A 57,143-nucleotide genomic window follows, 5' to 3' on the forward strand; every position below is an offset into this window, starting at 1 on the left:
GTTGCACGCCCGCACGACCGTTGCTGGAAAGGACCTCGGCCAGCCCCCGCGTCTTTGAGAAAGGCACTCCCCCCAACATGACGGGTTCCAGCTCTTTCACCGAGCTCTCGCGCTATGTGAACCGCACCAGGTTGGCTGCGACGACTCGCGCCGTGAGTCGTCGCTCGCTGCTGCGAGGCGCGACGGCCGGCGGGCTCGCCGTGGCGGGCGCGGGCGCGCTCTCCGCGTGCGGCGTTCAAGGCCATGTCGTTCCGCCCGGTTCCAAGGACAACGGCCAGGCCGGCAAGGACTACTCGGACGTGGAGAAGACCGTCGTCTTCGCCAACTGGCCGGCGTACATCGACATCAACCCGAAGAACTCCAACGACCGGCCGACGCTGGACGCGTTCACCAAGCAGACCGGGATCTCCGTCCAGTACCTGGAGATCATCAACGACAACAACGACTGGTACACCCACGTCGACCCGTCGTTGATCAAGGGGCAGGACACCGGCTACGACATCATGGTCGTCTCCGACTACATGGTGGCCAAGTACCGGACGTACGACTACATCCAGGAACTGAACCTGGCCAACATCCCCAACCACGGCAAGCTGCTGCCGAACGTCCTGCACGACCCGACCGACCCCGGTCGCATGCACTCGATCCCGTGGGCCTACGGCTACACGACCCTCGCGTACAACTCCAACCTGGTGAAGCAGCCGATCACCTCGATCGCCGAGGTCTTCACCCGCCCCGACCTCAAGGGCAAGGTCTCCCTCTTCTCGGAGATGGAGGACACCGTCGCGCTGGCGATGCTGGCCCAGGGGCTCGACCCGGAGCACTTCACCGACGCGCAGTTCAACCAGGCGCTGGACTACATCCGCCGCGCCAAGAACGCGGGCCAGGTGCGTGCGTTCGCGGGCAACGACTACCTGAGCGACTTCCAGCAGGGCAACACCGCCGTCACCATGGCCTACTCCGGTGACGTCGCGCAGCTGGGCAAGCCCAACCTGGTCACCGTCGACCTGCCCAAGGAGGGCATGCTCGCCTGGTCGGACAACTGCGTGATCCCCAACTTCGCCCGGCACAAGACCAACGCCGAGAAGCTGCTCAACTACTACCTCGAGCCCTCGGTCGCCGCCCAGTTGGACGACTACATCGACTACATCCCGGTGGTCGACGGCGCGGTCGCCGCCCTGCAGCAGCTCGACCCGACCGCGGCCGGGGTGCCGCTGATCGTGCCGACCCCGCAGATGGTGTCCAAGGCGCGCGGCTTCATGTCGCTCAGCGTCGCCCAGTTGAACGACTACACGTCCCGCTTCCAGCAGGTCACCGGCCAGTAACGCCCACGGAGAGAAGAGTTCCGATGAGTTCGAACGACGTACTCGGCCAGACCCAGGGCGGGGATCTCCGCCTGGCCGGCCTGACCAAGCGCTACGGCTCCTTCACCGCCGTGGACAACCTGAGCCTGACCATTCCGCAGGGCTCCTTCTTCGCGCTGCTGGGCGCCTCCGGCTGTGGCAAGACGACGACGCTGCGCATGATCTCGGGTCTCGAGGACCCGACGATGGGTCAGATCTTCCTGGGCGAGAAGGAGGTGACCGACCTCAAGCCGTACCGCCGCCCGGTCAACACGGTGTTCCAGAACTACGCGCTCTTCCCGCACCTGGACATCTTCGAGAACGTCGCGTTCGGCCTGCGCCGTCGCGGCGTCAAGGACGTCAAGACGTCCGTGACCGACATGCTGGACCTGGTCGAGCTGGGCCACCTGGCCAAGCGCAAGCCGACCCAGCTCTCCGGCGGTCAGCAGCAGCGCATCGCGCTGGCCCGCGCGCTGATCAACCAGCCGCAGGTGCTGCTGCTCGACGAGCCGCTGGGCGCGCTGGACCTCAAGCTCCGCCGCCAGATGCAGATCGAGCTCAAGCGGATCCAGACCGAGGTCGGCCTGACCTTCGTGCACGTCACCCACGACCAGGAGGAGGCCATGACCATGGCCGACACCATCGCGGTGATGAACCACGGCCGGATCGAGCAGCTCGGCTCCCCCGCCGAGCTCTACGAGAACCCGCAGACCACGTTCGTCGCCAACTTCCTGGGCCAGTCCAACCTGATCCCGGCCGTGGTCGAGGACGAGTCGGACGGCGTGCTCACCGTCTCCGCCCACGGCCAGTCGCTCAAGCTCGACACCAAGCGCTGCCGCAGCACCACCGGCAAGGTCATCCTGGGCGTCCGTCCGGAGAAGGTCCAGGTCGCCAAGACCGCGGACGAGGTCCCGGCCGGCTTCAACTCGCTCACCGGCGGCACCGTCGTCGACACCAGCTTCATCGGCGTCTCCACCCAGTACCTGATCAAGCTGGCCTCCGGCGAGGAGCTCTCGGTCTTCGAGCAGAACACCGGCAAGGAGATCCAGCGTCCGGGCGCCGAGGTCGTCGTCTACTGGGACCCGAGCCAGGGCTTCGGCCTCGACGGCACGCAGGACATCGAGGCCGGGGCGGCCGTGGACGAGGAGGCCGCCGCATGACCGTCCTCACCGAGGCGCCCGCTCCGGCGAAGGAGCGGGCGCCCGAACGGAAGCCCAGGCGGAATCTGACGCCGTGGGTGCTGCTGATCCCCGGTCTGCTGTGGCTGATCGTCTTCTTCCTGGTCCCGATCCTGACCTCGGTCTCGGCGTCGGTGCAGACCGGTGACTACGACGACGGCTTCAAGCTCACCTGGCACTGGGCCAACTACCACGACGCGCTGCTCAACTACGGGACGCAGTACTGGCACTCGTTCCTGTACTCGATCATCACCACGGTGGCCTGCCTGGCGCTGGCCTACCCGGTGGCGTACTTCATCGCCTTCAAGGGCGGCAAGTGGAAGACGCTGCTGATGGCCCTGGTCATCGTGCCGTCCTTCACCAGCTTCCTGATCCGCACCATCGCCTGGAAGACGATCCTCGCCGACAACGGCAGCGTGGTCCGGGTCCTGAACGACCTGCACGTGCTGAAGCTGACCACGGCGCTCGGCTGGACCGTCGGCAACCACGTGCTGGCCAGCCCGGTCGCGGTGGTCTGCGGCATGGTCTACAACTTCCTGCCGTTCACCATCCTCCCGCTCTACACCTCGCTGGAGAAGATCGACCCGCGCCTCCACGAGGCCGGCGCCGACCTGTACTGCAGCGGCTACCAGACCTGGCGTCGGGTCACCCTGCCGCTGTCGATGCCCGGCGTGATCGGCGGCACCCTGCTGACCTTCATTCCGGCGGTCGGTGACTACATCAACGCCCAGTTGCTGGGCAACCCGAACACCACGGTGGTCGGTCAGCGCATCGAGGACCTGTTCCTGCGCCAGACCAACGGCTACCCGGTCGGCTCCGCGATGTCGGTGGTGATGATGGTCGGCACGCTGATCATTGTCATGAGCTACATCTACAAGGCCGGGACGGAGGACCTGCTCTGATGGCTACTCAGACCCTGACCCCCACCGGCTCGACCGGCGCGGTCCGTGACGACGAGCTGAAGGTGCGGCGCAAGAGCCCGTGGGCGTGGGCCAAGCAGCACGTGCTGCTGGTGGTCACGCTGCTGGTCTTCGTCTTCATGCTGCTGCCGAACGCCGTCATCCTGTGGATGTCGTTCAACCAGCCGGTGGGGAAGTTCAACTACACCTGGAACAAGTTCTCCACTGCTGCATGGACCAACATGTGCAGCAACAGCACGATGTGCAACAGCCTCGGGCTGTCGCTCAAGATCGGCTTGCTGGCGACGGTCATCGCCACGGCCCTCGGCACGATGATCGCCTTCGCGATGGTCCGCTACCGCTTCAAGATGCGCTCCGGCATCAACGCGCTGCTCTTCCTGCCGATGGCCGCCCCCGAGGTGGTCATGGGTGCGACGCTGGCCGCGCTCTTCTTCAACACCATCGGCCCCGGCGGGATGGGCTTCTGGACGATCACCATCGCCCACGTGATGTTCTGCATCTCGTACGTGGTGGTGACGGTCAAGTCCCGGCTGGCGGGCATGGACCCGACGCTGGAGCGCGCCGCGCAGGACCTCTACGCGACGCCGACGCAGACCTTCATGAAGGTCACCCTGCCCCTGGTCGCCCCGGGCATCGGCGCCGCCGCGCTGCTGGCCTTCGCGATCTCGATCGACGACTACATCATCACGGTCTTCACCGCGGGCAACTCGGAGACCTTCCCGATGTACATCTTCGGTTCGGTGCAGCGCGCCTACCCGGCGCAGATCGACGTGATCGGCTCGCTGATGCTGCTCGGCACCATGGCGGTCATCGCGGTGTCGCAGATCCTCAACCGGATGCGGACCGCGAACCGCGCCAAGTGAGCTGCTGCCACTGAGCTGGGTTTCCCACCAGAAAGGCTGAGTCCCGTCCGGTTCCACCGGGCGGGACTCAGCCTTTCTGCGCTTCCTTGGTCTGCTGCGCGTAGTGGCGGGCGGCCTTGGCACGGTTGCCGCAGCGGGCCATGTCGCACCAGCGGCGACGGCCGTTCTGGGAGGTGTCGAAGAAGGTCAGGATGCAGTTCTCGTGCACGCACTCGCGGATCCGGCCCGGGTCGCGGGCGAGCAGCCGCAGGTAGTCGTCGGCGGCGAGCCAGGCGGGCAGCCAGGTCGGGTCGGTGACGTCCGGCTCGTCGTGCGGCAGACCGTCCGGACCGAGGACGCGACGGATCCGGCCGTGGGCGAGCACGGCGTTGAGCGCGTCGGCGGCGTCGGGGTTGTCCGGGTCGGTGCGCAGCGCGAGGAGGGCGTCCCGGGTCCGGAGCAGCGCGCCCAGGGTCGCCTCGGAGTCGGGCGCGCGGTCGGTCAGGCCGTTGGACGCGAGCCAGATGGCCAGGCCGTCGGGGTCGTGGAAGAGCTGGTCACCCCGCCAGCGGGTGTTGAGCAGGTCCAGCGAGATCGGCTCGCCGCGCAGCGGTCGGGGATCGACGAGTGCCTCCATGGCGTCGAGTCTAACCGTTCAGATCGTTCATAGCGGTTGCGGCTCCGGGTTCTAACTCCTATTGTCGTTGTGAACGGTTAGACATGCCACGCCCGCCCTCACGCCCTCACTCCCTCCCGGACAGGAGTCCGCCATGACGACCGCCGCCGCCCCGCTCACCTCGCTCCGCACCGGACACGTCGGCATCAACGTCACCGACCTCGACCGCTCGGTCGCGTTCTACCGCGACGTCCTGGGTCTGGAGCTGCTCAGCACCTCCGCCCCCGACGCCCCGCCGGAGCGGCGTGCCGCCTTCCTCGGCAAGGACGGAGCGCTGGTGCTCACGCTGTGGCAGCAGGCCGCCGGCCCGCACGAGCGCGACCGGGCCGGGCTGCACCACCTCTCCTTCGAGGTCGACACGGTCGACGAGGTCCGCGCGGCGGAGTGGTCGCTCAAGGAGCGCGGCGCGACCTTCCACTACGACGGCCTGGCCCTGCACGGCGAGGGACGCGACTCCGGCGGGATCTTCTTCGCCGACCCGGACGGCACCCGGCTGGAGATCTTCACCGCCAGCGGCGTCGCAGCTGAGGGCACGGCTCCCTTCACGGACGCTCCGACCTGCGGTTTCTTCTAGGCCGACGGGAGGGATGACGGCGATGGCTGCCATCGGCTACCACCCGGGCGAGCGCGCCGCGCAGGCGTTCGCCGGGGAGACGCACCGGGCCGAGCATCTGGGCCGCAGCATCCGCGACACGATCCCGCCGGTCGCGGCCGACTTCCTGGCGCAGCGTCAGTTGTTCGTGGTGGGCGCGGAAGACCGGTCCGGTCGGATGTGGACGACGGTGCTCGCGGGCGAGCCCGGCTTTCTGGCCGTGCCGGACGAGCACACGGTGACCGTGGCGGCCGTCCCGCATCCCGAGGACCCGCTGCGGGCGGTGCTGGACGGCTCGGAAGGCGGACCGACGCAGGTCGGCACGATCGCGCTGGAGCCCGCCACCCGCCGCCGGATGCGCCTCAACGGCCTGTTGGACGGGCGGACGTCGGACGGCTGGGTGCTCCGCGCGGAGCAGGTCTTCTCCAACTGCCCGAAGTACATCCAGAAGCGGCGCCCGGTCCCGGCCTCCCCGACCACCCGGCCGGGCCCGGCGCGTCGGTCCGCCGAGCTGACGACGGCGCAGCGGCTCCGCGTCGGCACGGCGGACACCTTCTTCGTCGCGACGGCAGGCCCGGACGGCCGCGCCGACGCCTCTCACCGCGGCGGCTTCCCCGGCTTCGTCGAGACGCTGTCGCCGACGACGCTGCGCTGGCGCGAATACCCGGGCAACGGCGCCTACATGACGCTGGGCAACGTCGAAGTGAACCCGTGTGCGGGTCTCGTCCTCCCGGACTGGGAATCCGGTGACCTGCTCCTGCTCACGGGTGAGGCGCACACGGACTGGCAGGAGCAGGCGGTGACCTTCACGCTGACGGAGGCGGTCGAGCTCCCGGGCGCACTGCCCATGCGCTGGAGCGAGCCGGAGTTCTCGCCCGCCAACCCGCCGCTCGGCTGAGAAGGCTCGGCTGATCAGGATGGGCTGAGCCGGTTCAGCGGCGTTCGGCGTCCTAGGCTGAGCCGGTGACGACGAACGACCTCGACGACCGCTGGTCCACGCTGCTGTCCTCCCCGGACGCGGTGCTGCTGGACGGCTTCCACGCGCTCAAGCACGCGCTCCGATTCGGCGCGACGGTGCCGCTCGTGGTGACCACGGACCCGGCCGAGCTCCGCCGCCTGGCGGCGGAGCTGGCCCCGGACCTCGGGTCGGTGGAGGATCGGGCCCCCGTCGAGGCCGTCTCGGCCGAGGCACTGCGGCGACTGGTCCCGCGGCCGCATCCCACGGGCGTGGCAGCGCTGGCCCTTCGTCCACAACCTGTGGACAGTGGTGACAGTCGGCGAACCGCTGCCCCGTACGTCGTCCTGGAGAACCCGCGCAACCTCGGCAACATCGGCGCCGTCGTCCGCCTGGCCGCTGGCTTCGGCGCGGCGGGCGTCCTCACCACCGGCGACGTCGACCCCTGGCACCCGACCGTCGTCCGCGGCGCGGCCGGCCTCCACTTCGCCACCTCGGTCGCCCGAACATCCTTGCAGACCTTGCCCGTTGGGCCGATCTTCGCCCTCGACCCGGACGGCGAGAACATCCACGACGTGGAATTCCCGGACGACGCCCTGCTCGTCTTCGGCTCGGAACGCCACGGCGTGACGGACGACGCGAAGGGGATGGCCACCCGAACCGTGGCCATCCCCATGCGCCCCCTGGTGTCCAGCTTCAACCTCGCCACGAGCGTGGGGATGGCGCTCTTCCACTGGCAGGGCGGGCGATTGTCTAACCGCTAGTCCGGCATACGGCCGTTTACATCCCCCGTCATCCCCAGCCTGTGGAGAAGTTCCGCGAGGTGCTCCGCGTTCCCGCGAACCTGAGCCGAACCCATCGTCAGCACGAGCCCGACCGTTGCAACGGGCGCAGCCGGCTGGTCGGCCGTCCGTCGCAGCTGCCGGACGATGTCCACGAAGTGGAGCCTCCGGCACGGCCGGTGGGCGATGCTGCCTCGGATGCCGACGCGCTCGATCTCGCGGCAGCTGAAGTGCAGGCCGAACGGCGGCCCGGTCTCCGGGTACGGGGTCGGGAGCACCGGTTCCATGGGTCCGTGCAGGCAGTGCACGGAGCCGTCGGTGCGGATCTCGAAGCCCTGGTCGTCGACGAGCACGGTGGAGACGGTCGGCTCGCCGAGCTCCATCGCCTCTGCGAAGGTCTCCGCCATGCGCTCGCGCTGCGCGCCGAGGTCCGCGTCGCCGCGCCTGATGGCGGGGAGGAGTTCGCGGGTGACCCAGTCCTGGAAGGGCCGGGCCGCCGGCATGTCGGAGCGCATGATCAGCCGGTAGAGACCGCTCTCGCTGATGACGTTGAGCTCCGGGTTGCCGCGCTGGTGGGTATTACCACCAGCGGAAACGTGATTACCCTGACGTGAGGTCAGGGTAATCGTCCGGGTGTTGACCCGGCGGACCTCCGACTTGTGGAGAACTCGGATCGCCTTGCTCGGGCTGCCGTGCCCGAGGATCTTGCAGACGTCCGCGACGGCGAACCACGGCTCGCCGTCGATCATCACGACGCGGATCGGTTGCCCCGTCACGGGGAACGCCGCGTTCATCATTCGCATGTCCATGATTTATTGCCTCTCGCCTGACGCCACTCTGCGCGACTTCCCCACAGAGCGGCTCGCTGTGAAGGATGATGGGAAGGCAGGGGCGGCCACCCGAACTGTGGCCGCCCCTCGTGCGTCCTGCGCTACGACGGAACCCGGACCCCGTTGAGGACTTCGAGGACCTCCCGTGGTTCGCCGGAGATGCCGAAGACCAGCAGCGATCGTCGTGGCGCCGCGCTTTCGGGACGTGGACCGGGAGGGTTGAGGAACTGGCGGGCCAGGTCGATGAGGCGGACCGTCGGGCAGGGCCGGATGAGTCGGCCGCCCAGGAGGCCGACGCGCTCCACCTCGCTGCAGCGGAAGCCGGGACCGTAGGGCGGGCCGTCGTCCTCGTCGGGGGTGGGGAGGACGGGATCCATCGGGCCGTGCTGGCAGTGCAGCGAGCCGTCCGCGTAGAGCTCGAACGCGTGGCCCTGCAGCTCGATGCGGCCGACAGGCGGTTCGCCGAGGTCGAGGTCGAGGTCGTTCTGGCCGCGGCGGACGGCGGGGAGGAGTTCGCCGGTGACCCAGTCCTGGAAGGGCCGGGCGGTGGGGTTGTCGCAGCGCATGATCAGCCGGTAGAGACCGCTCTCGCTGACGACGTCGAGGTCGGGGATCGCCCGGAGGTTCACCACCCGGTGGTCCCCGGGGCGGAGCAGGCGGTTGGCCCGGGACGGGCTGGTGGTGCCGAGGATCCGGCAGACGTCGGCGGTGGCGAACCACGGTTCGCCGTCGATCGTGACGACGCGGACCAGTTGCCCGGTGTGCGGGAACTCCGCGTTCATCGTTCGCGTGTGCATGGCGCGCCCTCTCGGTGGGTGACAGTGCGCCCTGCACAACCCCGTTTATCGGATCAGTGACACGGTCTCCTGCTCGCTTTCGGTTGCACGCCGGGGGCGCTTGATCGATTGGCGCAAGACTGGCGAGTGAGTCGCCCGCGCCACCCCTTTCGCCACCCCCTCCCCGAGGCGGGTGAGGAACCCCGTGGGCAGGAAGACGGCGTCCGCGGCGATCATCGCCAGCGAGAAGAACGGCAGGCCCAACGTCACCGCGATCGCGGCGTGTTCGATCATCATCAGGACCAGCAGCACGTTCTTGATCCGGCGGTTGAAGACCAGGAACGGGAAGGACACCTGCACCATGACCGTGCCGTAGGTGATCAGGCAGACCAGGATGCTGTTGCCGCCCAGCAGCGCGGAGAGCCCCGGCCAGGGGTCGAAGTAGGCCAGGTGCAGCGGGAAGTAGAGCGCCGTGCCGCCCTCCCAGAGGGAGCCCTGGATCTTGTACCAGCCCGCCGTGGCGTAGATGAAGCAGACCTCGACCGCGATCACCAGCATCGCCGAGTTGTGCACCATCGTCGTCAGCGCGTCCAGCAGGTCCGCGCCCTCGCCGTCCGGCTGACGGCGCCTCAGCCACTCACGCGCGCCGACGAAGAGCCAGAACAGCCAGAAGACCGTGCCCCAGTCGTAGGCGCCCATGTCGAGCATCCCCAGCGTGGCGAAGCCGGAGAGCTGGCAGTACGCCAGCGCCGCGCCCAGCAGCAGCCACAGCGCCACCCCCGTGACGTCGCGCTCCACGAGGCGGCCGAGGCGCGCGGCCCGCGCGTCGAGGGACCAGACGGTGCCGCAGCGGGTGAAGGCCAGGTAGATCGCCATCAGGTGGACGACGTTGTCGCCGCCGTCGCCGACCAGGACGCTGCGGTTCTGGATCGACAGCACCAGCACCATGAAGAGGACCGACATGGTCCGCGTCCGCCAGCCCACCAGCAGCAGCGCGCTGACCACGATCGCCGCCGCGTAGACGGCCTCGAACCACCAGCGGTTGTCCGACCAGGCCAGGATGGTGAAGGCGTGGTTGGACGCCAGCATCTGCCGGGCCAGGCCCGTGCTCCACGGCGCGAGATCGCCGTAGAGGACCCGGCGGTTCGGCCACTCGCGGAGCAGGAAGCCGCCGAAGCAGAGGGAGATGCCGATCCGGACGATCGCTGCCTGGTACGGGGCGATGGTGCGGCGGGTGAACGCCACCCAGCCCCGCAGCAGGGCGGCCGAGACGACGGCCTCCCAACCCGGGCGGGCCGACTGCGTGTTGTCGCTCATCGGCCGACCCCCAGGCCCTGGTAGTCCTCGTCGTCGGCCGGCCACCAGCCCAGCGTGCGGTAGCTGGGCGTGGTGGTCGCGGGCGCGCCCGTCCAGGCGGGGCCGGTGACGGAGGTGGTCGCGGAGCGGATCTGGATCTGGATGACCGGCAGGCCGCCCCAGTCGCGGCCGATCCGCTGGAGCGCGATCCGCTTGAGGTACTCGACCGAGAGCGGCCCGCCGAAGCCGGTGGAGTCGTCCGTCTGGTTGTGCCAGGCCGTGTAGTAGTCCCAGGCGCGGCGGAGCAGGTTCTGGTTGATGTGGCTGGGGGCGACGTTGCCGCGGATCGCGGCGATGTCGGCGGCGGTCAGGTCGATCCAGGGGGAGATGGTGCGACTGCCGTCGGCGGCGAGGGTCTGTACGCGGGCCTCGACGGCGATGTCGTCCTGCAGCGGGTTCGGCGCGAAGAGCTGCCAGTTCTGCTCGAACTCGGGCATCACGTGCGCGGTGACGGCGGCCGACTCCCGCTGCGAGATGGGGTTGCTGGGCGCTATGGCGAGGAAGATCGTGCCGAGGTGGTAGGCCACGGCGAGGACCAGCACCACGGCCGCGGCCCCGAGGACCGCGAGCGACGGCGTCGACCAGCGGCGTTCCGGCGGCTCCGGCGCGGCGGTCTCGTGCTCCGCCTCGTCGGCGTCGTCGCCGGGTGGGCGCGGACCGGGCACGTCCGGCGGGGGTGGACCGGGCAGGCCCGGCTGGGGTGGAGCGGCGGGTATGGACTCGGCCGCCCGCGGGGCCTCGCTGCTCGGCTCGTCTGCCACTGGTACCTGCCCTGCCACTCCGGTGAAGTCCTGAGCACGGTACTGACCCGCGGCGGTTCCGCGCGACCCTTCCCCCGACTTAGAACTTGTTCTAATCTGACGAATCGTCAGAGCGAGGCAGGCTGGGAAGGGACGAGCCGTGGATTTCACCTTCACCGAGGAGCAGCAGGCCGCGGCCGAGGCGGCCAAGGCGGTCTTCGCCGACGTGCCGCCGGACGGCGGCGTTCCCAGTCCCGCCCTCGGCATCGAGCCGGTCGCGACCGACATCGACCGGGAGCTGTGGCAGCGCCTGGCCAAGTCCGACCTGATCGGCATCGCGCTGGCCGAGGAGCACGGCGGCGGTGGGCAGGACGAGATCGCCTGGTGCCTGGTGCTGCGCGAGGCGGCCCGCGTGCTGGCCCGGGTGCCGCTGCTGGAGACGGGCGCGGCGGCGCTGGCGATCCAGGCCTTCGGCGCACCCGAGCTGCGGCAACGGCTGCTGCCGGAGATCGCGGCCGGCCGCCTGCTGGTCGGCGTCGCGCCGCACGGCCGCACCGGGCACGAACCCGCCGACGAGGCGGTCACGGCCGAACCGGCTCCGGGCGGCGGCTGGTCGCTGCGCGGCTCACAGACCGGCGTGTCCTGGGCGTCGGCGATGGATCTCGTCCTGGTCCCGGCCCGAGGTCCGGAGGGGACTCTGCTGCTCCTGGTCGACCCGCGTGGAGCGGGCGTCACCCTCAACCGGCAGGTGTCGACCCACGGCGAGTTGGCAGGCGAGCTGGTCTTCGACGGCGCGGTCGTCGAGGCCGGCTGGCAGGTGGGTCCGGTGGCGGCCGACGGGTCCAACTGGCGTGCGGTGCGCGGGTTGCTGATCGTCGGCTGCGCCGCGCTCTGCCTGGGCCTGGGCGAGGCGGTGGTGCGGATGACGTCCGAGTACGCGTCCAAGCGTGAGCAGTTCGGCCATCCGATCGCGACGTTCCAGGCCGTGGCCATGCAGTCGGCGGACCGGTACATCGACCTGCGGTCGATGGAGGTGACCCTCTGGCAGGCGGCCTGGCGGATCGCTGCGGGTGGTGAACTCACCGACCGGCTGCCACTGGACGCGGACCTGGCCACGGCCAAGATCTGGTCGGCGGAAGGTGTCCGCGCGATCGCCTCGACCGCGCAGCACCTGCACGGCGGCATCGGCGCGGACCTCGACTACCCCCTGCACCGCTACCACGCCTGGGCCAAGCACCTGGAACTCTTCCTCGGCCCGGCGGCGGCGTTCGAGCAGGAGCTGGGCGACCTGCTGGCCGTGCACCAGCTGTAGAGCGCCCGCGGCAGCCACCTCAGCGGATGAGGCAGAGTGAGGGGGTGGCCTCTCCTGCTCTTCCTCTCTTCGACGCGGTCGTTCTCGCCGGCGGCGCGGCCCGGCGACTCGGCGGTGAGGACAAGCCCGGACTGGTGGTCGGCGGCGCCTCGCTGCTGGACCGGGTGCTCGCCGCCTGCGCCGCCGCGCAGCGGACCGTCGTGGTCGGGCCCGAGCGCCCGACGGCGCGTCCGGTGCGCTGGACGCGGGAGACACCGCCGGGAGGTGGCCCGGTCGCCGGGTTGGCGGCCGGGATGGAGTCGGTGACGGCGGAGGTTGTCGTGCTGCTCGCGGCCGATCTGCCGTTCCTGGACGCACCCACGGTCCACGCACTCGTCGCCGCGCTGGACCCGCACGTTGATGCCGACCGTGACGTCGGTGCCGGTGCCGGTGCCGGTGCCGACGGCGTGCTGCTCGACGGGGTCGTGCTCGTCGACGCCGACGGCCGGGATCAGCCGTTGGCCGCCGCCTACCGCACCGCCGTGCTGCGGGCCAAGCTTGCCCAACTCCCTTCGCCGGAGGGCGCTCCGCTCCGTGCGCTGACCCGCGACCTGCACCTGCTCCGGCTGCCCGACACCCGCCACGCCGCCGTCGACTGCGACACCTGGGACGACGTACACGAAGCGCGACTCCGCGCAGACCGCATGGACGGCGCTCCGCACACCCCTCCGTCACCCCGGTGAGCGCGCGGACACGCACTCGATACCGCCCGTTGCAGGAAGTCGGCCTGATCATCGGCGACGATGGTGTCGTGCTGCATGACTGGATCGCCGCTGTGAAGACCGAACTGGGCATCGACCTCGACGTCGATGTGACCGGACTGCTCGACATGACCAGGGACGTGGCCCATGGTGTGGCCCGCCCGGCCGCGCCGCTGACCGCGTTTCTGGTCGGCTATGCCGCGGCCTCCGCCGGAGGCGGCCCGGAGGCCGTGGCGGAGGCCAACCGCAAGGCCGTCGCGCTGGCCGTGCGCTGGGCCGCGGAGCAGAGTGGGGAGCATGGCAACGGACAGGACACGGGCGACGGCAAGGCGCGGAGCGATGAGCAGCGCGGCTGACGCCGAGGCCGATCTGCTGGCCGCGTACCCGTACCTGCTGCCACGCTCGCCCGAGCCGGAACAACAGCCGGAGCCGGAGCGCCCGTTCGACTACGAGGTCGCCGATCGCACGAGCGAGGAGCCCGCGCAGTCGGGTCGCGAGCCGAGGCGCGATGCGTCGCGGGCGACCGACTTCGACCAGGCCCTGGACGACGTGCTGAGCATCACCCACCCCTCCCGACCAAGATCGCAAAATGTCACACGCGTGACAGTTGACGATCATGGAACGCCCAGCTCGGACCGCGTGCACGGTATGCGCGGGTCAGACGAAATGTACGCTTCCGTCCCGTCCCCCGTCGGAGCCGCCGCCGAGCTGAGCTGGCCGAAGGCGCGAGTCGTTGCCGTCAGGGCCGGACGTCGTCCGCTCGGTGTGGAGCGCTGCCCGCTGACGGATGCCCTCGGCGCCGCGCTGGCCGAGCCGTTGGCGGCGACCACCCACGTGCCCGCGTTCGACACCTCCGCCATGGACGGCTGGGCCGTCGCCGGACCGCCGCCGTGGCGGCTGCGCGAGCCGGCCGACGGCGAGGGGCTGGCCGGGCAGCCGGTCGCCGAGGCGTTGGACGACGGCGAGGCGTGTCGGATCGCGACCGGAGCGCCCGTCCCGGCCGGGGCCACGGCCGTGTTGCGCCGCGAGGACGGCGCGGCGGAGCCCGCTGCCCCGCAGGCGGGAACAGGGGCGGGAACAAAGCCGGGAACGAAGGCGGGTGCGAAGCCGGTCACGACGACCACGCTTCGCCTGCGCCCCGGTGTGACCGCGCCGCCGCTCGGGCGGGACATCCGGCCGCGCGGGCAGGAGTGCCGCGCCGGTGAGGCGCTGCTGGCCGCAGGCACGCTCGTCACGCCCGCGGTCCTCGGCCTGGCCGCCGCGATCGGTCACGACGAACTGACGGTCCATCGGCGTCCCACCGTCGAGCTTCTGGTGCTCGGCGACGAGCTGCTGACGGAGGGTCCGTCCCGCGACGGGCGGATCCGTGACGCGCTCGGCCCGATGCTGCCGGGCTGGTTGGCCTCCTACGGAGCGCGGTTGACCGGTCTGCGCCGGGTTGGCGACGACCGTGACGCGCTGGTCGCTGCGCTGCGCTCCAGCCGCGCCGACGTCGTGGTCACCACGGGAGCGACGGCCGCCGGGCCGCGCGACTTCCTCCATCCCGCGCTCGTCGAGATCGGCGCGACGCTGCTGGTCGACGGTGTCCTGGTGCGCCCTGGCCACCCGATGCTGTTGGCCGAACTACCGACCGCTGAACTCCCTGAAACAGCCGGAGAGAAGAGGCGGTACCTGGTCGGCCTGCCCGGCAACCCGTTCGCCGCCGCCGTCGCTGCCGCGACGCTGGCCGAGCCGCTGCTGCGCGGGCTCGGCGGATGCCCGCAGGCGGAGCCCTACCGCGTCCGGGCCGCGGCCGCGCTGGCGGGACACCCCGGGCACACCCGACTGGTCCCGGTCACGCTGCCGGAACGCGGCGCCGTGCCGCTGCGGCACGACGGGCCCGCGATGCTGCGCGGGTTGGCGCTGGCCGAGGGCCTGGCCGTGGTCCCGCCGGGCGGGGTTGCGGAGGGGGAGCCGGTCGAGGTGCTGGACGTCCCGTGCGGCTGAGGCCCGCCTCCCGTACGACGCGACCCGACGGACCGACCCGATCCGTCGGACGAACGCGATCCGTCGGGCAGTTCCTCCGGGCCCCTCGCCGGGTCGGCGGCCCGGAGGAGTTGGCGGAGCTGCAGCAGATCATGCTGCCCGCCCGGTTGGTCGCCGAGCCGCCGCTGCGCGCGGTCCGGCGTCGGCTGGCGCTGGCCCTGTCGGTGCTGCTGGTGACCACCTTCATCGTCTGGCTCGGCCGGGCGGGCTACCACGACAGCGCCCACGCCCACCTCGACCTGCTCGGCTCCTTCTACTACGCCACGGTCAGCCTCTCCACGACCGGCTACGGCGACATCACGCCGGTCAGCGACGCCGCGCGGCTGACCAACATCCTGCTGATCACGCCGCTGCGCGTGCTGTTCCTGATCATCCTGGTCGGCACCACGCTGGAGGTGCTGACCACCCGGACCCGCCAGATCTGGCGCATCAACCGCTGGAGGCAGGACTTGGACCGGCACACCGTCGTGGTCGGCTACGGCACCAAGGGCCGCCACGCCGTGGAGACGCTGCTGCTCAAGGGCACGCCCAAGACCGACATCGTGGTCGTCGACCCGCAGCGGCGCGTGATCGAGGCGGCCAACGCGGACGGCCTGGCCGGCGTCGTCGGCGACGCGACGCGGACCGACGTGCTGCTCCGCGCGCAGGTCGACCGGGCGGCGCAGGTGATCGTCGCGCCGCAGCGGGACGACACCGCGGTGCTGGTCACCCTGACGGTCCGCCAGCTCAACAAGGGCGCGGTGGTCGCCGCCGCGGTCCGCGAGGACGAGAACGCGCCGTTGCTGCGGGAGAGCGGAGCGACGGTGGTCGTCTCCGGCTCCAGTTCGGTCGGCCGCCTCCTCGGCGTCTCCACGCTGAGCCCGAACTCCGGCGCGGTGCTGGACGACCTGCTGAGCGTCGGGCACGGGCTGGACGTCATCGACCGCCCGGTGACCCGTGACGAGGTGGGCCGGGCCCCGCGCGACTGCGGCGACCTGGTCATCGCCGTGGTGCGCGGCAGACGTCGGCTCAGCTACTCCGATCCGGAGGCGGCGGCGCTGCAGCCGGAGGACCGCGTCATCGCCGTCCATCGCAGGTAGGGCACAGTGCCGCAGGTAGGGCACACCAGATCGCGAGCTGGTGGCGGGGCCGCCGCGTGGCTACGGCGGTCCCGGGCCCAGCAGCCAGATCGCCCCGTAGACCGCCGAGACGGCGGTCAGCACGCCCAGCGTCGCCGCCGCGCGTGAGGTCCGGATCCGGGCCAGCCAGGCGGCGAGCGGGAGCAGCAGCGGGAAGCCCGGCAGCAGCAGCCGGGGCTTGGAGTTGAAGTAGGCCTGCGCGCCCAGCGCCAGCACGACGATCACCGCCGCGTAGACCACGGTGGCCACCGGTTGCCGCTGCCGGACGCAGGCGATGAGCGCCCAGAGCACCAGGCCGACGAAGACCAGCAGCCCGACGCCCGCGGCCGGGCTGGTCGTCAGCTGGTGCCCGACGAACCGCCCGTAGGCGGCGCCGAAGTCGAAGCCGTTGCCCCAGCCGTTCTGGATCCGGAAGTAGGCCGGGATGCCGCCGACCCACCCCGCGTAGGCGAGTAGGCCCGCGGGCGCGAGCAGCATCCCCGCCACCGCCCGCAGCAGCGGGGCCTCGCGTCGCCACAGATCGAGCAGGGCTCCGGCCCAGACCGCCGCGATGATCGCCGCCGCGCTCGGCCGGGTCAGTCCGGCCAGCGCGGAGAGCAGTCCGGCGGTGATCCAGTTGCCGCGCAGCACGCACCAGAGCGACCAGGCGGCCAGCGCGGTGAACAGCGCCTCGGTGTAGGCCATCGACTCCAGCACACCGATCGGTAGCGCCGCCCAGAGCACCACCAGCACGAGCGCGACCCGCCGCCCGGTCACCGGGCTTGCCGGCAACCCCCCGCCGAGCCCGGCGATCCGCTCGCCGACGGCGAAGATCCCGAGCGCGGCGACCAACGAGGCGACCGCGCTGACGGCCAGTCCGGCGTCCGCGTAGGAGAGGCCGACGGCCTCGTGCAGCCCGCGCTCCAGCCAGGGCAGCAGCGGGAAGAAGGCCAGGTGGGAGCGGACGCCCGCGCCCCGCGTGTGCGCGGTCGCCTGGTATCCGGCCCAGTGGTAGCCGTGCGCGGCGATGTCGGTGTACCAGAGCGCGTCCCAGCGGGCCGAGAGCACCTGGTGCGGGCTGCGACCCTCCGCGCCCGCCCAGACGGCGAGCACGACCAGGCCCAGGACGCGGATGCCCGCGAACAGCGCGAGCGCCGGTGCGGCCCGGCGGAGCAGGCCGCGCGCGGCGGCGCGCTTCGGGCCGGTCACGGGTTCCGTGCCGGTGAGAGGTTCTGTGCGCATGGTGCCGGTGGTGCGAGTCAAGCGGTCCTGCTGTCGGTCGAACTCGGGCACCGACAGGTCAGACGGCGTGTCCACGTGCCAGCTCCTCGGCGGCCTGACGGCCCACCGTCGCGCCGGGGGGACGCGCCCCGCTCCGTGCCAGCGCCTCGATCACGCGGGGCAGTGTCTGTGTCCCGAAGGCGAGCCCGAGGCCTGCGTCGGTTGCCCCGGCACTCCCCGTTCCGACGTCCCCGGTTCCGACCGCCCCCGTGCCCGCGTTCTCCGCCGCGAGCTGGCCGACGATCAGCCGGACCACCGCCGCGAGATACGGGTCGTCGACCAGGTAGACCTGCCGTCTCCCCTCGCGGCGCGAGCGGACCAGCCCGGCCAGGCGCAGCTTCGCCAGATGCTGACTGACCGCAGGCAGCGTCCCGCCGACCTGCTCGGCCAGGCTGCTGACGTCGCATTCGCCCGCCGCGAGGATCCACACGATCTGCAGCCGGGTCGGCGACGCGAGCAACCCGAAGGCCGCCGCGGCCTGCTCCAGCACGCCCTGGTCGGGCCCCTCGTACCGGTCTGCCGCCGCGCTGCCTGCCACAGCCCCCGTGGCAGCGCTGTCATTCATCCGCCTGCTCCCTCGCCCTCCCGCTGTGTCCGGATCATCGCGCGCTCCGGCTCCGGTCGCTCCAACAGACTAGGCCCTCTCACCGCACGGGCCCGGTAGCCGCCCGCCTTCTGGGCATGATCATGGCGCGGAGTTCGGCACGTTCGCGGCCGCCGCGTAGGCCTGGATCGGGCTCATCGGCACGCCGTTGAGCTCCACCGTCTGCTGCGTGCTCACCGGTGCGCAGACGTTGCCGTCGTTGGCGGTCTGCGAGTGCGAGTCCTGGAGTGCGGTCTTGGTGTCGACCGGCGCGGGCTTGGCGGTGCCGCCGGGGTAGGTGTCGCCGCTGGTCCAGTCGGTGCCGACGATCAGCACCACGCCCTGCATCGAGGGGTCGGACGAGATGTGCGAGGCCGGGATTCCCAGCGACGCGGCGACCGTCTCGGCCTCGGCCTTGTCGGTGCTGTAGTTGCCGTAGTGCAGCTCGGTGGTGCTGACGTTCTGGGGCGCGGTCACGGCGGTGGTGCCGGAGCCGTAGCCCTTGCCGGTCAGGTAGTTGGCCAGGTCACTGCCACGGCCGTTGACGCCGCTGCCGTTCTCCACCTGCACGTCGATCTGTGCCGCCGGGAAGGAAGCCGTCGTCGGCGACGCGCTGGCGGAGGGCGTCGGCGCGGCGGAGGCGGAGGTCGAGGACGCGTCGCTGCTGCCGGACTTGCCGCCGGAGAGCGACTGGTCGTTGACGATCGCGCCGAACAGCGACTGCGCGCCCGGCGCCGGGACCAACCGGTTCTGGTTGGAGGGGTCCGGCATGGTCTGCATCGTGGTGAAGGTGATGTGGCTGGTCGGCACCTTGGCCGCCTCGGCGGCCAGGTTAAGCAGCGAGCCGACGCTGCCGATGCCGTTGTCGACGGTCAGCGCCTTGGTCGCGGAGTCCGCCAGGCTGTAGAGCGCGGTCGGGCTGGTCAGCGTGCCGGCGCTCTTGACCTGGCGCATCAGCGCGCTGAGGTACATGTGCTGGGCGTAGGTGCGGCCCAGGTCGCTGCCGTCGCCGAAGCCGTGCCGGGAGCGGAGGAACTCCAGCGCCGAGACACCCTTGAGGGTGTGGGTGCCCTTGGCCAGCTTGAGGTGCGAGTAGGTGTCGTAGACGTTGTTGTCCACGCAGACGTTGACCCCGCCGACGGCGTCGGACATGTTCACCACGCCGCTGAAGTCGATCATCATGAAGTGCTGGAGCGGGATGTTCGTCAGGTCGTGGATCGTCTGCATCTGGCACTGCGGCCCGTAGGACAGGGCGCTGTTGATCATCCCGTAGTAACCCGTGGTGGTGTTCTTAGGGTCGTTGGGGTCCGTGCAGGCCGGGACGTTGACCATGGTGTCGCGCGGGATGCTCATCACCGTGGCGTTCGACCGGTCCGCCGATATGTGGACGACCATCTCCACGTCGGCGTTGCCGTAACCGCTGGAGCCGCAGTCGCCGCCGAGCTGGCAGTCCTGGGCGTTGTTGCGCGCGTCGGTGCCGATGACCAGGAAGTCGATGGGCGTCCGGCCGTAGGGGTCGGCCTTCTCCGCGCCCATGGAGCCGCCGATGGAGACCGTGTGCAGGTTGCCGCTGAACTTGTTGTAGAGCCAGGTGCCCAGGCCCGCGACGATCAGCACGAGGACCGAGAGGACGATGCCGGCGATCTTGGCGATGCGGTACGCGCGGGACTTCGGCTTCCGCCGGTTACCCCGCGGTGCCTTGTGGCCGTCCACCTCGTCGGTCATGCTCGGTTTCCTCGGGTTTCACTCGCGTCAGGTGTCGGGTGACACCTTCGGGGACATCGGGCAGGTCCAGCGGGTTGCACGGTTGCGCAATTCAGCAAGCGTACGCCCGTTCCCTGTGTGCCTCCTGCCGACCCACGGTCGTCCTCACGCCGCGTAGTGTCAGCACCTCGGGCGAGGTTCCGTGCACCTTCCCCGGGGGCTCCCAGGAATCACCAAGCTCCAGCTCACACGGTTCTCACCTCCGCCGGGCGGGCTTCCGGAGCCGGGCTGTTTCGATCACGATGCGTAGTCGTATGAGCCGTCGCCGTTGGGCCGGACGTGCCGCTCAGCCGTTGCCTGGGAGTGCAGACCGACGAGTACTGAGCAGTGCTGACGCGTACCGAGGAGTAGCGTCCTCACCATGCGAGCGATCACGATTGAGACCCCCGGCGGGCCCGACGCACTGGTGCTGAACGAGGTGCCCGATCCGGTCCCCGGTCCCGGCGAGGTGCTGGTCGACGTCGCGGCCACCGCCGTCAACCGCGCGGATGTGCTGCAGCGTCAGGGCTTCTACAACCCCCCTCCGGGTACGTCCCCCTATCCCGGCCTTGAGTGCTCGGGCGTCGTCGCCGCGCTCGGCGAGGGCGTCACCGGCTGGGCCGTCGGCGACGAGGTCTGCGCCCTGCTGGCGGGCGGCGGCTACGCGGAGAAGGTCGCCGTCCCGGCGGGGCAGCTGCTGCCGGTCCCCAAGGGCGTCGACCTGGTGACGGCGGCCTGCCTGCCCGAGGTGGTCTGCACGGTCTGGTCCAACGTCTTCCAGATCTGCCACCTGCGGCCCGGCGAGACGCTGCTGGTGCACGGCGGTTCGTCGGGCATCGGCACGATGGCGATCCAGCTGGGCCGGGCGATCGGCGCGAAGGTCGCGGTGACGGCCGGTTCGGCGGAGAAGCTCGCGGCCTGTCGTGAGCTGGGCGCGGAGGTGCTGATCAACTACCGCGAGCAGGACTTCGTCGCGGAGCTGGCGAAGCTCGGCGGCGCGGACGTGATCCTGGACGTGGTCGGCGCGAAGTACCTGGACCGCAACGTCGACGCGCTGGCCCTGAACGGACGCCTGGTCATCATCGGCATGCAGGGCGGCGTCCAGGCCGAGCTGAACATCGCCAAGCTGATGTCCAAGCGCGCCGCGATCGCCGCGACCTCGCTGCGTGCCCGCCCGCTGGACGAGAAGGCGGCCGTGGTGGCGTCGGTGCGCGAGCACGTCTGGCCGTTGATCGAGTCCGGCGTGGTCAAGCCGGTCGTCGACCGGACCCTGCCGCTGGCCGACGCGGCGGAGGCCCACCGGCTGATGGAGTCCTCCACCCACGTCGGCAAGATCCTGCTCCGTGCCTGACCGCTCCTGACGCGGGGCCGCTGACCTCAGCGGTCCCGCACCCGGGCCGCACCCAGGCGCACCCGGGCCGCACCCGGGCCGCACCCGGACTCACCCGGGCCGCACGGTGGCTCAGGGCGTGTCCAGCCAGCCGGCCTGCGCGGCCTTGATCCCCGCCTCGAACCGGCTGCTGGCGTCGAGCCGTTCGCACAGGTCGTTCATCACCCGGCGGACCGTGCGGTCGCTGACCGCCAGGCGGGCCGCCGCGGCCTCGTCGGTCATGCCCGAGGCGAGGAGCTTCAGTACCTCGCGCTCCCGCTGGGTCAGGCCGTGGCGACCGGGCGCGGCGCTGGCGCCGAGCGGAGTCGAGGTGTTCCAGATGCTCTCGAACATGGCCGCCAGTGCCTGCACCAGGCTGGCGTCGGTCACCAGGAGGGCGCCCTTGCCCGTGGCGCGGGCGTCGATGGGGACGAAGGCCGTGGCCCGGTCGATGACGATCAGACGGTGGGGCAGCGTCGGGGAGGTGCGGACCTCGCTGCCCGACTCGGTGAGCCACTGGGCGTGCGCCGCGGTCGCCGGATCGTTTCGGCAGGAGTCCTGCATGATCTCGCGGATGGTCAGCCCGCGTTCCAGCGCGCGGGCGTCGTTGCGTCGCGCCGCCTCTAGGTCCGCCGGTTTGCGTGCTGATCCCGGGGTGATGCCCAGCACCTCGTAACCAGCGGTCTCCACCTGCTGTTCGATGCGGGCGATGACCACGTCGATGCCGGTCAGGCGCTCGGTGCCGGAGTCTCTCGGCTGCGCCGCGGTCCGTTCGGCGATCATCGCGGCGATCTCCGCCTGGGAGGCGGCGATCCGGGCCCGCTTCCGTTCCAGGTCTGCGTTCTGTCTGGCCAGCAGCGTCTGCAGGCCGGTCTGCGGGTCGACCGCCCGCCAGCCGCCGCTGCGGTCCGAGGAACGGCGGATCAGGGCGAGCGCGAACATCTGGTCCAGTGCGTCTCGCACCTGGTCCTCGGTCAGGCCCAGGGCCAGGCAGAGTTCGTCCACGCCGAACGTCTTCTCGGCGAGCAAGGTCCGGTAGACGCTCTCGGCGGTGCCGTCCAGTCCCAACGCGTCCAGCACGAGCGCGGCCCCCCTCGTCGTCCTTGGCCGAGATCCTCCCTGGTTATCGGTGTACAAGCAAGTGCTGGCGTGTGACAGCCGTGTGACGAACCGTGAGGTCGCCGAGGGGGTGTGTCCGGGTCCGGCCAGTCCGCTTCCGTACAGGTCAAAGCCCTGGTCGGTGCTCGGGGTCGCCGGGCAGAGTCATTCCTGTCAGCGGCTCACCGCTCCGGAACATCGGTTCCGGAACCCTCGGTGGACCGGCCGGAAAAGTCTCTACGGAGGAGATCCACATGGGCAACGACGCAAAGCAGATGATGGCGAACCTGTACGCCAACGGTGCCGAGTTCGACGCCGACTGGAGCGGTGTCAGCGACGAGGCGCTGACGCGTCTGCGTGAGGCGTCCGAGTCGGGCGACGCCGCGGTGCAGGCCGTCCTCACCAACCTGGCCTTCTCGAAGTTCGAGGACGCCGACCAGGCGCGCCGCCTCGCCGCGTCCCTGGCCGGCATCAAGCAGGCCGTGACCGCCAGCATCTTCGACGAGCTGCCGACCACCTCGATCGACGACCTGCGTGCCGCCGCCGAGGCCGCGGGCTACGAGGTCGAGGTCCTGGCCTGAGGCCACGGTCTGAGGCAGGCGCACGCGCATTGATCCGGGTCACCGAGCCGTCTCGGCCCGGTGCCCCGGATCGGGCGCGACGCATCGGACGCACGCATCGGACACGACGCATCGGACACGACGCATCGGACGCACGAAGAAGGAGGAGGCGGATCAATGAACGATTCATTTGCGATCCAGGGGCTCGAGTGGCGGGCCAACTGGCGGATTGAGAATGGGAACGACTCCTACGTCGTGCCGTTTCCGACTCTGCGTCCGGCCACCCTGGTGTTCCACGGGGAGACCGAGTTCAGCTACGGCCACTACGGGATCCACCTCGGGCAGGCCGACGTCCTGACCTTCCTGGGGCCCAGCGACGGCACCGTCACCGGCTACTTCATCGACTGCCGGGTCGGCTCGCCGACCGCCGGGATGCGCGAGAGCGTGACCTGGTCTCCTTCCTCGGCCCGGGCGTTGTACATCCCGAACGGGGTGGCGCACACCTTCGACGGGCTCGAGCGCGTCAACACCATCAACAGCTACGAGCTGTTCCTCCCGTCGCCGGAGGAGTGGGTCCACGGCGACCTGGACTGGCAGCCCGACGCCGACATCATCAACCTCCCGCTGGACGTCGCGGACGAGGACCTGCCCTACTTCGTCCCGAACAGCCACCCGGCAGGCGAGGCCTGGTACGACCTGGTCGCCGCGCGGCAGCGCGCGTCCATCCCGCAGACGGCGCCGCTCGAGTACCCGATGACCCGCCAGATGCGGCTGGCCGACGGCACCGTCCGACGCGTCGAGCTGCGACGTCGGCTGACGCGGGCGGCGAAGCCGGCCTGGGAGCCCTTCGCCGGCGTGTTCGGGGTCGGCTGGGTGCGCCATCCGGTGATCCCGAGCGGGGAGGAGTCGGGATTCTCGGTCCTGGTCGACCGGTACCCGCTCTACTTCATCGACCACGGCGAGACCGGGTACACCCACGACGCCTACGGGATCCACCTCGGGCAGGAGGACCGGCTGACCTTCGTCGGTCCCAAGGACCAGACCGTGACGCTCCGGCTGATCGACACCCGGCCCGACTCGCCCACCTACGGCGCGGACACCAGCTTCAGCTTCACCCCGGACCCCGAGCGGTACCTGCTGCTGCCCCCGGGTGTCGGGCACGCCTTCGAGCACATCGAGAAGGTCTACACGATCAACCGTCCCCGCACGCTGCTGCCGGTGGACGGCACGGAGTACCTGCCGGGTAACGACGTGATCGACTGGCCCGTCGAGAAGCGTCCGATCCCGCGGCTCGAGGTGAACTCCGTTCCCGCCGGACGCGACTACTACGAGGCCAGGGTCGCCGAGCAGAAGCAGCTGCGGAAGAACCAGACCGTGCAGTCCACCCCCGCGGTGCTGCTGACGCGGGACGAGAACGGCCGGGAGATCCGGGTGGCGCTGCGGAGAAAGGTCGCCGCGGCCTGAGCCCCACCCCGCCCGGGTGGCCAGGCAGCTGGCCACCCGGGCGGCTGTGCGCGCCCACGGCGGTCGATCCTGACCAGCCGTCACCACCCTTGAGCAATCGCGGAGGAGAGATGGAAGCACCGCCCCCGGACCTCGGTCGGAGTACCAGCCTGTGGCGCAACCGGGCGTTCCTTTTCCTGTGGGGAGGCCAGTCGGTCAGCGTCCTGGGATCGACCGTGTCAGGGATCATCATCCCTCTCTACGCGGTGCTCGTGCTGCACGTCTCCACGTTCGAGATGGGCCTGCTGGCCGCCGCCGGTTCCGTCCCCTACATGCTGGTCGGGCTGATGGCGGGAGCCGTCGTCGACCGGTTCCCCCGGCGTCGGCTCATGTTCTGGTGCGACCTGACGCGCGCGCTGGCGCTCGCCTCGATCCCACTCACCATGCTGCTGTCCGGGACGCCGCCGATCGGTCAACTGCTCGCGGTCGCCGTGCTGGTGGGGGTCATGACGGTCTTCTTCGACGTCGCGTACCAGAGCTACCTGCCCGGTCTGGTCGAGAACGAGCAACTGATCGACGGCAACGGAAAGCTGTCCACGACCGAGTCCGTCGCCGAGGCGGTGGGCCCCGGCCTGGCGGGCGTGCTGATCACAGTGCTCGGCAGGGCGGGCGCGATCCTCTTCGACGTCGCCACCTATGCGCTCAGTTGCCTGTCCCTCGTCCTGATCAGGACACCGGACGAGGTCATCGAGAAGCGACCCGTGCCCACACCGCGGCAGCTCGTCCGCGACGTGGCCGAAGGCGCCGCGTATGTCGGACGCGATCGGATCCTGCGCAGGCTGGCGCAGTTCGCGGTGACCGTCAACCTCTTCGGCTCGGCGTACGGCTCGCTGGAGATCGTGTTCCTCAACCGCGACCTGCACGCCCAGGCCTGGATGATCGGAGCCGCCGCGGCGATCGGCAGCACCGGAGGCGTGCTCGGCGGTCTGGCCGCGGCGGCACTCGGGCGGCGCATCGGTTCCGCACGTGCCACATGGCTGCCGCTCCTCGCGCTCGGCTGGCTCGTCCTGCTGGTCCCCCTGGCCCAGCCCGGGTGGGGCTTCGTCCTGGTGGGCCTCGGGACGGCCGGCAACGTCGCCTCCATCGTCATCTACGCGACCGGCGCGGTGAGCTACCGTCAGGCGACGTGCCCGCCGCACCTCCTGAGCCGGGTGACCTCCTGCCTGCGCTGGATCTCCTGGTGCTCGATGCCGGCCGGAGCACTCCTCGGCGGCCTGCTGGGCACCCTCGCGGGTCTGCGGGCCGGGATCTCGATCGCGGTGGTCGGCTGCTTCCTCGCCGGTCTGTGGCTGTTCTTCTCCCCGTTGCGCCGGATGCGCGACCTCCCGCTGGCGCGGACCGGAACAGAAAACACCGGAAAAACCCTGGACGAACAGCCAGAGCCGAGTTTGGCGACCTGAAGGACATGCGCCAACCAGGCCAATCCGTCTGATACCTTTGTCTGCCACACAGCCAATTCTCCAGGGAGTTGCCATGAATGCTCCGGTCGAGCTGGACCGCGAAATGCGCGAGGCGATCGGACTTCGGGACGGCGGGCAGTTCGAGCAGTCGTGCGCCGCATTCCAGGATCTCGCCCGCCGTTTTCCCGACAGTGCCGAGGTGAGCTTCCAGGCCGCGTGGTCGCACGACCGGGCCGGACGCGAGGAGGAGGCCTGCGGTTACTACGAGCGGGCGCTGCAGCTCCCCGGCCTGTCCCGGGAGGACCTCCAGGGCGCCCTGCTCGGACTGGGCAGCACCTACCGCGTGCTGGGGCGGCACGACGAGTCCGTGGCGACCCTGGAACGGGCCGTGAAGGAATTCCCCGACTTCCCCGCCCTGCGTGCGTTCCTGGCGATCTCCTATTTCTCCGCGGGTTCGCAGGAGAAGGCGCTCGGAATCATGCTGAACCTGCTGGCGGACACGAGTTCCGACCCGTCGGTCGAGGAATACCTGAGGCCCATCAGGCAGTATGCCGAGGAATTCCTGGGGCACTGAGCAGCGGAATCGGCCGATCTGGCTCACGCGGGCAGATGTCCGGCTCCGGACATTCCGGTTCCGTCCAGGGTCGAAACCTGTTTGGGGTGGGCCGCCGCAGATAGTTTCTCCTTGCGGCCGATTCCGGGACCGAAAGTCCCCGACGATTCGGCCGCCGTGAGGAATCTGCTCTCCCGAGCCCATGACCCAAGGCGGACCCATGTCGAAAACCGCTCGCAACCTTCTCGTGGCGCTGGCCCTGACCCTCGGCCTCGGCGCCGCCGCCGTCCCGGTGGGCGCTCTCCACCGCGCGGGGATCGTCGACGCGGCTTCGTCCGCCGCGTCCACCACCTCGCCGAACGACCTGTCCTGGGGCTGACCCCAGCTTCACCGACGGAGGAAGTACGGCGGTGTACCTCGCCATCGTCACCCTGGTTCCCGGCGCCGCAACGCCTCGGCAACCCATTGATGAGCAGGTGCTCGTCGACGTCCTGTGGACCCGGGTGACACCGACCGACCGGATCGAGCACATCAGCACCGCGGTCTCAGCGGACGTCATCGAACTGGGCTTCTACGTCCACGCGGAGAACCGTCGCGAGGCCGACCGGGCGGCGCGGTCCATCGGCGACCGGGCCTGCGGGACCGTCCCCGTCCTGCGTGAGTGGCGCCCGGCGCCGGGGGCGCGGGACCAGTGAGCCGCCCCGGACGCGTCGTGCCGTCCGGACGGGTCCGGACGGCACGTCATGCGTTGCGCTGTGTCGCGCAAAAGGCCTGTCAGCTCAGGGTCTTGACCGCGGCGGCGTCGTACGGCGTCAGCTCGTCGAAGCGGCCGGCGAGGACCTTCGCGGCCCACTCCGGGTCCTGGAGCAGGGCGCGGCCGACGGCGACCATGTCGAACTCGTCGCGCTCCATGCGGTCGAGCAGGTTGTCGATGCCCTGGACCGGGGAGCCCTCGCCCGCGAAGGCGTGGATGAAGTCGCCGTCCAGGCCGACCGAGCCGACGGTGATGGCCGGTTTGCCGGTCAGCTTCTTCGTCCAGCCGGCCAGGTTGAGGTCCGAGCCCTCGAACTCCGGGATCCAGTAGCGGCGCGTGGACGCGTGGAAGGCGTCGACGCCTGCCGCGGCGATCGGGGCGAGGATCGCCTCCAGCTCCTCCGGGGTCTCGGCGAGACGCGCGTCGTAGGCCTCCTGCTTCCACTGCGAGTAGCGGAAGATCACCGGGAAGTCGGGCGAGACCCGCTCGCGGACGGCGGCCGCGATCTCCGCGGCGAAGCGGGCCCGGGAGACCGGGTCGCCGCCGTAGGCGTCGGTGCGGCGGTTGGTGCCCGCCCACAGGAACTGGTCCACCAGGTAGCCGTGGGCACCGTGCAGCTCGACGCCGTCGAAGCCGATCCGCTCGGCCGCGGCGGCGGCGTCGGCGAAGGCGCCGATGACGTCGTCCAGGTCGCGCTGGGTCATCGCCTTGCCGGTGCCCTCGGTCCCGTTGATGCGCAGCCCGGACGGGCCGACCGCCGGGGCGTCGGCGAAGGGCGGCTCGCCCTGGTTGCGCACCATGCCGATGTGCCACAGCTGCGGCACGATCGCGCCGCCCGCCGCGTGGACGCCCTCGACGACCTTGGCCCACCCGGCCAGCTGCTCCTCGCCGTGGAAGCGCGGCACCCGGTCGCTCTGACCGGCCGACTCGTGGCCCACGTAGGTGCCCTCGGTGACGATCAGGCCCACGCCGGCGGCGGCGCGGCGCGAGTAGTACGACTGCACGTTCTCGCCGGGGACGCCGCCGGGGGAGAACATGCGCGTCATCGGCGCCATGGCGATGCGGTTGCGGACGGTCAGGCCGTTCAGCGTGACGGGTCGGTCGAGGATCTCGGCGGCGCGGGACGCGGAGGACTCGGTGGAGGTGGTCATGGGTTTCCTCTGGGGTGCCGGACAGGGGGTGCGTGTGCAGCAAATGCTTGAAGGGGTCAACTGTTGTGCCGGACGGAAGATTTCTCCGAGGAGCTCCGATTGCCTGTGATCCAGGACACAGTGGGCGGATTCAGGCGGCGCTTGCGGCCTTGGCTCGGACTCGGGCCGCCTCGGCGGGGAGTCCCGTGGGGCGTTCGGGGGAGGGGCGGCCTGAACGGCGTAAGCCTGCTTGCCCAGGGTTCATGGCGATGTCCTAATTGCCCTATATGAGCGTGTTGTCGGGTGGGTCGATGCCGGTTGCGGCGAGCGTGGTGGGGCTCGCGGTCGCGGCCGTGCTGGCGCTCGGTACTCCGCTGGCCTGGGCGCACGAGGCAGGTCCCGGTTCCGCGTCGTCCGTGGTCACGCTGCGACTGCCCGACGGACGTCCACTCCACTTCGTCCGGGTGAGGTCCGCCCGTACACCCGCCCGCACCGCCGGCCGCACCCCCGCGCACCGGCCGTCGCACGCGCCCGGCCACCGGCCGCCCGGAGGGGTGGCCAGCGGCCCGCCCGTCGGCTCCGCACCTGGCGGGCCGCCGAGCGCGGACCCGTCCGTGACCGCGCTGCCGTTCCCCGTGGTCAGCTCGCTGTTCCCGTCGCCGCCCGCGAGCGGCAAGCCGTCGTCACCGAGCGGGGCGTCGACGAAGCCCCGTCCCGGCACGCCGTCGGGGCGCCCGTCGGCGGAGGGCACGCCGTCCCGTACGCCGGGCGAGGGCGGCGGCTCCAGGGGTGGGAGCCCCGCGCCGCAGGCGGTCTCCGTGCCCGTCGGTCAGGACGCGGTCCAGCCGATCGACCAGCAGCCGCGACCGGCCGCCAGCGTTCCGCCGCCGCTCGGGCCGCAGGCGGTCCTGCCTCCGGACTCGCTGCAGCAGGCGGCCCCGCGCACGCGGCTGGCGGCCAGGGACACCGGCCTCGATCTCGGCCCGCACGCCCGGCTGCTCGGCGTCGGCCTGGCCCTGATCGGGATCGGCGCGGCCCTGTTCGGCTGGCGGATCCGTCGGCTGTAGGCCGCACGCGGCGCGGACCGCACACGTGTTCTGTCGAATATCACGCTCTCTTGACACCCTCGTGGGACAGAATGACGTTCATGAACAGCCCGAGCTCGCGGCCTGAAGAAGAAGGCCCCCAGGTCCTGATCGTCGGCCCCGACGGCATGCCCGTCGGCACCGGCTCCTCCGCCGACGGTGAGGCGAGGGAGCTGCCGATAACGGAGATGGTGGAGCAGCCCGCCAAGGTCATGCGGATCGGGAGCATGATCAAGCAGCTGCTCGAAGAGGTCCGCGCGGCGCCTCTGGACGAGGCCAGCCGGGTGCGGCTGCGGGAGATCCACGCCAGCTCGGTCAAGGAGCTGGAGCAGGGTCTCGCGCCCGAGCTCGTCGAGGAGTTGGAGCGGCTGTCGCTCCCGTTCACCGAGGACGTGGTGCCCAGCGAGGCGGAACTCCGCATCGCGCAGGCGCAGTTGGTCGGTTGGCTGGAGGGCCTCTTCCACGGCATCCAGACCGCGCTCTTCGCCCAGCAGATGGCGGCCAGGGCGCAGTTGGAGCAGATGCGGCGCGCGCTGCCGCCGGGTTCGCCGGGCCACGACGAGGGCGAGCCGGGTCACGGCGGTATCCGCTCCGGTCCGTACCTCTAGCTCTGCGTACGAGCTCTGCATACAGAAGTTCGCAGCGGTTCAGGGCGGACGCACTGCCGACTGCCTGCGGAGGCTCAGGTTCCGTCCGGTTCGGGGTTGAGCCGGACGGAAAACCCGGCTGTGAGAGCCCCTGCCCGTACCGCTAACGTTGGGCCCTGACGGCGCGCCAAGGGGTGGGCCGGTTGGGGGAGACGAGCGCATGAGCGAGCAGGGCGGCGCGGACGGCGCGGGGCGTACGGTCGGCCACGGCCGTTATGTGCTGCGGGACTTGCTCGGCCAGGGCGGCATGGCCACGGTCCATCTCGCGGACGACACGGTGCTCGACCGGCCGGTCGCCGTGAAGACGATGCTCGGCGAGATGAGCCGCGAGCCGTCGTTCCGCGAGCGGTTCCGCCGCGAGGCCCAGGCGGTCGCCCGGCTCAACCACACGAACATCGTCGCCGTCTACGACAGTGGTGAGGACGACACCGACGGCACCCCGGTGCCGTTCATCGTCATGGAGTACGTCGAGGGCTCCTCGCTCAGCTCCGTGCTGCGCAAGGACATCACCGAGCTCGGCGCGATGCCCACCGAGAAGGCGCTGAAGATCACCGCCGACGTGCTGGCGGCGCTGAGCGCCTCGCACGAGGAGGGCCTGGTCCACCGCGACATCAAGCCCGCCAACGTGATGCTGACCAAGCGCGGCGTGGTCAAGGTGATGGACTTCGGCATCGCCCGCGCGATGCAGTCGGGCGTCACCTCGATGACCCAGACCGGCATGGTCGTCGGCACCCCGCAGTACCTCTCCCCCGAGCAGGCGCTCGGCAAGAGCGTGGACGCCCGCTCCGACCTCTACTCGGTCGGCTGCATGCTCTTCGAGCTGCTCACGGGTCGCCTGCCGTTCGAGTCCGAGTCCGCGCTGGGCATGGCCTACCAGCACGTCCAGGAGACGCCCCCGGCGCCGTCCAGCATGAACGCGGCGATCCCGCCCGCGGTGGACGCGCTCGTCGCGCGGGCGCTGCGCAAGGACCCCTCGCACCGGTTCCCGACCGCCGACGCGATGCGCGAGGAGTGCCAGCGCGTCGCCCAGAGTGCGGGCACGGCGGCGAACCAGCCGCAGATGCTGGTCGACGGCCCGCACCAGAGCCAGGTCGGCGGCTCCGGCCAGAACGCCGTCTTCCCGCAGGCCCAGGGTCCGCTGAACACCCCGATGCCGCCGGTGCAGACGCCGTACCCGCAGCAGATGGCCCCGCAGCACATGGGCCAGAACATGGGCCCGCAGCACATGGGCCAGAACATGGGCCCGCAGCACATGGGCCAGACGCCGCCGCCCTACCCGCAGCGTCCGACGCCGCCGCCGTTCGCCCAGCAGCCGCAGCCCACGCCGCCGCCCTTCGCGCAGCAGCGCCCCGCGCCGACCCCGCCCCCGTTCGCGCAGCAGCGTCCGACGCCGCCGCCGTTCAACCAGGCCCGGCCGACCCCGGTGCCGCAGCGTCCGACGCCGCCGCCCTTCGCCCAGCCGCGGCCCCCGGCGCCCACCCAGGCTCCGTACGTGCCGTCGGGTGCGCCGCAGACCGACGCCGCCCGGGGCTGCGGTCGGCTGGTGCTGATCCTGGCCATCGTCGGTGTGCTCTTCGTCGGGTTGATCATCGTGATCGCGGTGATCGCGGCCAGCAATTCGTCCAGTGACAACACCGGCGGGCTCGGCCGTACGCCGGTCGTCGGGGCGGTTCAGGTGGACCGTGGCGTCTAGGGCCGGTTCCGGCCTTCCGACCTGCGCGGCTCCGCATCGCCGCGCGGAAACCGGTAGCGTGCGGAGATGGTTCGTCCCCCTCGGGGGCGGCTGAGAGGCGCGGTCGGCGAGCGCAGTACGGGACAACGGGGCAGTACGGATCGACGACGGCACGGAACGACGGCGGAGAACGATGGCAGACACGCAGCACCCCGGGGACGAGGACGCCATGGATTCCGGGTCCGGGTACGAAGCTGCGGGAGCAGCCGACCAGGCCGGTGCCTTCGTCACGACCAGCGGCCTGAGCGTCGTCGGGGAGGGCCGTTACCGGCTGACCCGCCGGCTGGGCCGGGGCGGGATGGCGGAGGTCTACGCCGCCGAGGACCAGCGGCTCGGCCGCACCGTCGCGATCAAGGTGCTGCGGTCCGAGCTGGCCGAGGACTCCATCGCCCGCGCCCGCTTCACGCGCGAGGCCCACTCCGTCGCCGCGCTGAACCACCACGCCGTCGTCGCCGTCTACGACACCGGCGAGGAAGCGCGCGGCCACGAGACCGTCCCGTACATCGTGATGGAGCTCGTCGAGGGCCACACGGTCCGCGAGCTGCTGCAGAGCGAGGAGCCGCCGCCGGTCGACCAGGCGCTGATCATCACCGCCGGGATCCTGGAGGCGCTCGCCTACAGCCACAAGCACGGCATCGTCCACCGCGACATCAAGCCGGCCAACGTCATCATCACCAACTCCGGTGCGGTCAAGGTGATGGACTTCGGCATCGCCCGCGCGCTGACCGGGGCCACCGCGACGATGACCCAGACCGGCATGGTCATGGGCACCCCGCAGTACCTCTCCCCCGAGCAGGCTCTGGGCAAGGCGGTCGACCACCGCTCGGACCTGTACGCCACCGGCTGCATGCTCTACGAGCTGCTCACGCTGCGCCCGCCCTTCACCGGCGACACCCCTCTCTCCGTCGTCTACCAGCACGTCCAGGACATGCCGGTGCCGCCGTCCCAGGCGAACCCGCGCGTCCCTGCGGTGCTGGACGCGCTGGTGATGCGCGCGCTGGCCAAGGAGCCGGACGACCGCTTCCAGTCCGCGGACGAGTTCCGCGCCCACATCCAGCACGCGCTGCGCCAGATGCACGGCGGCACGGGCCCGACCCAGATCCTCGGCGCCGTCGGCCGGGTCTCGCCGACGGCCCCCACGGCGATGGTGCCGTCCGCCACGGGCGGCGACGACTACCTCCCGACGACCGTGCTGGGCGCGGCGACCCCGCCGCAGCCGATGCCGGCGGCGGGCGGAGGCGGCGTGGGCAGCGCGCTGCCGCCGACCTACGACGACCAGTACGACGACGAGGGCGCGGGCCGCAGCCGACGCGGACTCTTCGCGGTGATCGCGACGCTGGTGGTCGTGGCCGCGGTGGCGGTCGGTGTCGCGCTCGCGATGAACAGCGGCAACGGCAGCGGCAGCGGCGGCGCGCCCGGGTCGTCGCTGTCGCCGACGGTCACCCAGACGTCCTCGCCGTCGCAGACCCCGAGCCCGAGCCTCACGCCGTCGCAGAGCGACACGCCCAGCTACACGCCGTCGTACACGCCGAGCTACACGCCGTCGTACTCGCCCTCGTTCTCGCCGTCGACCACGCCGAGCACGACCCCGTCCACGACCCCCTCGGACACCGCGAGCACGTCGCCTTCGGCGCCGGCGACGTCCCCGTCCACGCCGTCCGGAGCGCCGTCGACCGACCACGGTTCCCCGTCGGGTTCGCCATCGGCGGGTTCGACGCCCTGACGACTCGCTCCCGCGGTTCGTTGCACCATCCAGGGGCGCGGGGCTCGGCTCATGTGCGGCTCCGCCGCGCGGGCGCGACAAGCCACCCTGGGTGGTGAGTCGCTCAGCGAGCAGGGCCATCCGCACTGGGTGGTTTCTCGCGCAGTTCCCCGCGCCCCTGCCGCCGGTCAGCGGGTGTACGCCTCCGCGACGAGCTGGTAGTGGTCCGTCCACCAGACGATCTGGCCCGCCGCAGCGGGAAACAGCACGCTTGCGCGGTCGTCCCGCCGCGCGTAGCGCCAGCGGAGCATCCAGAAGTCGTTGAGCCGTTCCCACCAGACGCGGTGGACGGCGGCTGCCAACTCCTCGGCCGTCGCGCCCGACGCGGCGCGGTACGCGCGGGCGTAGGCGGTGATCCGGGGCAGGTCCATGACGCCGCTCGTCTCGTCGCAGAAGAACTGCGTCGCCGCCCGGACCGCCTCCTCCGCGAGGGGCTTGATGCCGAGGCGGTCCCAGTCCAGCACCGCCGCGACGCGGCCGTCGCGCCGGAGCAGGTTGAGCGGGTGGAAGTCGCCGTGTACCCAGCCGGCCGGGGGCGCGCTGCGCGCGTCGGGGCGGCGGTGGGCGTTGGTGGCGAGCAGGACGCGGCGTTCGAGCAGGCGCCGTTCCGCCAGCGCGTCGAAGGGGTCGGCGGGGTCGCGGCGGGCGCGGGAGCGGGCCGCGGCGAGCAGGTCGGCGATGGTGCGCAGGGTGTCGAGGGGGTCGGCGCTCGGCCAGGGGCCGGGGTCGAGGACGGGCGGCTGGATCCGTTGCAGCTCCGTGTGTATCCGGCCCAGCAGCGTGCCGAGATCGGCCGCCGCGGCGACGGGGAGGGCCCGCCCGGTGGGCGGTGGTGTGCCCTCGACGAACGGGAAGAGCGCGTAGCGGCGGCCCCGCAGCAGCACCAGGGTGCGTCCGTCCACCGCCGTCACGGGCGGGACCGTCGGCAGTCCGGCCGCCGCCAGCGCGGCGATGGTGCGGTGCTGGGCGGCGAGCGCGCCGCTGGAGGCGTGGCCGCCGTCGTCGAGGTACTGCTTGAGCACCCAGGTCGCCCGGCCGCCGCCGTCCTGTTCGTCGCTGTCCTGTTCGCCGCGGTCCCGTTCGAGGGTGACCAGCCAGACGCGGTTCAGCAGCCCGTGCCGGGTGCGCTCCACCGCGACCGGTCGGCCCACCCCGAACCGGGCGACCACCCCCACCAGCCACCCCGGTACGGACCCCGGTACGGACCCCGGTACCGACCGCGGCACGAATCCAGGTGCACGACCCGGAACGGCTGATAATGCACTTGTCGGAGCGAATGCCTGACCCTGCGTCACGCGGCAGATGGTACTGCCGCGTTGGGCGTGACGGCCGATCGTGATCTTGCCTGACCGGGTCTGATCGTCAGCCTTCGGACGCGTGCATCTTCGCGACGTAGGCGGCGGCCTGTGTGCGCCGTTCCATGCCCAGTTTTGCCAGCAGGCTGGACACGTAGTTCTTGACCGTCTTCTCCGCCAGGTGCAGCTCGCCGCCGATCTGCCGGTTGGTCATGCCCTCGCCGATCAGGTCGAGGATCCGGCGCTCCTGCTTGGTCAGACCGGTGAGCCGTTCGTCCTCCTTCTCGCCCCCGTCGCGCAGCCGTTCGAGTACGCGGGAGGTGGCGACCGGGTCCAGCAGCGACTTTCCGGCCGCCACGTCGCGTACCGCCGAGACCAGATCGGTCCCGCGGATCGCCTTGAGGACGTACCCGCTGGCCCCGGCCATGATCGCGTCGAAGAGCGCCTCGTCGTCGGAGAAGGAGGTGAGCATCAGGCAGCGGAGCTCCGGAAGCTCGGAGCGGACCTCCCGGCAGACCTCCACGCCGCTGCCGTCGGGCAGCCGGACGTCGAGCACCGCCACGTCCGGACGAGTGGCCGGGATCCGGGCCAACGCCTCGGCGGCCGTGCCGGCCTCGCCGACGACCTCGATGTCTGATTCGAGTGAGAGCAGTTCATGGACACCACGGCGCACCACTTCGTGGTCATCGAGGAGGAATACTCGGATTTGTCCGGGTTCGCTCATGGTCACAGCCTTGCATACGGCCCCCCGAGTTGGCCCGTGCCGAGGGGGTTGTGTCCCGGTTTCGGGGTGAGCATGGTAGTTGGACGTCCTAGGACAGAAGAAATTGGGTCTTCCCCTGGGTAACGTTCTCAACGAGGATCAGGGCACACCTTTCCGCCGATCCGATGTCGTCGCCCACCCCAAGCGAAGACGCACGGAGCAGGCGACCGGACCGGTTGCCGGCAACCCCGGAGGCCGGAAATACCGAGGAGTGAACGTGACCGTCGAGAGCACGGCGGGGACGGCGACCGCTGCCGTCCCGGAGCTGGTGCAGCTGCTCACCCCCGAAGGGGAGCGAGTTTCGCACCCGCGCTTCTCCCTGGAGACGACTCCGGAAGAGCTGCGCTCCATCTATCGTGACCTGGTCCTGGTACGCCGCTTCGACGGCGAGGCCACCGCGCTTCAGCGCCAGGGCGAGCTGGGCCTCTGGGCCTCTCTGCTGGGACAGGAAGCCGCTCAGGTCGGCTCCGGCCGCGCCCAGCGTCCGGGCGACTACGCCTTCCCGACCTACCGCGAGCACGGCGTCGCCTGGTGCAAGGGCGTCGACCCGCTGAACCTGCTCGGGATGTTCCGTGGCGTGAACCACGGCGGCTGGGACCCGAACGAGAAGAACTTCCAGCTCTACACCATCGTCATCGGCTCGCAGACGCTGCACGCGACCGGCTACGCCATGGGCATCACCAAGGACGGCTCCGACGACGCCGTGGTCGCCTACTTCGGCGACGGCGCGTCCAGCCAGGGTGACGTCAGCGAGGCCTTCACCTTCGCCTCGGTCTACAACGCCCCGGTGGTCTTCTTCTGCCAGAACAACCAGTGGGCCATCTCCGAGCCCACCGAGCGGCAGACCCGCGTCCCGCTCTACCAGCGCGCGGCGGGCTTCGGCTTCCCGGGCGTCCGGGTGGACGGCAACGACGTGCTGGCCTGCCTCGCGGTCACCCGTTGGGCCCTGGACCGCGCCCGCGCGGGTGAGGGTCCGACGCTGATCGAGGCGTTCACCTACCGCATGGGCGCCCACACCACCTCCGACGACCCGACCCGCTACCGGATCGCGGACGAGTTGGAGGAGTGGAAGCTCAAGGACCCGATCGAGCGGGTCAAGGCCTACCTGGTCCGTGAGGACTGGGCGGACCAGGAGTTCTTCGACGCGGTCGAGGCGGAGAGCGAGCAGCTGGCCCGCCGCGTCCGCGAGGGTGTCCGCAACATGCCCGACCCCGACCCGACCTCGATCTTCGAGCACGTCTACGCCGAGGGCCACGCGCTCGTCGACGAGGAGCGTGCTGAGTACGTGGCATACGCGGCGTCGTTCGACGGCTCCGAAGAGGTTGGGGAGGGCCGCTGAGATGGCCGCTGAGAACTACTCGATGGTGAAGGCCCTCAACGAGGCGCTGCGGCGCTCGTTGGAGGCCGACCCGAAGACCCTGATCATGGGCGAGGACGTGGGCCGTCTCGGCGGCGTCTTCCGGGTCACCGACGGACTGCACAAGGACTTCGGCGACAGCCGCGTCATCGACACCCCGCTGGCCGAGTCCGGCATCATGGGCACCGCGATCGGCCTGGCGCTGCGCGGTTACCGCCCGGTGGTGGAGATCCAGTTCGACGGCTTCGTCTACCCGGCGTTCGACCAGATCGTCACCCAGCTGGCCAAGATGCACGCCCGTGCGCTGGGCCACATCAAGCTGCCGATCACCGTGCGCATCCCGTTCGGCGGCGGCATCGGCGCGGTCGAGCACCACAGCGAGTCGCACGAGGCGTACTTCGCGCACACGGCCGGCCTCAAGGTCGTCTCGCCGTCCAACCCGCTGGACGCGCACTGGATGCTGCGTCAGGCGATCGCCTCGGACGACCCGGTGATCTTCCTGGAGCCGAAGCGCCGCTACTGGGACAAGGGATCCGTGGACCCGCTCGGCGAGGCCCCGGCCCCGCTGCACGCCGCCCGCGTGACGCGTCCGGGCCGCGACCTGACCCTGATCGCCTACGGTCCGATGGTCAAGGTCTGCCTGGAGGCGGCCGAGGCCGCCGCCGAGGACGGCCACCAGATCGAGGTCGTCGACCTGCGGACGCTGTCCCCGCTGGACATGGACACCGTCACGGCCTCGGTCCAGCGGACCGGCCGCGCCGTGGTGGTCCACGAGGCCCCCGTCTTCATGGGCATGGGCTCGGAGCTGGCCGCCCGGATCACCGAGCGCTGCTTCTACTCCCTGGAGGCCCCCGTGCTCCGGGTCGGCGGTTACTTCTCGCCGTACCCGCCGAGCCGGGTGGAGGAGACGTACCTGCCGGACCTCGACCGGGTGCTCGACGCCGTCGACCGCGCCCTCGCCTTCTGACGGGGGATGGAGAGCACGATGAGCACTGCGGTGGAGAACGTTCGTCAGTTCAAGATGCCGGATGTCGGCGAGGGACTGACCGAGGCCGAGATCCTCAAGTGGTTCGTCCAGCCCGGTGACACGGTCACCGACGGCCAGGTCGTCTGCGAGGTGGAGACGGCGAAGGCGGCCGTCGAGCTGCCGATCCCGTTCGACGGGGTGGTGAAGGAGCTGTACTTCGGCGAGGGCACGACCGTCGACGTCGGCACGGCGATCATCAGCGTCGCCGTCGCGGGCGGCGCGGCGGCTCCGGCGGAGGCGGCCCCTGCGGCTGCCGCCGGCGCAGCCGAGGAGGAGGCCGAGCCGGAGCGGCGCGAGGTGCTGGTCGGCTACGGCCCGCGCTCGGGTTCGTCGAAGCGGCGCGCGCGCAAGCCCGCGGCTGCGGCGGCTCCGACGGTGGTCCAGGCGGGCGGGGAGGCGACGTACTACGCGCCGAAGCCGACGCCTGCGGCGGCGCCCGCGCCCGCGCCGGTTGCTCCGGCGGCCCCGGCTGTTCCCGCGTCCCCGGCCGTTTCGGCCGCCCCTGCCTCCGGTGAGCGTCCGCTGGCGAAGCCGCCGGTGCGGAAGCTGGCCAAGGACCTGGGCGTCGACCTGGCCGCGGTCACTCCGACGGGCCCGCACGGCAACGTCACCCGCGAGGACGTGCACGCGCACGTCAGCGCGGCGACCACGCCCGCGGCTGCGCCGGTTGCTGCTGCGGCCCCGGTGGCTGCGGCGGCCGAGCCGGTCGCGGTCGTCTCGGGTGAGGAGGACGTCCGGGTCCCGATCAAGGGCGTGCGCAAGGCGACCGCGGCGGCGATGGTCAGCTCCGCGTTCACCGCGCCGCACGTGACCGAGTGGGTCCAGGTCGACGTCACCCGCACGATGAAGCTGGTGCGCGAGCTCAAGGAGACCGGCGAGCTGGGTGCGGGCGTCCGGGTCAGCCCGCTGCTGCTGGTCGCCAAGGCCCTGCTGATCGCCATCCGGCGCCACCCGGAGGTCAACGCCAGCTGGGACGAGGCCAACCAGGAGATCGTCCACAAGCGCCGGATCAACCTCGGCATCGCCGCGGCGACGCCGCGCGGCCTGATCGTCCCGAACATCAAGGACGCTGGCAGCATGGCTCTTCCCGAGCTGGCGGGCGCGCTGACCTCGCTGATCGAGGTGGCCCGCGAGGGCAAGACCTCGCCTGCGGCGATGCAGGGCGGGACGGTCACGATCACCAACGTCGGCGTCTTCGGCGTCGACTCCGGCACCCCGATCCTGAACCCTGGCGAGGCCGCGATCCTGGCCTTCGGCCAGGTCCGGGAACTCCCGTGGGTCCACAAGGGGCGCGTCGTCCCGCGCCTGGTCACCACGCTGGCCCTGTCGTTCGACCACCGGATGGTCGACGGCGAACTGGGCAGCAAGGTCCTGGCGGACACGGCGGCAGTGCTGGAACAGCCGAAGAGGCTGATCAGCTGGCAGTGAGGCGAGCAGACGCTCCCGCAGGTAGTTGCACTACTTAGGGGCGCGGGGAACTGCGCGACAAGCCACCCAGGGTGGTGAGTCGCCGAGCGTGCAGGGCCATCCACCCAGGGTGGTTTCTCGCGCAGTTCCCCGCCCCCCCCGGGGGGGGTGGCGCGGGGGGGCGGGCCCCCCCCCCCCCGGGGGGGCGCCCCCGCCCCCCCCCCCCCCGCCCCTGTTGTGCTTGCTCATCTGCCCATGGTTGCTCACTCGCGGGGGTGAAGTTGGTGGGTAGCCGTATAGCGCCGAGCGGCATGCGGAAACGATCCGCCCCGTGCGTCGTCACCTGAGTGTGTTCCTGCTGCTCCTCGCCCTTCTCCTCGCGGGCGCCGCTCCGCCGCCCGCGTTGGCGTCCGAGCCGCGCGTCGTCGACGACGCCCTGCTCGTCGACAACGGGCCTGCGGCGAACCGGATCACGTTGGTGCTCATCGGGGACGGCTACACCGCCGACGAGCTCCCGCGCTTCCGCGCGCAGGCCGCGGACACCTGGCGGGCACTCAGTTCCGTGGAGCCGTTCCGGAGTTACGCGGGGCTGTTCGACGTGCGGCGGATCGATCTCGTGTCGCCCCGGTCGGGGATCGGCGGCGGTTCGCCGCTCGGCATGCACTTCGGGTGCCAGGGCATGCCGCGGCTGCTCTGCGCGGACGACGACGCCGTCGCCCGGTACACCGGGGCGCCGGACGGGCCCGAGTACGTCGTCGCGCTGGCCGACTCCGACCGGTACGGCGGGGGCGGAGGGACCGGGGTGACCACGCTGGCCGCCGGGGCGAGCGGGGCCGGGCTGATCATCCAGCACGAGATGGGACACACCGTCGGCGGTCTCGGCGACGAGTACGACGCCGCTCCCGGAGGGGACAGCGACTTCCCCAACGTCTCCTCCGTCGACGCCGACACGCTCGCGGCCACGCACGCCAAGTGGTGGCGCTGGCTGGGCGCGGAGGATCCCACCGGCGGCGTGGTCGGCGCGTACCGGAGCGCCAACGGGCTGTACCGGCCGACCCAGGACTCGATCATGCGGACCCTGGGTACCACCTACAACCTGCCCTCCCGCGAGGCGATCATCGAGTCGCTCTACCGTCGCGTCAGCCCCGTCGACACGGTCTCACCCGCCGCCGACGGCAGCGCGGTCGACGTCGGGACGACGCTCCGCGTCGCGCCCGTGCTCCCCGCCGACGGCAACCGGCTGACGGTCAGCTGGACCGTCGACGGCGGGCCGGCGCCCGGGAGTCTGCTGGGTGAGGGCGGGCTGGCGTTCGACACCAGGGGGCTGGAGCTGCCGTCGGGGGCGCGGGCGACGGTCCGAGTCACCGTCACCGACCGTACGCCGTGGGTCCGCGACGAGGGCTTCCGGCAGCAGCGGATGAGCAGGACGTTCAGCTGGGTCGTGGCGGCGTAGCGAGGGTTGTGGCGGTTGTGGAGGCCTGAGCTGGGCAAGGTCAAGTTCTGCTAACGGGCTGCAGTCACCCTTGGGGGTGACAGGGAGGCATATGAGAGTGTGTGAGAACAGGTAAGCACTGGGGTGGGGAGACACCGAGTGGGCGAGCGTAAGCGCGGTCGGGGCGTGGCGATCAAGGCCGCACTTGCGGGACTGGTCACGCTGGGTGTGGCCGGTGCGTTCGTCGCGCCGACCGCGTTCGGCGCCAGCGCCAACGGGTCGACCCCGGCGGCGAGTTCGAGCACCGGTGCGAGCGCAGGCGCCAGTGCCGGTGTCGGCGCTGCCGCGACGCCCGGTGCGCCCGGTTCGGGCAGTATGTCCGTTGCGCCGCGCGTCGCCGCAGTGGCCTCCACCACCTGGAACTCCGCCGCTGCGGCGCAGTTCTGGACTCCAGCGCGCATCGCGGCGGCTCTGCCGGACGAGGCGGTCGCGGCCAAGGTCAGCGGTTCCGGCGTCCACGCCGCGGCCACGACCACGACCACGTCCCACGCGGTCACCTCGACGCCGAACGTGGTGGCCCCGGCCACGATCGCGCACTCGTACCACTTCGGCGGGACGCCGGAGACGGGCATCATCGTCTACCGGTCGAGCAACCTCACCACGCACTACTGCACCGCCAGCGTGGTCAACAGCGCCGGGCACAACATGATCGTGATGGCCGCCCACTGCAACCCCGGCAGCTGGATGGCCTACGTGCCCGAGTACCAGCACGGCGCGGTCACCCAGCCGTACGGGATCTGGGCGGTCACCAAGGTCTTCAAGGACGCGCACTACAGCAGCGGCGAGTCCGACGCGAGCGACTACGACTACGCCTTCGCCCAGGTCGCGCCGAACTCCCTGGGGCAGCTGATCCAGAACGTGACCGGCGGCTACCACCTCGCCTACACGTCGAGCTACTACCTCTACGTCACCGCCCTCGGCTACCCGGCTATTTCCTCGGACCCGGCCGACGAGGCCATCCGATGCAGCCCGAACTACCGGACCGGCAAGCTGGCCGGCTACCGGCAGATGGTGCTGTACTGCACCGGCTTCTACGGCGGCACCTCGGGCGGTCCGTGGATCACCTACTTCAACGGGACGACGGGCAACCTGATCGGCCTGACCGGCGGTTACGAGGAGGGCGGCCCGAACAGCTGGATCAGCTACAGCCCGATCTTCGACAGCCGGATCTTCTCGCTGTTCGCCTACGCGCAGACGCACTGAGCCCACGGTCGCCTGCCCGGCTGATCCCCGGTTGATCCCGGGGCTGAGGAGTACGTCTCACTTTCCAGACGGCAGGAACAGGTCCAAAGGTCCTACCTTTAAGCTGTCGGCATCATGTCTGCTGCCGAGCCTGCCGCCGCGTCCGGTCCTCCTGCCACCGCGACCACCGCCGCCGACGCGCCGGTCGTCGTCCGGCGGGAGCCGCCGGGCGGGCGGGGCGCGTGGACCGCGTGGGGCATCGGCGTCACCGTCTACGTCCTGGCGGTGGTGCACCGGACCAGCCTCGGCGTCGCCGGTCTGGACGCGGCTGCCCGCTTCGGCATCAACGCGTCGGCGCTGTCGACCTTCTCCATCCTGCAGGTGCTCGTCTACGCGGGCATGCAGATACCGGTCGGCCTGCTGGTCGACCGCTACGGCCCGCGCCGGATCCTCAGCGCGGGTCTGGTGCTGCTCACGGCCGGTCAGCTGGGCTTCGCGCTGGCCACCTCGTTCACCCCGGCGCTGCTCGCGCGCGGCGTGCTGGGCTGCGGCGACGCGATGACCTTCGTCAGCGTGCTGCGGATCGGCGCGCGCTGGTTCCCTGCCTTCCGCAACCCCTTCATCGCCCAGCTGACCGGCCTGGTTGGCACGATCGGCAACCTGGTCACCACGCTGGTGCTCTCGCAGGTCCTGCACAGCGCGGGCTGGACGCCGACCTTCGGCACCACCGCGCTCTTCGGCGTGGTCGTGTTGGCCGTGGTCGTCCTCGGTCTGCGTGAGACGCCGGACAGCGCGCCTCGCGAGTCGCTGTTCGCGCGGCGTGCGGGCGGGGGCCCGGCGGGGGGCGCTGGGGGCGCGGCGCGTCCGGCGGGTTTCTCGCTGCGCGACCAGATCCGGGTGAGCTGGCGGGAGCCGGGCACCCGGCTGGGCATGTGGGTGCACTTCACCACGGCGTTCCCGGCGTCGAGCTTCCTGCTGTTGTGGGGGATGCCGTTCCTGATGAACAGTCAGGGCATGACCCGCGCGGAGGCGGGCGGGATGCTCAGCCTGGTGATCCTCAGCGGCATGGGCTTCGCGGTCCTCTTCGGCCAGCTGATGTCCCGCAGGCCGGGTCTGCGGACGCCGACGGTCTTCGCGGTGGTGCTGGGCACGGGTTCGGTCTGGGCCGCGGTGCTGCTGTGGCCGGGCGGCGGTGGGCACGTGCCGCTGTGGCTGCTGCTGCTCCTGGTCGTGGTGATGGGCAGCAACGGCCCCGCGTCCCTGATCGGCCTCGACTACGCCCGCCCGGTCAACCCGCCGGAGCGGGTCGGCACGGCCTCCGGCATCGTCAACATGGGCGGCTTCATCGCCGCGGTCATCGCGCTGTTCCTGATCGGCTTCGTCCTCGACCTAGCCACACCGGGCGGCGGCACGGACTACACGCCTGCGGCGTTCCGCGCGGCGTTCGCCACGCTGTACGCGCCGATGGCGCTGGGGCTCTTCCAGATCCTCCGCCTCCGCGCTCGCGCGCTGGCCCGCGAACGGGAAGTTGCACTGTCTGGGGGCGCGAGGAACTGCGCGACAAGCCACCCTGCGAGGTAGAGCCCCGAACGCGCAGGGCCATCCGCTCGTGAGTGGTTGCTCGCGCCCACGCGGCGGAGCCGCAATTCAGCGGAGCCCCGCGCCCCCAGGCAGAGTGCAACGTCCCCCGTGTCGAAGTGTCCTCAGGGTGTGACCGAGAAGTTGTCCAGGATGCGGTGCGCCAGCACCTCGTCGCCCTCGGACTTCACGTCCGCCGTCGACGGGGAGATCCGGCCGCACGCGAGGCGGGCGTACGTCTCCCAGTCCATGCTGAACCGCGCCGCAGGCGCCAGCGGCACCATGGCGTCGACACTGCCGCGGCCGGACTCGTCGACGTGGACGGAGGTCATGAACTCCTGCGCGCCGTGGACGTCGAAGACGACCGTGGAGCCCGCGGGCGCGCCCGCCAGCTTCGCGACGGCGCGGGGCAGCAGCTCGACCAGGTAGTCGCGGGTGATGCCCGCTGCCGCGCTGTCCAGGTCGCCGGGAGCGCGGAGCGCCCTGCGGATGTCCTGCTCGTGGGTCCAGACGTCGAAGACGCGGGTGCGGAGCAGCTGGTGGTAGGGGATCTCCCGGCTGTACGGGCCCATCGGCCAGCGGACCTCGTCCGTCGGCTCGTAGCGCGTGCCGCGCAGCGCGCGGGACCTGCGGATGATCGTGTACTCCAGCTCCGCGGTCATCTCCGGGGCCGTGTGGCAGCGCCGCTTGTCGACCGGCACCTCGCAGTAGCGGGTGAACTCGTCGACCACGTGCCGCAGGTCGCGGGGCAGGGTGTGGATCGGTCGGGGGTCGCCCAGCAGCTCCAGCTCCATGCCTATGACGTGGGAGACCACGTCGCGGACGGACCAGCCGGGGCACTCGGTGGGGCGGTTCCACTCTCCCTCACTGAGCGGGGTGACCAGCTCGGATATGGCCTCGATGGACTGGGTCCAGGCATCGGCGTATGCCTGAACCGTCTGCTTGTCGGTCACGTTCACGACCCCTCGGGCGGTGCAGCCAATTGCGCTATCGGCACGTTACGCTGCCTGCTGTCCCCAGGTCAGCGCTTTCCGGTGTTGATCGGTCTTGATCGTAGGGCCCCTGACGGAGTGGGTGGTACGGTGCGCGCTTCTCTTGTCCAGATCGATGTCAACGAAGCGGAGTCCGTGGACGACCGCAGGGCGCGCGTGGCCGCGCTGGTGCGGGCCCAGCGCGGGGCGGACCTGGTGGTGCTGCCGGAGCTGTGGAACCTCGGCGGATTCGCCTACGACGCGTGGCAGCCGGGCGCGGAGCCGCTGGACGGGCCGACCGCGGAGGCGATGTCCGCCGCGGCAAAGGAAGCGAACGTCTGGCTGCACGCCGGGTCGATGGTGGAACGCGACCCCGACGGGCCGCTGTTCAACACCTCGCTGCTCTTCGCACCGGACGGCGAACTGCATGCCGTCTACCGCAAGATCCACCGCTTCGGCTTCGACAGCGGAGAGGCGGCGCTGATGGCGGCCGGGCAGGAGGTCTGCGTCGTCGACACGCCGTTCGGGCGGATGGGGCTGGCGACCTGCTACGACCTGCGCTTCCCTGAGCTGTTCCGGGCGATGCTGGACCGAGGCGCGGAGCTGTTCGTCGTCCCGGCGGCGTGGCCGGCCCGGCGGGCCGAGCACTGGGCGCTGCTGGCCCGCGCCCGCGCGGTGGAGGAGCAGGCCCTCGTCCTGGCCTGCAACACCGCGGGCACCCACGGGGGCGTCCCGCAGGCGGGCCGCAGCGTCGTGGTCGATCCGTGGGGCGCGGTCCTGGCGGAGGCGAACGGTGGTGAGTCGGGCAGCTCGGAGGAGGTGCTGACGGTCGACCTCGACCCGTCGGTCGTCGCCCGCACGCGCGAGGAGTTCCCGGTGCTGCGGGACCGTCAGAAGTGGTGACCGGTACCGGAACCGTGGGAAGTGGCAGGAAGCTGTCACTGTGTTCACCATTGCCACTGACGCCAGTGGTGGCAGATTGGCGCATGATCCTCTGACGTCGCACTGATCAGCCGCGCTCTCACCGGATTCTGGTTGGCCTGCGGACGACATTGCGGTAAATGTGATGAGTGCCTGACAAAACAGCGTCCCTCGCGACGCCTCTCCCCTCACAGGCGCGCTCGTCGCTGTGGCGCCATCGTGACTTCATGCTGCTCTGGGGCGGCGGTGCGGCCAGCGACCTCGGTTCGGCCGTTTCCACGTTGCTCATACCGCTGATGGCTGTTCAGAGTGTTGGCGCGACCACGTTCCAGGTCGCCATGCTGAGCCTGGCCCGCCGACTCCCCGCGGCGGTCTTCTCACTGCCGGCGGGGGTCCTGGTGGACCGGTTGCGCAAGCGCCGGCTGATGCTCTGGTGTCAGATCCTGTGCGCGCTGGCCATCGGTTCGGTGCCCGTCGTCGCCTTCCTCGGGCACGTCCACCTCTGGCAGCTCTACGTCGTCACCGCGGTGGTGGGCAGCATCACCGTCTTCTTCGGCATCGCCGACCTCAGCTACCTGCCCCACGTGCTGACGCGTGACCAACTGGTCGACGGCAACGGCAAACTGAACGCCACCGAGACCGCCTCCGACTCGGCGGGCCCGGCGCTCGGCGCGCTGCTCGCCGGCGTGGTGACGGCCGGACGGGCCGTCGCCGTGGACGCGGTCTCCTACGTGATCTCCGCCGTCACGCTGGTGCTGATGCGAGCGCCGGACCCGCGTCCGGAGCCGGACCGGACCCGGACCGCGCCCGTCAGCTTTCGCGTGGCGATGACCGAGGGCCTGCGCTTCGCGTGGCGCAACCCCGTGCTGCGGGCGATCATCTGCTGCACCGCGACGGCGAACCTGGGCATCATCGCCGTGGGGAGCCTGGAGGTGGTCTACCTCGTCCGCGGCCTGAACACCTCGGGGCCGCTCGTGGGTGTGGTGATCGGCACCGGCGTGCTCGGCGGGTTCGCCGGCAGTCTGCTGGCCAAGCCGTTGGCCGCGCGGGTGGGCAACGCCCGGCTGATGTGGGTGTCGTTGATCGTCTGTGCCCCCTTCGCGCTGCTGATGCCGTTGGCGGGCCCCGGCGTGGGACTGATCCTGTACTCGCTCGGATGGGGCGTCTTCAACGCGGGCGGCGCCGTCTACCAGACCGCGCAGATGGCCTACCGGCAGTCGAGCATCCCCAAGGAGATCCTCGGCCGGGTCAACGCCGGTATCCGCTGGGTGGTCTGGAGCACGATGCCGCTCGGCGCGCTGCTCGGCGGTGTGGTGGGCACCTGGCTCGGGCTCCGCACCGCGCTCTGGGTCGCTACCGGCTTCCTCGCTGTGACCGGTCTGTGGCTGCTCGCCTCGCCGCTGCGCGGCTGGCGGGACATTCCGGAGAGTCAGGCCGGCTGAGCCGAGCGTCAGGCCCGCTGATCCGTACGGGCGTTGCGCTGGTTGTGCGTCGACCGGATCAGTGAGAGCAGCTCGCGGGCGGGCCCCTTGGGCTTCGCGCCCTTGGGCCAGACCGCGCGCAGCGGGCGTTCCAGCACCAGGTCGGCCACGGGCACGGCGACCAGCCGCCCTGCGGCCAGATCGTCGGCCACCGCGAGTTCGCTGACCACGGCCGGCCCCGCGCCGCTGGTGGCGGCCGACTTGAGCGCCGTCGTCGACGCGAGCGTGAGCAGTGGCTCGGCCAGTCCGCCGGCGGGAGCGAGAGCCGCGTCCAGCACCTCCCGGGTGCCGCTTCCCTGCTCGCGCAGGATCAGCGGGGTGGAGGCGACCTCGGCCGGGGAGAGCGGGGTGCGCCGCCGCGCCCACCGGTGCGTGGGGGAGACGAGCACCAGCAGGCGGTCGCGTGCGACGACCACGCCGTCCAGGCCCGTCGGGATCCGCACGCCCTCGACGAAGCCGAGGTCGGCCTCGCCGTCGAGGATGTGCGCGGCCACCTCGGTCGAGTTCGCCGCGCGCAGGGTCACGGCCGTTCCGGGCAGCGCCGCGTGCAGGGCCAGCAGCCAGCCGGGCATCAGGTACTCCGCGACGGTCAGGCTCGCCGAGACCCGCAGCCGTGCGTCCCGGCGTTCACGCAGTGCCGAGATCCCGGCGTCGAGGGCCTGGGCCGCGCCCACCACCTGCGCCGCCCACTCGGCGACGAGCGCCCCGGCCTCGGTGGGCCGGGAGCCCCGCGGGGAGCGCTCCAGCAGGGTGACGCCGATCTGCCGCTCCATGGCCGCGATCCGGGCCGAGGCGGCAGGCTGGGTGATGCCCAGCTCGGCCGCCGCCCGGCCGAGGCTGCCGAGCCGGACCACGGCCAGCAGCAGCGCCAGCGCGCCGAGCTCCGGCACGTGTGGGGAGAGCGGGATGTTGGCCAGGGCTGGGGTCGGGGCCGTGGCTGGGGTCGAGCTCATAGCGTCAGCTTATGTCCCCATCGGGGATTGATCCCTACCGGCGGCGACGCGCAGGAACGACGGTGGAGACATGACCACCACGCTCACCCAGCCGCTCACCAGCCGATTCACCAGACGGCCCGACGCGCCGCACCCTGTCACCCGTCACCCCTTCGTCGCGGCGGCCGGCCGCTTCGGACCGAACTGGTACGCGGCGGTGATGGGCACCGCCATCGTCGCCAACGGCGCACACGTCCTGCCGGGCGTCGCCTCGACGGCGTGGGCGCAGGTGTGGGCGCAGGCGTTCTGGGCGCTGGGCTTCGCCGGGCTGGTGGTGTTGGCCGGGACGCGGCTCGTGGGCCGACTGCACCACGCTCGGGTCCGGCCCCTGGACGACCCGTCCGTCGCGGTCTTCCTCGGCTGCCCGCCGATGGCGCTCATGGCCGTCGGCTTCGGCGCCCTGGGCGCGGGCGAGCCCCTGCTCGGACACGGCCTGGCACTGGCGCTGGACGCCGTGCTGTGGACGCTGGGGACGGTCTACGGGCTCTGGGCGGCCGGGACGGTCCTCTACCGGCTGGCCATGCACTACGACGTGGCCCGGGCGGACGCTGCGCCGACCTGGCTGCTGCCGGTGGTCGCGCCGATGGTCTCCGCGGCGCTCGGCCCGGCGCTGATCCCGCATCTGCCGGTCGGGCAGGCGCAGTTGACGATGCTCTTCGCCTGTATCGCGATGTTCGGCCTCAGCCTGGTCGCGGTGCTGATGCTGCTGCCGACGCTCTTCGCCCGGCTCGCCCACGACGGGCCGCTGCCGCCCGCGTTGATCCCCACGCTGTTCCTGGTGCTCGGCCCGCTCGGCCAGTCGGTCACCGCCGTGACCCAGTTCGCCGCGCACGGCCCGGCGGCGCTCGGCGCTCCGCTCGGCGGCTTCGCGCTGCTGTACGGCGTGCCGGTGTTCGGCTTCGCGCTGCTCTGGCTGGCGGTGGCGGGCGCGGCGACGGTCCACGGCCTGCGCAAGGGGATGCCGTTCGCCATGACCTGGTGGGCGTACACCTTCCCGGTGGGCACCTGCGTCACCGGCGCCGCAGGGCTCTACGCCCGCACCGGGCTCACCGCCTTCGCGGTCGTACAGGTGGCGCTGTACGTGCTCCTGGTGTCGGCCTGGGCCGTGGCGGCGGTGCGCACGGCCCGAGCGCTGCCGACGTTCCTGCGCGGCTGAGGTCAGGACGCCTCGGGGTAGGCGACCGAGGTGTCGGCCCAGTCCAGCGCGGTCAGGATGGTGTGGCGCAGCTGCTGGTCGGTCCAGCTGGTGTCGAACTCCAGCGGAAGCACCGGCGAGACCTCTTCGAGGGTGCTGATCATCGGGCTGTGCGCGACGGCCTTGTCCACCAGCAGCACCACCGGCTTGCGCAGCGCGGTGGCCCAGCCCAGCTCCATGCCGACGCCCGCGGAGAGCGGCGAGCCGACGTAGGCGATGGCCAGGTCCGCCGACTGCATGGCACGGAACGCGGACGGGACGCGCATGCCGGTTCCGACACCGCGGGTCGTCCAGACGTCGTCGTGGTGCGTGCTGAACACGCTGACACCGCAGTCCAGAAGGGCCTCGCGCACGGCGTTTATCCGGCCGCGCAGGGCCAGGCTGAAGACGCCGTCGGCCGGTCCGGTCAGGCGCAGGGACGGCGCGGCGAGGAACACGCGCACGGTGCGGCGTGCGTCTGCGGCGATCTCGACGTCGGACAGCTCAGTCATGATCAGCTCCGATTGAAAAGTTGACCAGAGCGAGTCAAATCCCGTACGTTGCCGGATACTTGTCTCATCGGTCTGGTGTGGAGGATCAGGCGCCGGCCGGCGGCCCTTGGGGGATGTATCGATGGTGCCGGGGGCCACGAGTGAGCGTCTACGCGGCCCCTGTGACAGCAAGTTGCCTCCCAGTGGCACGACCATGCGTCAGCTGTCGACGGCGGTGCTGGTCAGCAGGCCCATCTGGGCTGCTTTGACGCCTGCTTCGAAGCGGCTCTCCGCACCGAGCTCCTGCATGATGGAGGCGATGTGACGGCGGCAGGTCCGGACCGACATGCCCAACCGCTTGGCGACCACCTCGTCCTTGAGGCCCTGGGCCAGCAGGTCGAGGACCGCCAGCCGGAGGTCACCGGACACACCCTGGTAGCCGGGGCCCTCGGTGATGAACGGGACGGCGCTGACCCAGAACTGGTCGAAGAGGGTGCAGAGAAAGGAAATGAGCACCGGCTCGCGGACGATGACCGCACCCGGAGCCTGGTGCGGGTTGCTGCGCTTGGGGATGAAGGCGACCTCACGGTCGAAGATGAACATCCGCTCGGCAAGCTGGTCGGCGGTGCGGATCTGGGCACCGGCCTCGACCATGGTCGACACGTAGGAGCGCATGCTCAACTGCGTGCGTGTGGTGTGCTGGTAAAGGACTCGAACACGAACTCCGCGATTGACCGCCGCCAAGTTGGTGGGGAGCGCGGTCTGCAACAGTGCCGGGTCCCGGAATCCGCCGGGCTGTACGATCAACATTTCCTTGGAGCAGGTGTCGAGCGCCTGGTTGACCAGGAACTGCACTTCGGCCGCCTCGGAGACGATTTCCAGACCACCCTCCACCGGGTTGGAAACCGTGCGCCCCAGATATGCGGGCATCAGCTGGAGCAGGCGCTCCCGAGTGATCTCCATGGCGTCGCGGTAGGTCCGTATCGTCGACTCCAGCGGCTCGGCGAGCCGGGCGGCCGCCAACTCCGGGTTGACGGGTATCAGGACGTTGGAATCCTCGGCCGAGACCTGGAGAAGGCGACAGGCCACCAAGGTGTCTCGGCACTCCGTGAGCTCATCGTGTTCGAGCCCGGTGGCCTTGGCTGCGCTGTCGTATCTGAACTCCCCGTCCACCAGAGCCCTGCGGTAGACGGTGACCGCTGACGGGGTCAGCTCGGGAGGGAGCAGCGAACCCGTTGTCGTCGAATCGTCCACATTGACCCCGAAATCTTCTCTGGCCACTTCAAGACCGGCCACTTGTTGCCAGTATCGAACACCAGGTGGCTTTGCGTACGTGCTTCATTGTGATGCATGACGGTCACGGGGGAACCGACTCGAAGCAAGCACATTGGCCTAGGGTCAACGTTGTCCAGTGACCCATGCTCGAAAGGAAGTGGTCTCATGCGTTCCGCCCGCCGTGTACGTCTGGCTGTCCTGGCGCTGTCGCTCAGCGCAGTGGTCCTCCTTGCGGGGGCCGGGGCTGCCTCGGCGGACACGATCTGGAACGGTGCAGGGTCCAACGCGGTGGCCGCGCAACCCTGATAAAGCTCCCCGGCCGATCCTCCTCGGCGACCGGGGTAAGCGAAAACTGAGGGGCCGTGCCTCCCCGGACACGGCCCCTCAGTTGACGCTATGTGTGTGACATGCCCGCGTCAGCGGGCGTTGCCCTCAGCGGTTGTTGCCCTCGCCGCGGCCCTTGGGGCGCCAGACGACCAGGGCCGAGCTCTGCTGGTACGGGACCAGATCGCGGCGGTACGACGCGTGGACCGCCGCTGCCGCGGCCTCCGCCGCGCCCTGGAGTTCGGCGACGCGGGCCTGGAGCGCGGCGACCTGGTTCTCCAGCTCGATGATCCGCTTGATGCCCGCGAGGTTGATGCCCTCCTCCTGGGAGAGCCGCTGGACCTCGCGGAGCTGTTCGATGTCGCGGGACGAGTACCGCCGGCCGCGCCCGGCCGTGCGGTCGGGGGAGACCAGGCCGAGCCGGTCGTACTGACGCAGCGTCTGCGGGTGCAGACCGCTCAGCTCCGCCGCGACGGAGATGACGTAGACCGGGGTGTACTCGGTCAGCTGGTACGTGACCCGGGGGCCGCGCGCCGCTCCGCCGCCGACCGCTCCGCCGCCGACCGGGTTGCCGGGCCCGCCCATGCCCTGGGGTCCGCCGTCGTTGGTGCCGGGCATCTCACGCCTCCTCCGCTGCCTTGAACAGCGCCGCCCGCGGGTCCTCCGCGGCCGTTGCCTCGCGGTACTTCGTCAGGGCCGCCCTGGCCTCGCCCTCCGTCTCCAGAGGGACCGTGACCTCGACGGTGACCAGCAGGTCGCCGCGGGTGCCGTCCTTGCGGACCGCGCCCTTGCCGCGGGCCCGCATGGTGCGACCGTTGGCGGTGCCCGCCGGGATCTTCATGGTGACCGCCGGGCCGCCGAGGGTCGGCACCCGGATCGTGCCACCCAACGCCGCCTCGGGGAAGGAGACCGGCACGGTCACCGTCAGATTGTCGCCGCGTCGGCCGAAGACCGGGTGCGGGGTGACGTGGACCGTCACGTACAGGTCGCCCGCCGGGCCGCCGCGCTCGCCCTGGGCGCCCTTGCCCTTGAGCCGGATCCGCTGGTCCTCGCCGACTCCGGCGGGGATCCGGACCTGCATGGTCCGGGCCGACGTGGCGCGGCCGCTGCCGTGGCAGACCTCGCACGGGTCGTCGACCAGCAGGCCGCGGCCCTTGCAGTCGCGGCAGGGCTCGCTCAGCGCGAAGCTGCCCTGGCCCCGGCTGACATGGCCGGTGCCGACGCAGGTCGGGCAGACCCGGGGGGTGGTGCCGGCCTTGGCGCCGGTGCCCGCACAGGCCTTGCACGGGGACTGGCTGGTCATCCGGATCGGGACCGTGGCGCCCTCGACCGCCTCGACGAAGCTGAGGGTGACCTCGGACTCGACGTCCGCGCCGCGCCTCGGCTGGGTGGAGGTGGTCCGACCACGGCCGCCGAAGAGACCGCCGAAGAGGTCGCCGACCCCGCCGCCGAAGCCCCCGCCCTGACCGCCCTGGCCGGGCTGTCCGGCGCCGCCGAACAGGTCGCCCAGGTCGAAGTTGAACCCGCCCTGGCCCGCCCCGCCGCGGAAGCCGCCGTTGGCGAAGAGCGTGCGCGCCTCGTCGTAGTCCTTGCGGCGCTTCGGGTCGGACAGGACGTCGTTGGCCTCGGAGATCTCCTTGAAGCGCTCCTCGGCGGCCTTGTCACCCTTGTTGGCGTCCGGGTGGAACTCCCGGGCCAGCTTGCGGTACGCCTTCTTGATCTCAGCGATGGAGGCGTCCTTGGGCACGCCCAGGACCTTGTAGTAGTCCTTCTCCACGTAGTCCTTGCCGCTCAAAGCTCTCCCTCCTCACGCTCTGACCAACGACGCCCTGACCACTGCGATCACTGCACTGATCAGCGGTAGCGGGGGTGGGGGGGGGGGGGGGGGGGGGGCGCCCCCCGGGGGGGGGGGGGGCGGGCGCGCCGGGGGGGGGTGTGTTGGTGCGGTCGTAGGGGGGTGGGGGTTCGCGGCGTGTTGGGGGGCCCCCCACTCCCGGGCTGCTACTCGTCGGCGTCACTCTTGCCCTTGGCAGCCTTGCCCTTGGCGTCCTTCGACGAGTCGGAGGAGTCCTCTGCGGCGTCCTCGGCGGACTCGCCGCCGGAGGCCGCGCCGCCCGGCTCCGGCTCGGCCACGGCGACCCGCGCCGGACGGATGATCCGGTCGCCGATCTTGTAGCCGGGCTGCAGGATCTGGACGCAGGTGGTCTCCTCCACGTCCGCCGAGTAGCTGTGCATCAGCGCCTCGTGCAGCTGCGGGTCGAACGCCTCGCCCTGCTTGCCGAACTGCTGCAGGCCGAGCTTGGCCACGACCGTCTCCAGCGACTCGCCGACGGACTTGAAGCCGCCCACCAGCTCGTCGTGGTCCCGGGCACGACCGATGTCGTCCAGCACCGGCAGCAGGTTCTCCAGGATCGCGGCGACCGCGATCTCACGCACCGTCACCCGGTCGCGCTCGACGCGCTTGCGGTAGTTCTGGTACTCGGCCTGGAGCCGCTGGAGGTCGGCGGTGCGCTCCGCCAACTGCTTGCGCAGCTCGGCGGCGGACTCGCCCCCGGCCTCCTCCGCCGGGGCCTTGGCGTCAGCGGGCTTCTTGCCCGTGACGCCCTGACCCTTGGCGGCCTTGCCGGAAGCGGCGCCGGGCTCCTCAGAGTTGCCCTGCGTCTCCTCCGTCGTCACTGCGCACCGCCCTCGCGCTTCTCGTCGTCGACGATCTCGGCGTCGACCACGTCGTCCTCAGCAGCGGCGTCGTTCGGGGCGCCCGAGGGGGCGTCCGTGGCGGCCGCGCCGTCACCGGCGTTGGCGTAGAGGGCCTGGCCCAGCTTCTGGGAGACGGTGGAGAGCTTCTCGGAGGCCTCGCGGATGGCCGCGCTGTCCTCCCCCTTCAGCTTCTCCTTGAGGTCGGCGACAGCCGCGTTGACCTCGTCCTTGACGTCGCCCGGGACCTTGTCCTCGTTGTCCTTGACGAACTTCTCGGTCGTGTAGACGAGCTGCTCGGCGGTGTTGCGGGTCTCGGCGGACTCGCGGCGGCGGTGGTCCTCCTCCGCGAACTGCTCGGCCTCGCGCATCATCCGCTCGATGTCGTCCTTCGGCAGCGCCGAGCCGCCGGTGACGGCCATGCGCTGCTCCTTGCCGGTACCGAGGTCCTTGGCGGAGACGTGCATGATGCCGTTGGCGTCGATGTCGAAGGTGACCTCGATCTGCGGCAGGCCACGCGGCGCCGGCGGCAGGCCGGTCAGCTCGAACATGCCGAGCTTCTTGTTGTACGCCGCGATCTCGCGCTCGCCCTGGTAGACCTGGATCTGCACGGACGGCTGGTTGTCCTCGGCCGTCGTGAAGATCTCGGAGCGCTTGGTCGGGATCGTCGTGTTGCGCTCGATCAGCTTGGTCATGATGCCGCCCTTGGTCTCGATGCCGAGGGACAGCGGGGTGACGTCGAGCAGCAGGACGTCCTTGACCTCACCCTTGAGGACACCGGCCTGGAGGGACGCGCCGATGGCGACGACCTCGTCCGGGTTGACGCCCTTGTTGGGCTCCTTGCCGCCGGTCAGCTCGCGGACGAGCTCGGCCACGGCGGGCATACGGGTGGAGCCACCGACCATGACCACGTGGTCGATCTCGGACAGCTGGATGCCGGCGTCCTTGATGACGTTGTGGAACGGGTTCTTGCAGCGCTCCAGCAGGTCCGCGGTCAGCTGCTGGAACTGGGCGCGGGTGAGCTTCTCGTCCAGGTGCAGCGGGCCCTCGGCGGAAGCCGTGATGTAGGGCAGGTTGATCGAGGTCTCGGCGGCCGAGGACAGCTCGATCTTGGCCTTCTCGGCAGCCTCGCGCAGACGCTGCAGCGCCATCTTGTCCTTGGACAGGTCGACGCCGTGGCCGTTCTGGAACTGCTTGACCAGGTGGTCGACGACGCGCTGGTCCCAGTCGTCACCACCGAGGTGGTTGTCACCGTTGGTGGCCTTCACCTCGACAACGCCGTCGCCGATCTCCAGCAGCGAGACGTCGAAGGTGCCGCCACCGAGGTCGAAGACCAGAATGGTCTGGTCGTCCTTGTCGAGTCCGTAGGCCAGGGCGGCCGCGGTCGGCTCGTTGACGATGCGCAGGACGTTGAGGCCCGCGATCTCACCGGCCTCCTTCGTCGCCTGACGCTCGGAGTCGTTGAAGTAGGCAGGGACGGTGATCACCGCGTCGGCGACCTTCTCGCCCAGGTAGGACTCCGCGTCCCGCTTCAGCTTCTGCAGGATGAAGGCGGAGATCTGCTGGGGGTTGAAGTCCTTGCCGTCGAGGTTGATCTTCCAGTCGGTCCCCATGTGACGCTTCACGGACCGGATGGTCCGGTCCACGTTGGTGACCGCCTGACGCTTGGCGACCTCGCCGACCAGCACCTCGCCGTTCTTCGCGAAGGCGACGACGGACGGTGTGGTCCGGGCGCCCTCGGCGTTGGTGATGACGGTGGGCTCACCGCCTTCGAGGACGCTGACGACAGAGTTCGTCGTACCGAGGTCGATTCCGACCGCACGAGCCATCGTGAAACCCTCCCAGAGAGGAAGTTGAGCTGAACAGACTCAAGAGTGCCGTATCGGATCGCGTTCGTCAACAGAACTGAGTGGAGTCGGCTCAAGTTTATGTCGCCTTGACGCCGCAACCCCCCGGATGACGCATGTCACCTCTGCTTCCGCTGTGGTTTGGGTACAGGAATCGCTACGCTCGGCATGAACTGCGATAAGTTACTGCTGAGTACACCCAGTCCGGCAGCAGAGTCCTTCGCTCCGTAGGTGCTAGAGGAGCCCCCCATGCAAATCGCCGCGATCATCGTGTCGCTGGTCCTGGCCGTGGTCGGCACCGCGCTCTTCCTGCGCGCGTTCCTCCAGATCTACGGCTTCGTGCGGCTCGGCCAGAACATGCCCGCCGGCGCGCGCACCAACGACTGGAAGGACCGGACGGTCACCGTCGTCCGCGAGTTCCTCGGTCACACCCGGATGAACAAGTGGGGCATCGTCGGTGTCGCCCACTGGTTCGTCGCCGTCGGCTTCTACACCCTGGTGCTCACCCTGGTGAACGCCTTCGGTCAGCTCTTCGACGCCGACTTCACCCTGCCGATCATCGGCAAGTGGGCGCCGTACGAGGTCTTCACCGAGCTGATCGGCGTGCTGACCACGCTCGGCATCGTGGTGCTGATCGTGATCCGGCAGCTGAGCAAGGCGAACAAGCCGGGCCGCAAGTCGCGCTTCGCCGGGTCGAACACCGGCTTCGCCTACTTCGTCGAGGCCGTCGTCCTGATCATCGGCATCGCCATCATGGTCCTGCGCGGCCTTGAGGGCGTGCTGCGCGGGGTGCACTCGTACGAGGTCAACTTCCTCTTCTCCTACCCGCTGACGGTCGCCTTCCGCGGGCTGTCGATCGACACGGTGAAGAACCTGGTCTACCTGGTCGCGATGATCAAGATCGCCACCTCGTTCATCTGGATGATCACGGTCTCGCTGCGCACCGACATGGGCGTCGCCTGGCACCGGTTCCTCGGCTTCCCGAACATCTGGTTCAAGCGCAACGCCAAGGGCGAGGTCGCGCTGGGCGCGCTGCTGCCGATGCACAGCAACGGCCAGCCGATCGACTTCGAGGACCCGGCCGACGACGCGGTGTTCGGCGTCTCCAAGGTCGAGGAGTTCGCCTGGAAGGGCATCCTGGACTTCTCCACCTGCACCGAGTGCGGTCGCTGCCAGTCGCAGTGCCCGGCCTGGAACACCGGCAAGCCGCTGTCGCCCAAGCTGCTGATCATGAGCCTGCGCGACCACGCCTACGCCAAGGCCCCCTACCTGCTCGCGGGTGAGGACAAGTCCGGCGTCCCTGCCGCCGCTGCCGCCGAGGCCGAGCGCCCGCTGATCGGCACCGCGGAAGAGAACGGCGTCATCGACCCGGACGTGCTGTGGTCCTGCACCACCTGCGGCGCCTGCGTCGAGCAGTGCCCGGTGGACATCGAGCACATCGACCACATCGTCGACATGCGCCGCTACCAGGTGATGATCGAGAGCAGCTTCCCGACCGAGGCCGGGAC

50 protein-coding genes and 2 pseudogenes (1 of these 52 cut by a window edge) are annotated in these 57,143 nt (G+C 70.8%); 32 read left to right on the forward strand and 20 right to left on the reverse strand.

Annotation, left to right across the window (positions count from 1 at the left end):
* Window positions 1-152 precede the first annotated feature (152 nt).
* Genes I2501_RS09255 through I2501_RS09270 form a run of 4 tightly spaced genes read left to right on the forward strand, consistent with a single transcriptional unit; the run spans window position 153 to window position 4,304 of the window.
* Entirely contained in the window at window positions 153-1,325 is a 1,173-nt protein-coding gene (locus I2501_RS09255; RefSeq protein WP_196193373.1) for an ABC transporter substrate-binding protein, read from the forward strand.
* 23 nt (window positions 1,326-1,348) lie between these two features.
* Window positions 1,349-2,503 (forward strand): ABC transporter ATP-binding protein, encoded by a 1,155-nt coding sequence (locus I2501_RS09260; RefSeq protein WP_196193374.1) that lies wholly within the window; start codon window positions 1,349-1,351, stop codon window positions 2,501-2,503.
* Entirely contained in the window at window positions 2,500-3,423 is a 924-nt protein-coding gene (locus tag I2501_RS09265; RefSeq protein WP_196193375.1) for an ABC transporter permease, read from the forward strand. The genes I2501_RS09260 and I2501_RS09265 overlap by 4 nt, the downstream gene beginning before the upstream one ends.
* A complete protein-coding gene (locus I2501_RS09270; protein ID WP_196193376.1) occupies window positions 3,423-4,304 on the forward strand; it encodes an ABC transporter permease in 882 nt (293 codons plus the stop codon). Before I2501_RS09265 ends, I2501_RS09270 begins: the two co-directional genes overlap by 1 nt.
* Window positions 4,305-4,371: 67 nt before the next feature.
* Here I2501_RS09270 and I2501_RS09275 read toward each other — a convergent pair whose 3' ends face one another.
* Window positions 4,372-4,920, reverse strand: a complete 549-nt coding sequence (locus tag I2501_RS09275) for a CGNR zinc finger domain-containing protein (RefSeq protein ID WP_196193377.1) — start codon at window positions 4,918-4,920, stop codon at window positions 4,372-4,374.
* Between the two features lie 133 nt (window positions 4,921-5,053).
* Here I2501_RS09275 and I2501_RS09280 point away from each other — a divergent pair, with 133 nt between their 5' ends.
* From I2501_RS09280 to I2501_RS09290, 3 genes are all read left to right on the forward strand, one after another.
* Complete coding sequence (locus I2501_RS09280) at window positions 5,054-5,533, forward strand: VOC family protein (protein WP_196193378.1); 480 nt, start codon at window positions 5,054-5,056, stop codon at window positions 5,531-5,533.
* A 22-nt stretch (window positions 5,534-5,555) separates the two neighbouring features.
* Window positions 5,556-6,449, forward strand: a complete 894-nt coding sequence (locus I2501_RS09285; protein ID WP_196193379.1) for a pyridoxamine 5'-phosphate oxidase family protein — start codon at window positions 5,556-5,558, stop codon at window positions 6,447-6,449.
* Between the two features lie 65 nt (window positions 6,450-6,514).
* Window positions 6,515-7,270 (forward strand): TrmH family RNA methyltransferase, encoded by a 756-nt coding sequence (locus tag I2501_RS09290; protein WP_196193380.1) that lies wholly within the window; start codon window positions 6,515-6,517, stop codon window positions 7,268-7,270.
* Here the strand turns inward: I2501_RS09290 and I2501_RS09295 are convergent.
* The 4 genes from I2501_RS09295 to I2501_RS40180 form a co-directional block, all read right to left on the reverse strand.
* On the reverse strand, window positions 7,267-8,097 hold the full coding sequence (locus tag I2501_RS09295; protein WP_196193381.1) for a BRO-N domain-containing protein: 831 nt from the start codon (window positions 8,095-8,097) through the stop codon (window positions 7,267-7,269). The two genes, I2501_RS09290 and I2501_RS09295, sit on opposite strands and share 4 nt — an antisense overlap.
* A 122-nt stretch (window positions 8,098-8,219) precedes the next feature.
* Window positions 8,220-8,915: a BRO-N domain-containing protein gene (locus tag I2501_RS09300; RefSeq protein WP_196193382.1), complete on the reverse strand. Its 696-nt coding sequence runs from the start codon at window positions 8,913-8,915 to the stop codon at window positions 8,220-8,222.
* Window positions 8,916-8,960: 45 nt separating this feature from the next.
* On the reverse strand, window positions 8,961-10,211 hold the full coding sequence (locus I2501_RS09305) for an HTTM domain-containing protein (protein WP_236046031.1): 1,251 nt from the start codon (window positions 10,209-10,211) through the stop codon (window positions 8,961-8,963).
* A complete protein-coding gene (locus tag I2501_RS40180; protein ID WP_196193383.1) occupies window positions 10,208-11,011 on the reverse strand; it encodes a DUF5819 family protein in 804 nt (267 codons plus the stop codon). The genes I2501_RS09305 and I2501_RS40180 overlap by 4 nt, the downstream gene beginning before the upstream one ends.
* Before the next feature lie 139 nt (window positions 11,012-11,150).
* On the opposite strand from I2501_RS40180, the gene I2501_RS09315 reads away from it, so the two are divergent.
* From I2501_RS09315 to I2501_RS09335, 4 genes and pseudogenes are all read left to right on the forward strand, one after another.
* Entirely contained in the window at window positions 11,151-12,302 is a 1,152-nt protein-coding gene (locus I2501_RS09315; RefSeq protein ID WP_196193384.1) for an acyl-CoA dehydrogenase family protein, read from the forward strand.
* Between the two features lie 26 nt (window positions 12,303-12,328).
* Window positions 12,329-13,398 (forward strand): annotated as a pseudogene (locus I2501_RS09320) (NTP transferase domain-containing protein).
* 310 nt (window positions 13,399-13,708) lie between these two features.
* A complete protein-coding gene (locus tag I2501_RS09330; RefSeq protein ID WP_236046100.1) occupies window positions 13,709-15,028 on the forward strand; it encodes a molybdopterin molybdotransferase MoeA in 1,320 nt (439 codons plus the stop codon).
* 131 nt (window positions 15,029-15,159) lie between these two features.
* Window positions 15,160-16,146, forward strand: a complete 987-nt coding sequence (locus I2501_RS09335) for a potassium channel family protein (protein ID WP_196193649.1) — start codon at window positions 15,160-15,162, stop codon at window positions 16,144-16,146.
* A 60-nt stretch (window positions 16,147-16,206) separates the two neighbouring features.
* On the opposite strand, the gene I2501_RS09340 is transcribed toward I2501_RS09335, so the two are convergent.
* The 3 genes and pseudogenes from I2501_RS09340 to I2501_RS09350 form a co-directional block, all read right to left on the reverse strand.
* A complete protein-coding gene (locus I2501_RS09340) occupies window positions 16,207-17,481 on the reverse strand; it encodes a hypothetical protein (RefSeq protein WP_328806290.1) in 1,275 nt (424 codons plus the stop codon).
* Window positions 17,482-17,668: 187 nt separating this feature from the next.
* Window positions 17,669-18,010, reverse strand: a pseudogene (locus I2501_RS09345) (ArsR/SmtB family transcription factor); the annotation flags it as partial.
* A gap of 120 nt (window positions 18,011-18,130) precedes the next feature.
* Entirely contained in the window at window positions 18,131-19,753 is a 1,623-nt protein-coding gene (locus I2501_RS09350) for an LCP family protein (RefSeq protein ID WP_196193387.1), read from the reverse strand.
* A 400-nt stretch (window positions 19,754-20,153) separates the two neighbouring features.
* Between I2501_RS09350 and I2501_RS09355 the strand changes: the two genes are divergently transcribed.
* Window positions 20,154-21,122, forward strand: coding sequence for an NAD(P)H-quinone oxidoreductase (locus tag I2501_RS09355; RefSeq protein WP_196193388.1), 969 nt, complete (start codon window positions 20,154-20,156; stop codon window positions 21,120-21,122).
* Window positions 21,123-21,233: 111 nt separating this feature from the next.
* Here I2501_RS09355 and I2501_RS09360 read toward each other — a convergent pair whose 3' ends face one another.
* Entirely contained in the window at window positions 21,234-22,220 is a 987-nt protein-coding gene (locus tag I2501_RS09360) for a helix-turn-helix transcriptional regulator (RefSeq protein WP_196193389.1), read from the reverse strand.
* A 272-nt stretch (window positions 22,221-22,492) separates the two neighbouring features.
* On the opposite strand from I2501_RS09360, the gene I2501_RS09365 reads away from it, so the two are divergent.
* From I2501_RS09365 to I2501_RS09390, 6 genes are all read left to right on the forward strand, one after another.
* On the forward strand, window positions 22,493-22,819 hold the full coding sequence (locus I2501_RS09365; RefSeq protein ID WP_196193390.1) for a hypothetical protein: 327 nt from the start codon (window positions 22,493-22,495) through the stop codon (window positions 22,817-22,819).
* Window positions 22,820-22,975: 156 nt separating this feature from the next.
* A complete protein-coding gene (locus I2501_RS09370; RefSeq protein WP_196193391.1) occupies window positions 22,976-24,262 on the forward strand; it encodes a dTDP-4-dehydrorhamnose 3,5-epimerase family protein in 1,287 nt (428 codons plus the stop codon).
* Window positions 24,263-24,372: 110 nt separating this feature from the next.
* On the forward strand, window positions 24,373-25,701 hold the full coding sequence (locus tag I2501_RS09375) for an MFS transporter (protein WP_196193392.1): 1,329 nt from the start codon (window positions 24,373-24,375) through the stop codon (window positions 25,699-25,701).
* Between the two features lie 73 nt (window positions 25,702-25,774).
* Complete coding sequence (locus tag I2501_RS09380) at window positions 25,775-26,275, forward strand: tetratricopeptide repeat protein (RefSeq protein WP_196193393.1); 501 nt, start codon at window positions 25,775-25,777, stop codon at window positions 26,273-26,275.
* A 199-nt stretch (window positions 26,276-26,474) separates the two neighbouring features.
* A complete protein-coding gene (locus tag I2501_RS09385; protein WP_196193394.1) occupies window positions 26,475-26,633 on the forward strand; it encodes a hypothetical protein in 159 nt (52 codons plus the stop codon).
* 31 nt (window positions 26,634-26,664) lie between these two features.
* On the forward strand, window positions 26,665-26,949 hold the full coding sequence (locus I2501_RS09390) for a hypothetical protein (protein WP_196193395.1): 285 nt from the start codon (window positions 26,665-26,667) through the stop codon (window positions 26,947-26,949).
* Between the two features lie 79 nt (window positions 26,950-27,028).
* On the opposite strand, the gene I2501_RS09395 is transcribed toward I2501_RS09390, so the two are convergent.
* Window positions 27,029-28,159, reverse strand: a complete 1,131-nt coding sequence (locus I2501_RS09395) for an NADH:flavin oxidoreductase (RefSeq protein WP_196193396.1) — start codon at window positions 28,157-28,159, stop codon at window positions 27,029-27,031.
* Between the two features lie 290 nt (window positions 28,160-28,449).
* Between I2501_RS09395 and I2501_RS09400 the strand changes: the two genes are divergently transcribed.
* The 4 genes from I2501_RS09400 (at window position 28,450) to I2501_RS09415 (ending at window position 33,325) form a co-directional block, all read left to right on the forward strand.
* Entirely contained in the window at window positions 28,450-29,205 is a 756-nt protein-coding gene (locus I2501_RS09400) for a hypothetical protein (RefSeq protein ID WP_196193397.1), read from the forward strand.
* 80 nt (window positions 29,206-29,285) lie between these two features.
* Window positions 29,286-29,831, forward strand: coding sequence for a bacterial proteasome activator family protein (locus I2501_RS09405; RefSeq protein WP_196193398.1), 546 nt, complete (start codon window positions 29,286-29,288; stop codon window positions 29,829-29,831).
* 199 nt (window positions 29,832-30,030) lie between these two features.
* Window positions 30,031-31,563, forward strand: a complete 1,533-nt coding sequence (locus tag I2501_RS09410) for a protein kinase domain-containing protein (protein ID WP_196193399.1) — start codon at window positions 30,031-30,033, stop codon at window positions 31,561-31,563.
* A gap of 172 nt (window positions 31,564-31,735) precedes the next feature.
* Complete coding sequence (locus tag I2501_RS09415; protein WP_268926888.1) at window positions 31,736-33,325, forward strand: protein kinase domain-containing protein; 1,590 nt, start codon at window positions 31,736-31,738, stop codon at window positions 33,323-33,325.
* Between the two features lie 167 nt (window positions 33,326-33,492).
* On the opposite strand, the gene I2501_RS09420 is transcribed toward I2501_RS09415, so the two are convergent.
* Both I2501_RS09420 and I2501_RS09425 read right to left on the reverse strand, forming a co-directional pair.
* Window positions 33,493-34,539 carry a phosphotransferase enzyme family protein gene (locus I2501_RS09420; RefSeq protein WP_328806291.1) on the reverse strand — a complete coding sequence of 349 codons (1,047 nt, stop codon included), beginning with the start codon at window positions 34,537-34,539 and terminating at the stop codon, window positions 33,493-33,495.
* 187 nt (window positions 34,540-34,726) lie between these two features.
* Window positions 34,727-35,383, reverse strand: coding sequence for a response regulator (locus tag I2501_RS09425; protein ID WP_196193401.1), 657 nt, complete (start codon window positions 35,381-35,383; stop codon window positions 34,727-34,729).
* Between the two features lie 250 nt (window positions 35,384-35,633).
* Here I2501_RS09425 and pdhA point away from each other — a divergent pair, with 250 nt between their 5' ends.
* From pdhA to I2501_RS09455, 6 genes are all read left to right on the forward strand, one after another.
* Window positions 35,634-36,761, forward strand: a complete 1,128-nt coding sequence (gene pdhA / locus I2501_RS09430; protein ID WP_196193402.1) for a pyruvate dehydrogenase (acetyl-transferring) E1 component subunit alpha — start codon at window positions 35,634-35,636, stop codon at window positions 36,759-36,761.
* A 1-nt stretch (window position 36,762) separates the two neighbouring features.
* Window positions 36,763-37,746, forward strand: coding sequence for an alpha-ketoacid dehydrogenase subunit beta (locus I2501_RS09435; protein WP_196193403.1), 984 nt, complete (start codon window positions 36,763-36,765; stop codon window positions 37,744-37,746).
* 18 nt (window positions 37,747-37,764) lie between these two features.
* Complete coding sequence (locus tag I2501_RS09440; protein WP_196193404.1) at window positions 37,765-39,234, forward strand: dihydrolipoamide acetyltransferase family protein; 1,470 nt, start codon at window positions 37,765-37,767, stop codon at window positions 39,232-39,234.
* A 310-nt stretch (window positions 39,235-39,544) separates the two neighbouring features.
* On the forward strand, window positions 39,545-40,666 hold the full coding sequence (locus tag I2501_RS09445; protein ID WP_196193405.1) for a M64 family metallopeptidase: 1,122 nt from the start codon (window positions 39,545-39,547) through the stop codon (window positions 40,664-40,666).
* Window positions 40,667-40,804: 138 nt separating this feature from the next.
* Window positions 40,805-41,908 carry a trypsin-like serine peptidase gene (locus tag I2501_RS09450; RefSeq protein WP_196193406.1) on the forward strand — a complete coding sequence of 368 codons (1,104 nt, stop codon included), beginning with the start codon at window positions 40,805-40,807 and terminating at the stop codon, window positions 41,906-41,908.
* A gap of 114 nt (window positions 41,909-42,022) precedes the next feature.
* Entirely contained in the window at window positions 42,023-43,468 is a 1,446-nt protein-coding gene (locus tag I2501_RS09455; RefSeq protein WP_196193407.1) for an MFS transporter, read from the forward strand.
* A gap of 122 nt (window positions 43,469-43,590) precedes the next feature.
* Here I2501_RS09455 and I2501_RS09460 read toward each other — a convergent pair whose 3' ends face one another.
* The gene (locus I2501_RS09460; protein WP_196193408.1) at window positions 43,591-44,418 is read right to left on the reverse strand and encodes a maleylpyruvate isomerase family mycothiol-dependent enzyme; all 828 of its coding nucleotides are present in this window, start codon (window positions 44,416-44,418) and stop codon (window positions 43,591-43,593) included.
* 129 nt (window positions 44,419-44,547) lie between these two features.
* Here I2501_RS09460 and I2501_RS09465 point away from each other — a divergent pair, with 129 nt between their 5' ends.
* Window positions 44,548-45,339 carry a carbon-nitrogen family hydrolase gene (locus I2501_RS09465; protein WP_196193409.1) on the forward strand — a complete coding sequence of 264 codons (792 nt, stop codon included), beginning with the start codon at window positions 44,548-44,550 and terminating at the stop codon, window positions 45,337-45,339.
* Window positions 45,340-45,506: 167 nt separating this feature from the next.
* Window positions 45,507-46,799 (forward strand): MFS transporter, encoded by a 1,293-nt coding sequence (locus I2501_RS09470; RefSeq protein WP_328806292.1) that lies wholly within the window; start codon window positions 45,507-45,509, stop codon window positions 46,797-46,799.
* 8 nt (window positions 46,800-46,807) lie between these two features.
* Here I2501_RS09470 and I2501_RS09475 read toward each other — a convergent pair whose 3' ends face one another.
* A complete protein-coding gene (locus I2501_RS09475; protein WP_196193411.1) occupies window positions 46,808-47,791 on the reverse strand; it encodes a LysR family transcriptional regulator in 984 nt (327 codons plus the stop codon).
* Window positions 47,792-47,861: 70 nt separating this feature from the next.
* On the opposite strand from I2501_RS09475, the gene I2501_RS09480 reads away from it, so the two are divergent.
* The gene (locus I2501_RS09480) at window positions 47,862-48,986 is read left to right on the forward strand and encodes a TDT family transporter (RefSeq protein ID WP_196193412.1); all 1,125 of its coding nucleotides are present in this window, start codon (window positions 47,862-47,864) and stop codon (window positions 48,984-48,986) included.
* 2 nt (window positions 48,987-48,988) lie between these two features.
* Here the strand turns inward: I2501_RS09480 and I2501_RS09485 are convergent, their stop codons facing one another.
* From I2501_RS09485 to dnaK, 6 genes are all read right to left on the reverse strand, one after another.
* Window positions 48,989-49,516: a TIR domain-containing protein gene (locus I2501_RS09485; protein WP_196193413.1), complete on the reverse strand. Its 528-nt coding sequence runs from the start codon at window positions 49,514-49,516 to the stop codon at window positions 48,989-48,991.
* 198 nt (window positions 49,517-49,714) lie between these two features.
* The gene (locus I2501_RS40545) at window positions 49,715-50,791 is read right to left on the reverse strand and encodes a helix-turn-helix transcriptional regulator (RefSeq protein ID WP_196193414.1); all 1,077 of its coding nucleotides are present in this window, start codon (window positions 50,789-50,791) and stop codon (window positions 49,715-49,717) included.
* Window positions 50,792-51,202: 411 nt separating this feature from the next.
* A complete protein-coding gene (locus tag I2501_RS09495; protein WP_196193652.1) occupies window positions 51,203-51,679 on the reverse strand; it encodes a heat shock protein transcriptional repressor HspR in 477 nt (158 codons plus the stop codon).
* A gap of 34 nt (window positions 51,680-51,713) precedes the next feature.
* Window positions 51,714-52,889: a molecular chaperone DnaJ gene (dnaJ, locus tag I2501_RS09500; RefSeq protein WP_196193415.1), complete on the reverse strand. Its 1,176-nt coding sequence runs from the start codon at window positions 52,887-52,889 to the stop codon at window positions 51,714-51,716.
* A gap of 206 nt (window positions 52,890-53,095) precedes the next feature.
* Window positions 53,096-53,770 carry a nucleotide exchange factor GrpE gene (grpE, locus tag I2501_RS09505; RefSeq protein WP_196193416.1) on the reverse strand — a complete coding sequence of 225 codons (675 nt, stop codon included), beginning with the start codon at window positions 53,768-53,770 and terminating at the stop codon, window positions 53,096-53,098.
* Window positions 53,767-55,617, reverse strand: coding sequence for a molecular chaperone DnaK (dnaK, locus tag I2501_RS09510; RefSeq protein WP_196193417.1), 1,851 nt, complete (start codon window positions 55,615-55,617; stop codon window positions 53,767-53,769). Before dnaK ends, grpE begins: the two co-directional genes overlap by 4 nt.
* A gap of 267 nt (window positions 55,618-55,884) precedes the next feature.
* Between dnaK and I2501_RS09515 the strand changes: the two genes are divergently transcribed.
* A protein-coding gene (locus tag I2501_RS09515) for a (Fe-S)-binding protein (RefSeq protein ID WP_196193418.1) crosses the window boundary here: on the forward strand, window positions 55,885-57,143 show its 5' portion. 940 nt of this gene lie beyond the right edge of the window; only the first 1,259 of its 2,199 coding nucleotides appear in the window; it begins with the start codon at window positions 55,885-55,887; the stop codon falls past the right edge of the window.

Source organism: Streptacidiphilus fuscans, assembly GCF_015690355.1.
Lineage (GTDB): Bacteria > Actinomycetota > Actinomycetes > Streptomycetales > Streptomycetaceae > Streptacidiphilus > Streptacidiphilus fuscans.

What these genes read in the sequence shown, in the direction of transcription:
- I2501_RS09385 (WP_196193394.1), top strand. Translation starts at nt 26,475, where the DNA reads ATGTCGAAAACCGCTCGCAACCTTCTCGTGGCGCTGGCCCTGACCCTC.
- I2501_RS09335 (WP_196193649.1), top strand. Translation starts at nt 15,160, where the DNA reads ATGCTGCCCGCCCGGTTGGTCGCCGAGCCGCCGCTGCGCGCGGTCCGG.
- I2501_RS09375 (WP_196193392.1), top strand. Translation starts at nt 24,373, where the DNA reads ATGGAAGCACCGCCCCCGGACCTCGGTCGGAGTACCAGCCTGTGGCGC.
- I2501_RS09425 (WP_196193401.1), bottom strand. Translation starts at nt 35,383, where the DNA reads ATGAGCGAACCCGGACAAATCCGAGTATTCCTCCTCGATGACCACGAA.
- I2501_RS09330 (WP_236046100.1), top strand. Translation starts at nt 13,709, where the DNA reads ATGTACGCTTCCGTCCCGTCCCCCGTCGGAGCCGCCGCCGAGCTGAGC.
- I2501_RS09285 (WP_196193379.1), top strand. Translation starts at nt 5,556, where the DNA reads ATGGCTGCCATCGGCTACCACCCGGGCGAGCGCGCCGCGCAGGCGTTC.
- I2501_RS09365 (WP_196193390.1), top strand. Translation starts at nt 22,493, where the DNA reads ATGGGCAACGACGCAAAGCAGATGATGGCGAACCTGTACGCCAACGGT.
- I2501_RS09415 (WP_268926888.1), top strand. Translation starts at nt 31,736, where the DNA reads ATGGCAGACACGCAGCACCCCGGGGACGAGGACGCCATGGATTCCGGG.
- I2501_RS09380 (WP_196193393.1), top strand. Translation starts at nt 25,775, where the DNA reads ATGAATGCTCCGGTCGAGCTGGACCGCGAAATGCGCGAGGCGATCGGA.
- I2501_RS09265 (WP_196193375.1), top strand. Translation starts at nt 2,500, where the DNA reads ATGACCGTCCTCACCGAGGCGCCCGCTCCGGCGAAGGAGCGGGCGCCC.
- I2501_RS09270 (WP_196193376.1), top strand. Translation starts at nt 3,423, where the DNA reads ATGGCTACTCAGACCCTGACCCCCACCGGCTCGACCGGCGCGGTCCGT.
- dnaK (WP_196193417.1), bottom strand. Translation starts at nt 55,617, where the DNA reads ATGGCTCGTGCGGTCGGAATCGACCTCGGTACGACGAACTCTGTCGTC.
- I2501_RS09405 (WP_196193398.1), top strand. Translation starts at nt 29,286, where the DNA reads ATGAACAGCCCGAGCTCGCGGCCTGAAGAAGAAGGCCCCCAGGTCCTG.
- I2501_RS09305 (WP_236046031.1), bottom strand. Translation starts at nt 10,211, where the DNA reads ATGAGCGACAACACGCAGTCGGCCCGCCCGGGTTGGGAGGCCGTCGTC.
- I2501_RS09440 (WP_196193404.1), top strand. Translation starts at nt 37,765, where the DNA reads ATGAGCACTGCGGTGGAGAACGTTCGTCAGTTCAAGATGCCGGATGTC.
- I2501_RS09350 (WP_196193387.1), bottom strand. Translation starts at nt 19,753, where the DNA reads ATGACCGACGAGGTGGACGGCCACAAGGCACCGCGGGGTAACCGGCGG.
- I2501_RS09355 (WP_196193388.1), top strand. Translation starts at nt 20,154, where the DNA reads ATGCGAGCGATCACGATTGAGACCCCCGGCGGGCCCGACGCACTGGTG.
- I2501_RS09295 (WP_196193381.1), bottom strand. Translation starts at nt 8,097, where the DNA reads ATGGACATGCGAATGATGAACGCGGCGTTCCCCGTGACGGGGCAACCG.
- I2501_RS09275 (WP_196193377.1), bottom strand. Translation starts at nt 4,920, where the DNA reads ATGGAGGCACTCGTCGATCCCCGACCGCTGCGCGGCGAGCCGATCTCG.
- I2501_RS09485 (WP_196193413.1), bottom strand. Translation starts at nt 49,516, where the DNA reads ATGACTGAGCTGTCCGACGTCGAGATCGCCGCAGACGCACGCCGCACC.
- I2501_RS09260 (WP_196193374.1), top strand. Translation starts at nt 1,349, where the DNA reads ATGAGTTCGAACGACGTACTCGGCCAGACCCAGGGCGGGGATCTCCGC.
- I2501_RS09495 (WP_196193652.1), bottom strand. Translation starts at nt 51,679, where the DNA reads ATGGGCGGGCCCGGCAACCCGGTCGGCGGCGGAGCGGTCGGCGGCGGA.
- I2501_RS09455 (WP_196193407.1), top strand. Translation starts at nt 42,023, where the DNA reads ATGTCTGCTGCCGAGCCTGCCGCCGCGTCCGGTCCTCCTGCCACCGCG.
- I2501_RS09280 (WP_196193378.1), top strand. Translation starts at nt 5,054, where the DNA reads ATGACGACCGCCGCCGCCCCGCTCACCTCGCTCCGCACCGGACACGTC.
- I2501_RS09435 (WP_196193403.1), top strand. Translation starts at nt 36,763, where the DNA reads ATGGCCGCTGAGAACTACTCGATGGTGAAGGCCCTCAACGAGGCGCTG.
- I2501_RS09410 (WP_196193399.1), top strand. Translation starts at nt 30,031, where the DNA reads ATGAGCGAGCAGGGCGGCGCGGACGGCGCGGGGCGTACGGTCGGCCAC.
- I2501_RS09475 (WP_196193411.1), bottom strand. Translation starts at nt 47,791, where the DNA reads ATGAGCTCGACCCCAGCCACGGCCCCGACCCCAGCCCTGGCCAACATC.
- I2501_RS09400 (WP_196193397.1), top strand. Translation starts at nt 28,450, where the DNA reads ATGCCGGTTGCGGCGAGCGTGGTGGGGCTCGCGGTCGCGGCCGTGCTG.
- I2501_RS09395 (WP_196193396.1), bottom strand. Translation starts at nt 28,159, where the DNA reads ATGACCACCTCCACCGAGTCCTCCGCGTCCCGCGCCGCCGAGATCCTC.
- I2501_RS09370 (WP_196193391.1), top strand. Translation starts at nt 22,976, where the DNA reads ATGAACGATTCATTTGCGATCCAGGGGCTCGAGTGGCGGGCCAACTGG.
- I2501_RS09480 (WP_196193412.1), top strand. Translation starts at nt 47,862, where the DNA reads ATGACCACCACGCTCACCCAGCCGCTCACCAGCCGATTCACCAGACGG.
- I2501_RS09300 (WP_196193382.1), bottom strand. Translation starts at nt 8,915, where the DNA reads ATGCACACGCGAACGATGAACGCGGAGTTCCCGCACACCGGGCAACTG.